Annotated in this window: 50 protein-coding genes, 1 pseudogene and 1 riboswitch; of the genes and pseudogenes, 31 read left to right on the top strand and 20 right to left on the bottom strand. The window is 46.4% G+C overall.

The window, feature by feature from the left end:
- Positions 1-355: 355 nt before the first annotated feature.
- Positions 356-880, bottom strand: coding sequence for a DUF3087 domain-containing protein (locus R7E00_RS20625; RefSeq protein ID WP_238967345.1), 525 nt, complete (start codon positions 878-880; stop codon positions 356-358).
- A 158-nt stretch (positions 881-1,038) separates the two neighbouring features.
- On the opposite strand from R7E00_RS20625, the gene trmY reads away from it, so the two are divergent.
- Positions 1,039-1,638, top strand: coding sequence for a tRNA (pseudouridine(54)-N(1))-methyltransferase TrmY (gene trmY, locus R7E00_RS20620; RefSeq protein ID WP_017634347.1), 600 nt, complete (start codon positions 1,039-1,041; stop codon positions 1,636-1,638).
- A 78-nt stretch (positions 1,639-1,716) separates the two neighbouring features.
- Here the strand turns inward: trmY and R7E00_RS20615 are convergent, their stop codons facing one another.
- Entirely contained in the window at positions 1,717-3,060 is a 1,344-nt protein-coding gene (locus tag R7E00_RS20615) for a TldD/PmbA family protein (protein WP_054575237.1), read from the bottom strand.
- Positions 3,060-4,445, bottom strand: coding sequence for a TldD/PmbA family protein (locus tag R7E00_RS20610; protein ID WP_054575238.1), 1,386 nt, complete (start codon positions 4,443-4,445; stop codon positions 3,060-3,062). Before R7E00_RS20610 ends, R7E00_RS20615 begins: the two co-directional genes overlap by 1 nt.
- A gap of 311 nt (positions 4,446-4,756) precedes the next feature.
- A riboswitch (TPP riboswitch) is annotated at positions 4,757-4,864 on the top strand.
- A 97-nt stretch (positions 4,865-4,961) separates the two neighbouring features.
- Here R7E00_RS20610 and thiD point away from each other — a divergent pair.
- The 8 genes and pseudogenes from thiD to R7E00_RS20570 all read left to right on the top strand — a co-directional run bounded on the left by thiD (position 4,962) and on the right by R7E00_RS20570 (position 11,468).
- Positions 4,962-5,819 (top strand): bifunctional hydroxymethylpyrimidine kinase/phosphomethylpyrimidine kinase, encoded by an 858-nt coding sequence (gene thiD, locus R7E00_RS20605; RefSeq protein ID WP_005383329.1) that lies wholly within the window; start codon positions 4,962-4,964, stop codon positions 5,817-5,819.
- The gene (locus R7E00_RS20600) at positions 5,809-6,564 is read left to right on the top strand and encodes an ABC transporter ATP-binding protein (RefSeq protein WP_054575239.1); all 756 of its coding nucleotides are present in this window, start codon (positions 5,809-5,811) and stop codon (positions 6,562-6,564) included. Before thiD ends, R7E00_RS20600 begins: the two co-directional genes overlap by 11 nt.
- Before the next feature lie 67 nt (positions 6,565-6,631).
- A pseudogene (locus R7E00_RS20595) lies at positions 6,632-7,357 on the top strand (ABC transporter permease); the annotation flags it as partial.
- Positions 7,358-7,404: 47 nt separating this feature from the next.
- Positions 7,405-8,355, top strand: a complete 951-nt coding sequence (locus tag R7E00_RS20590) for an ABC transporter substrate-binding protein (protein ID WP_054575241.1) — start codon at positions 7,405-7,407, stop codon at positions 8,353-8,355.
- Between the two features lie 54 nt (positions 8,356-8,409).
- Complete coding sequence (gene tenA, locus R7E00_RS20585; protein WP_054575242.1) at positions 8,410-9,078, top strand: thiaminase II; 669 nt, start codon at positions 8,410-8,412, stop codon at positions 9,076-9,078.
- 12 nt (positions 9,079-9,090) lie between these two features.
- The gene (gene thiM / locus R7E00_RS20580; RefSeq protein ID WP_054575243.1) at positions 9,091-9,882 is read left to right on the top strand and encodes a hydroxyethylthiazole kinase; all 792 of its coding nucleotides are present in this window, start codon (positions 9,091-9,093) and stop codon (positions 9,880-9,882) included.
- Between the two features lie 63 nt (positions 9,883-9,945).
- Positions 9,946-10,560, top strand: coding sequence for a thiamine phosphate synthase (gene thiE, locus R7E00_RS20575; RefSeq protein WP_054575244.1), 615 nt, complete (start codon positions 9,946-9,948; stop codon positions 10,558-10,560).
- A gap of 182 nt (positions 10,561-10,742) precedes the next feature.
- Complete coding sequence (locus R7E00_RS20570; protein ID WP_025768774.1) at positions 10,743-11,468, top strand: phosphatase PAP2 family protein; 726 nt, start codon at positions 10,743-10,745, stop codon at positions 11,466-11,468.
- A 69-nt stretch (positions 11,469-11,537) separates the two neighbouring features.
- Here the strand turns inward: R7E00_RS20570 and R7E00_RS20565 are convergent, their stop codons facing one another.
- Together R7E00_RS20565 and R7E00_RS20560 are read right to left on the bottom strand one after the other, a co-directional pair.
- Positions 11,538-13,985, bottom strand: coding sequence for a trimethylamine-N-oxide reductase 2 (locus R7E00_RS20565; protein ID WP_054575245.1), 2,448 nt, complete (start codon positions 13,983-13,985; stop codon positions 11,538-11,540).
- A gap of 22 nt (positions 13,986-14,007) precedes the next feature.
- Complete coding sequence (locus R7E00_RS20560) at positions 14,008-15,102, bottom strand: NapC/NirT family cytochrome c (protein ID WP_053304006.1); 1,095 nt, start codon at positions 15,100-15,102, stop codon at positions 14,008-14,010.
- Between the two features lie 270 nt (positions 15,103-15,372).
- Between R7E00_RS20560 and R7E00_RS20555 the strand changes: the two genes are divergently transcribed.
- From R7E00_RS20555 to R7E00_RS20535, 5 genes are all read left to right on the top strand, one after another.
- Positions 15,373-15,888 carry a GNAT family N-acetyltransferase gene (locus R7E00_RS20555; protein WP_054575246.1) on the top strand — a complete coding sequence of 172 codons (516 nt, stop codon included), beginning with the start codon at positions 15,373-15,375 and terminating at the stop codon, positions 15,886-15,888.
- A 9-nt stretch (positions 15,889-15,897) separates the two neighbouring features.
- Complete coding sequence (locus tag R7E00_RS20550) at positions 15,898-16,629, top strand: glucose 1-dehydrogenase (RefSeq protein ID WP_005383319.1); 732 nt, start codon at positions 15,898-15,900, stop codon at positions 16,627-16,629.
- A gap of 1 nt (position 16,630) precedes the next feature.
- Positions 16,631-17,101, top strand: a complete 471-nt coding sequence (locus tag R7E00_RS20545) for a GNAT family N-acetyltransferase (protein WP_005374310.1) — start codon at positions 16,631-16,633, stop codon at positions 17,099-17,101.
- A 119-nt stretch (positions 17,102-17,220) separates the two neighbouring features.
- Positions 17,221-17,688, top strand: a complete 468-nt coding sequence (locus R7E00_RS20540) for an HAD family hydrolase (protein WP_042522353.1) — start codon at positions 17,221-17,223, stop codon at positions 17,686-17,688.
- 33 nt (positions 17,689-17,721) lie between these two features.
- The gene (locus tag R7E00_RS20535; RefSeq protein ID WP_005374314.1) at positions 17,722-18,249 is read left to right on the top strand and encodes a GNAT family N-acetyltransferase; all 528 of its coding nucleotides are present in this window, start codon (positions 17,722-17,724) and stop codon (positions 18,247-18,249) included.
- A gap of 37 nt (positions 18,250-18,286) precedes the next feature.
- Here R7E00_RS20535 and R7E00_RS20530 read toward each other — a convergent pair whose 3' ends face one another.
- From R7E00_RS20530 to R7E00_RS20520, 3 genes are all read right to left on the bottom strand, one after another.
- Positions 18,287-18,814 carry a hypothetical protein gene (locus tag R7E00_RS20530; RefSeq protein ID WP_005374316.1) on the bottom strand — a complete coding sequence of 176 codons (528 nt, stop codon included), beginning with the start codon at positions 18,812-18,814 and terminating at the stop codon, positions 18,287-18,289.
- Between the two features lie 216 nt (positions 18,815-19,030).
- Positions 19,031-19,318, bottom strand: coding sequence for a hypothetical protein (locus R7E00_RS20525; RefSeq protein ID WP_005374318.1), 288 nt, complete (start codon positions 19,316-19,318; stop codon positions 19,031-19,033).
- 66 nt (positions 19,319-19,384) lie between these two features.
- Positions 19,385-20,284: a DMT family transporter gene (locus tag R7E00_RS20520; RefSeq protein ID WP_213907502.1), complete on the bottom strand. Its 900-nt coding sequence runs from the start codon at positions 20,282-20,284 to the stop codon at positions 19,385-19,387.
- A gap of 92 nt (positions 20,285-20,376) precedes the next feature.
- Between R7E00_RS20520 and R7E00_RS20515 the strand changes: the two genes are divergently transcribed.
- Positions 20,377-21,813 carry a PLP-dependent aminotransferase family protein gene (locus tag R7E00_RS20515; protein WP_171345574.1) on the top strand — a complete coding sequence of 479 codons (1,437 nt, stop codon included), beginning with the start codon at positions 20,377-20,379 and terminating at the stop codon, positions 21,811-21,813.
- A gap of 96 nt (positions 21,814-21,909) precedes the next feature.
- Here R7E00_RS20515 and R7E00_RS20510 read toward each other — a convergent pair whose 3' ends face one another.
- From R7E00_RS20510 to R7E00_RS20500, 3 genes are all read right to left on the bottom strand, one after another.
- On the bottom strand, positions 21,910-23,046 hold the full coding sequence (locus R7E00_RS20510; RefSeq protein WP_042522351.1) for a glycerate kinase: 1,137 nt from the start codon (positions 23,044-23,046) through the stop codon (positions 21,910-21,912).
- 16 nt (positions 23,047-23,062) lie between these two features.
- Entirely contained in the window at positions 23,063-24,415 is a 1,353-nt protein-coding gene (locus tag R7E00_RS20505; RefSeq protein ID WP_213907503.1) for a GntP family permease, read from the bottom strand.
- Positions 24,416-24,573: 158 nt separating this feature from the next.
- Positions 24,574-25,716 carry a sugar diacid recognition domain-containing protein gene (locus R7E00_RS20500; RefSeq protein ID WP_005374330.1) on the bottom strand — a complete coding sequence of 381 codons (1,143 nt, stop codon included), beginning with the start codon at positions 25,714-25,716 and terminating at the stop codon, positions 24,574-24,576.
- 234 nt (positions 25,717-25,950) lie between these two features.
- On the opposite strand from R7E00_RS20500, the gene R7E00_RS20495 reads away from it, so the two are divergent.
- Positions 25,951-26,124, top strand: coding sequence for a hypothetical protein (locus tag R7E00_RS20495; RefSeq protein ID WP_005374332.1), 174 nt, complete (start codon positions 25,951-25,953; stop codon positions 26,122-26,124).
- A 71-nt stretch (positions 26,125-26,195) separates the two neighbouring features.
- On the opposite strand, the gene R7E00_RS20490 is transcribed toward R7E00_RS20495, so the two are convergent.
- Complete coding sequence (locus R7E00_RS20490; RefSeq protein WP_017634365.1) at positions 26,196-26,558, bottom strand: hypothetical protein; 363 nt, start codon at positions 26,556-26,558, stop codon at positions 26,196-26,198.
- Positions 26,559-26,834: 276 nt separating this feature from the next.
- On the opposite strand from R7E00_RS20490, the gene R7E00_RS20485 reads away from it, so the two are divergent.
- The 5 genes from R7E00_RS20485 to R7E00_RS20465 all read left to right on the top strand — a co-directional run bounded on the left by R7E00_RS20485 (position 26,835) and on the right by R7E00_RS20465 (position 30,867).
- On the top strand, positions 26,835-28,682 hold the full coding sequence (locus tag R7E00_RS20485) for a M3 family metallopeptidase (RefSeq protein ID WP_262606184.1): 1,848 nt from the start codon (positions 26,835-26,837) through the stop codon (positions 28,680-28,682).
- Between the two features lie 69 nt (positions 28,683-28,751).
- Positions 28,752-29,288 carry a DUF924 family protein gene (locus R7E00_RS20480; protein WP_262606185.1) on the top strand — a complete coding sequence of 179 codons (537 nt, stop codon included), beginning with the start codon at positions 28,752-28,754 and terminating at the stop codon, positions 29,286-29,288.
- Positions 29,289-29,312: 24 nt separating this feature from the next.
- Positions 29,313-29,642 carry a DUF4144 domain-containing protein gene (locus R7E00_RS20475; RefSeq protein ID WP_213872688.1) on the top strand — a complete coding sequence of 110 codons (330 nt, stop codon included), beginning with the start codon at positions 29,313-29,315 and terminating at the stop codon, positions 29,640-29,642.
- 139 nt (positions 29,643-29,781) lie between these two features.
- Positions 29,782-30,267 (top strand): VOC family protein, encoded by a 486-nt coding sequence (locus tag R7E00_RS20470; RefSeq protein WP_005374344.1) that lies wholly within the window; start codon positions 29,782-29,784, stop codon positions 30,265-30,267.
- A 174-nt stretch (positions 30,268-30,441) separates the two neighbouring features.
- The gene (locus tag R7E00_RS20465) at positions 30,442-30,867 is read left to right on the top strand and encodes a VOC family protein (RefSeq protein ID WP_017634369.1); all 426 of its coding nucleotides are present in this window, start codon (positions 30,442-30,444) and stop codon (positions 30,865-30,867) included.
- Positions 30,868-30,943: 76 nt separating this feature from the next.
- Here the strand turns inward: R7E00_RS20465 and R7E00_RS20460 are convergent, their stop codons facing one another.
- The gene (locus R7E00_RS20460; protein ID WP_262606207.1) at positions 30,944-32,080 is read right to left on the bottom strand and encodes an MBL fold metallo-hydrolase; all 1,137 of its coding nucleotides are present in this window, start codon (positions 32,078-32,080) and stop codon (positions 30,944-30,946) included.
- Between the two features lie 180 nt (positions 32,081-32,260).
- On the opposite strand from R7E00_RS20460, the gene R7E00_RS20455 reads away from it, so the two are divergent.
- Positions 32,261-32,506: a Rho-binding antiterminator gene (locus R7E00_RS20455; RefSeq protein WP_005374351.1), complete on the top strand. Its 246-nt coding sequence runs from the start codon at positions 32,261-32,263 to the stop codon at positions 32,504-32,506.
- Between the two features lie 96 nt (positions 32,507-32,602).
- Here R7E00_RS20455 and R7E00_RS20450 read toward each other — a convergent pair whose 3' ends face one another.
- The 3 genes from R7E00_RS20450 to ompW form a co-directional block, all read right to left on the bottom strand.
- Complete coding sequence (locus R7E00_RS20450; RefSeq protein ID WP_262606186.1) at positions 32,603-34,093, bottom strand: MDR family MFS transporter; 1,491 nt, start codon at positions 34,091-34,093, stop codon at positions 32,603-32,605.
- A complete protein-coding gene (locus tag R7E00_RS20445) occupies positions 34,090-35,115 on the bottom strand; it encodes an HlyD family secretion protein (RefSeq protein WP_064369525.1) in 1,026 nt (341 codons plus the stop codon). The genes R7E00_RS20450 and R7E00_RS20445 overlap by 4 nt, the downstream gene beginning before the upstream one ends.
- Positions 35,116-35,329: 214 nt before the next feature.
- Positions 35,330-35,971: an outer membrane protein OmpW gene (ompW, locus tag R7E00_RS20440; RefSeq protein ID WP_064369526.1), complete on the bottom strand. Its 642-nt coding sequence runs from the start codon at positions 35,969-35,971 to the stop codon at positions 35,330-35,332.
- 495 nt (positions 35,972-36,466) lie between these two features.
- On the opposite strand from ompW, the gene R7E00_RS20435 reads away from it, so the two are divergent.
- Genes R7E00_RS20435 through R7E00_RS20425 form a run of 3 tightly spaced genes read left to right on the top strand, consistent with a single transcriptional unit; the run spans position 36,467 to position 38,097 of the window.
- Positions 36,467-37,117, top strand: coding sequence for a Qnr family pentapeptide repeat protein (locus tag R7E00_RS20435; protein ID WP_005374358.1), 651 nt, complete (start codon positions 36,467-36,469; stop codon positions 37,115-37,117).
- Positions 37,118-37,126: 9 nt separating this feature from the next.
- Positions 37,127-37,438, top strand: a complete 312-nt coding sequence (locus R7E00_RS20430; RefSeq protein WP_005383281.1) for a cupin domain-containing protein — start codon at positions 37,127-37,129, stop codon at positions 37,436-37,438.
- A gap of 38 nt (positions 37,439-37,476) precedes the next feature.
- Complete coding sequence (locus tag R7E00_RS20425; protein ID WP_213869053.1) at positions 37,477-38,097, top strand: HAD-IB family hydrolase; 621 nt, start codon at positions 37,477-37,479, stop codon at positions 38,095-38,097.
- 116 nt (positions 38,098-38,213) lie between these two features.
- Here R7E00_RS20425 and R7E00_RS20420 read toward each other — a convergent pair whose 3' ends face one another.
- Both R7E00_RS20420 and R7E00_RS20415 read right to left on the bottom strand, forming a co-directional pair.
- The gene (locus tag R7E00_RS20420) at positions 38,214-39,392 is read right to left on the bottom strand and encodes a lytic polysaccharide monooxygenase (RefSeq protein WP_213869054.1); all 1,179 of its coding nucleotides are present in this window, start codon (positions 39,390-39,392) and stop codon (positions 38,214-38,216) included.
- Between the two features lie 214 nt (positions 39,393-39,606).
- Positions 39,607-40,047: an Lrp/AsnC family transcriptional regulator gene (locus R7E00_RS20415; protein ID WP_031780811.1), complete on the bottom strand. Its 441-nt coding sequence runs from the start codon at positions 40,045-40,047 to the stop codon at positions 39,607-39,609.
- Between the two features lie 114 nt (positions 40,048-40,161).
- Between R7E00_RS20415 and R7E00_RS20410 the strand changes: the two genes are divergently transcribed.
- Complete coding sequence (locus R7E00_RS20410; protein WP_053303997.1) at positions 40,162-40,746, top strand: LysE family translocator; 585 nt, start codon at positions 40,162-40,164, stop codon at positions 40,744-40,746.
- 177 nt (positions 40,747-40,923) lie between these two features.
- Positions 40,924-41,697 carry a siderophore-interacting protein gene (locus R7E00_RS20405; RefSeq protein ID WP_158173327.1) on the top strand — a complete coding sequence of 258 codons (774 nt, stop codon included), beginning with the start codon at positions 40,924-40,926 and terminating at the stop codon, positions 41,695-41,697.
- Between the two features lie 99 nt (positions 41,698-41,796).
- Here R7E00_RS20405 and R7E00_RS20400 read toward each other — a convergent pair whose 3' ends face one another.
- The gene (locus tag R7E00_RS20400; protein WP_017633836.1) at positions 41,797-42,669 is read right to left on the bottom strand and encodes a LysR family transcriptional regulator; all 873 of its coding nucleotides are present in this window, start codon (positions 42,667-42,669) and stop codon (positions 41,797-41,799) included.
- Positions 42,670-42,749: 80 nt separating this feature from the next.
- Positions 42,750-43,556 (bottom strand): arylamine N-acetyltransferase family protein, encoded by an 807-nt coding sequence (locus R7E00_RS20395; protein ID WP_005374380.1) that lies wholly within the window; start codon positions 43,554-43,556, stop codon positions 42,750-42,752.
- Between the two features lie 293 nt (positions 43,557-43,849).
- On the opposite strand from R7E00_RS20395, the gene R7E00_RS20390 reads away from it, so the two are divergent.
- The 4 genes from R7E00_RS20390 to R7E00_RS20375 all read left to right on the top strand — a co-directional run bounded on the left by R7E00_RS20390 (position 43,850) and on the right by R7E00_RS20375 (position 47,903).
- Complete coding sequence (locus tag R7E00_RS20390) at positions 43,850-44,998, top strand: S-(hydroxymethyl)glutathione dehydrogenase/class III alcohol dehydrogenase (protein ID WP_017821027.1); 1,149 nt, start codon at positions 43,850-43,852, stop codon at positions 44,996-44,998.
- A 62-nt stretch (positions 44,999-45,060) separates the two neighbouring features.
- Positions 45,061-45,900: an S-formylglutathione hydrolase gene (fghA, locus tag R7E00_RS20385; protein ID WP_005374382.1), complete on the top strand. Its 840-nt coding sequence runs from the start codon at positions 45,061-45,063 to the stop codon at positions 45,898-45,900.
- A gap of 444 nt (positions 45,901-46,344) precedes the next feature.
- The gene (locus tag R7E00_RS20380; protein ID WP_158173505.1) at positions 46,345-46,800 is read left to right on the top strand and encodes an oxidoreductase; all 456 of its coding nucleotides are present in this window, start codon (positions 46,345-46,347) and stop codon (positions 46,798-46,800) included.
- A 5-nt stretch (positions 46,801-46,805) separates the two neighbouring features.
- Entirely contained in the window at positions 46,806-47,903 is a 1,098-nt protein-coding gene (locus R7E00_RS20375; protein WP_053303994.1) for a GGDEF domain-containing protein, read from the top strand.
- Positions 47,904-47,917: the final 14 nt, after the last annotated feature.

The following is a 47,917-nucleotide window of genomic DNA, read 5'->3' as shown; positions in this document are numbered from 1 at the left end:
ACCGAGGTATCTAATTGGATTATCATCAACGAGTGCCCACACAGATTGATAGGTCTATATTGTTAAAGAGCTTGCTTCGTAAGCTTTGCTATCGAAGCGGAGGCGTATTCTAAGGAATTAATTTTCAGTGTCAAACACTTTTTCAAATTAATTTTTAGAAGTTTTCTTTCGCCTTCTTGCCAACCGCTTTTGCGTTTCCGCTTTGCCCTGACAACGGAGGCGCATTATAGGGAGATGATTTTTCTTAGCAACCCCTTTTCAGAAAAAAATTCAAAAAAAAGCGTCAAATGATTAAATCTCACTCAAACGCTTATTTTTAGCACTCAGTTGTTAACTTCAAGTAGCAAATAGGCAATCAATATGTGTCTATCCAAGACTCTTCAAAGCCTGTGATATCGAGACTCAGTGATTGCGCCGCTTCGATTTGCTCGATAGCCTCTAGTTCTTTATTTACACTGCTCATCGTTAATGTGTTGTTGTCTAGCTCAAACACTTGGCGTTGCGTGGTGTAATAGAACTTAAGCGTAGTGAGCGCTTTTACATCGTCATTGCTCGCGGCTGCTTTAATGCTTTTTAGTTTACGAAAGGTTTTGTTGTGCAGTTGCTTGAGTTTCCAAACGTACAGCACTTCTTCCATGTATGGTCGAGTTTTAATGTGATTCAATAAAGAGAGGGAAGTTGCAACTGCGAGAACGACACCAATCAAATTCAAATGGAAATTGCCCGTTGATTGTTCTGGTACGACTTCAGTGTTGCCAAACAAAACAATCAACAAGGTACTAAAGGCAAGAGAGGAGATGGCGAGCAACGCAACAAAACCGCCAATCACAAGGTTTACTTTCTTTTTATAAATGTCTTTATTTATCTGTTTGATTTCCATATACCGCTCCTAACAGGTTACCTCTATTTTAACCAGCGCACTCCGCACGACAATCGAAGCTTTGTAAGTAAGTTCACATTTGCTATTAAACTCGCATCCCTTCCCTGCTTGGGTATATACTTCCGCGCATTCACTCTTCCTATATAGAGGCTAAATTCATGCGCTCTTTTGTTTTACGAGCTCGCGCGGCGCCAACCACCAGCAAAGCACTGTTAGAAGGTGTTGGTAATGAAGCGCATACAGAGATTCTTGCTCATACCATGATGAACACTATGTTCGTTGCTCAATCACACCGTGAAGATGTGGTTGTTCACTTGGTTTTGGAAAGCACAAAAGACTTCTCACGCACCATTACTATTCGCTCCAACGACATCACCAACATTGGCGGCTTCCATGAGTCAACCTTGATTGCAGCAGTGGCTCGCGCTTTGGATGCTTCGGTTGGTATGGGTAAAGAGCAACTTCGTGAAGTCGAACCTGGTATTACCGTTCGTACAGTGAGCTTTGAACGCCTAGTACAAGAGCTGGCAGAAGATCACCAACTATATATGTTGGATAAGAAAGGCGAATTTGTTCGTGATGCAGAAATTGGTGAAAATCCATGTTTCTTGCTAACTGACCATATACCGATGCCGAAAAAGTCTTTTAACAGCTTAAAGCGCCTTGGCACAGAGAAGATCAGCTTAGGTCCTAAGATGCTTTTCGCTTCTCAGTGTGTGGTATTGATCCACAATGAGTTGGACATACGCGAATTCTAGTTATTCGCGCACACGTTGCTAGGTAATGAAAGAGGACTCCATTGAGTCCTCTTTTTTGTTTCTATAGGGATGCTAAGTTTACTTACCACCAATGCTCAAACGAGCAAAACGAACGTCTGGCGAGAAGAAAGTTCGGCTATCGTTAATTAACTGAGTATCACCCACTGCCTCAACTTCTTGCAGCATCTTGTAGAAGTTACCCGCTACCGTGATCCCACGAACTGGTTGAACGCGCTCTCCATCACAGCACAAGAAGCCACTCGCACCAAATGAGAAATCACCACTCACTGCATCCGCACCAGAATGGACACCTTGAAGCTCGACTAACTCTAGGTACTCACCCGCTTTTACTTCTGACGCACTGCTGTTGCCTGTCGCAATCACTTTGTGATTCGCTGATACGTCTAGGCTCGATTTTGCACCGCGAGCGGCACTTGCTGTCGAGACTGCGCCCAAGTAACTTGCGGTCTGGCTGTTGTGTAGCAAGGTTTTCAACTCACCATTAGCAATCATGACATTATCTTGAGTAGCGAAGCCTTCACTATCAAAACTCGCGATTGCCATACCATTTGGCATGTAAGCCGTATCAGTAAAGGTAATTAAATCACTCGCAACACGTTGACCAAGCTTGTCACCCAGTGGCGTAATGCCTTTCATCGCGCTTACGCCAGAGAAAGCACTGCCGAAAGCACCGAATAAACTTGCTAGCGCATTGATGTGGAAGATAGCAGGGTAGTTACCCGTCGCAACCGGTGCGCCTTCAAGAAGATCGCGAGCAAGGTTGTAGCCACCCTCGATACAGTAAGCTGGATTCAACTCATCAAAACGGCGACCCAGTGACATTCTACCCGCCATTGACTGTTTGCCGTCTTTTTCAAACAAGGTATACGCGTAACAAGTGAACGAGCGCTCGAAGTGTTGACACAATGTGCCTTGAGTATTGGCAATGATCAGTTGTGTTTCGCCATCGCTGTAACCATTGTAAGGTGCGCTAGAGGCGTGAGGCAGAGCCACTACGCCTTGCTCAAGAGCGAGAGACAGTTCGATTTTTTCGTCAACAGAAGTTGTATCTTCTTGCGCAATCTCAGCAACATCAGTCGCGATTTGACTGTTCACGCAACTAATCGTCTGATGTTCATCTTGCTTGGAAAAGCGAGCGCTTTGCAGTGCGTTGGTCAGCATCAAATCCAAGCTTGGTTGCTCTAACGACTCAGAATAGCTTGTTGCAACACGCGCATCTTTCACAACACGAACACCCAGAACTTGGCTTGAGCTTACTTTGTACTCATCCAGCTTTCCTTGGTTCGCTTTCAAAGAAAAGCTACTGTTACGGTTTACAATGACGTCCGCTTCTGCACCTTGGCGTTTTGCTTCTGATAGGACGTAATCAACCGCATTAAGAAGTTGTTGTTCTTGGCTCATTAGTTACCGCCTCCTACCAGAATGTTATCTACTTTCAGCGTTGGCTGACCGACAGTTGTTGGTACTGAACCACTCACGGAACCACACATGCCCGGCGCAAGCGCCATGTCTTTGCCGACCATGCTGATTTCTTTCAACACTTTTGGACCCGTGCTGATCAGCGTTGCTGTTTTCAGAGGCTTGGTGATTTTGCCATTTTCAATGAGGTAGGCTTCACGAACAGCAAAGTTAAACTCCCCCGTACCCGGTTGAACAGAGCCACCGCCCATCTTCTTCGCATAGATACCACGTTCGATGCCTGCCAGCATGTCATTAAGTGAATGCTCGCCCTCTTCGATAAAGGTGTTACGCATGCGCGAGGTTGGTGCGAACTTGTAGTTTTGACGACGACCAGAACCCGTAGGCTCATAACCTGTCTTCATGCCACCCATTTTATCGACCATGAAGCTGGTTAGCTTACCGTCTTTGATCAGTTGAGTGCGCTGAGTCTTCATACCTTCATCATCAATGTGAATCGAGCCCCATTCGTTGGTCATGGTGCCATCATCGACTGCATTCACTGCGGTGTGAGCAACCATTTCGCCCATCTTGTCGTGGAAGACTGATGCTTTCTTCGCAACTGAAGTGGTTTCTAGCAAGTGACCACATGCTTCATGGAAGATAACGCCGCCAAAGCCGTTACCAATCACCACCGGCATTTCACCCGATGGACAAGCATCCGCGCCAAGTTTTACTAACGCTTGCTGCGCGATAGTTTGACCTAGCTCTTTGGCATCAAGCTGTTCACTGAATTCCCAACCAGCAAGAGCGCCAGGACCTTCCATACCAGAAGACTGCTCATTACCTTTTTGCGCGACAGTGTTACCAGCAACACGAATGTAGTGGCGAGTATCGTCAACGTGTAGACCTTCTGAGTTGAAGATAGACACTTGTTGCTCGCGCTGAAGAACGCTGCCAATAAACTGGCTGATATGCTCACTCTCAGCACGTGCGGCTTGGTCAACTTTCAATAGAAACGCGATTTTTGAATCTAGGTTAGCATCCTTACTTAGCGACATGCGGCAACCATGTTGGATTGGGTAGCGGTTCAAATTCAAAGAACCCGCTGACGCGATTTGCTCACGCTTGTCTTTTGCAGCAAGCAGCGAGGTTACGCGCTTTAGTTCGGCTTCATCTGTGCTGTTGGTGTAACCGTAAAGCACCTTATGACCGAAAAAAAGACGAATACCGATACCAAAATCGATACCCGAGTTAACCTTATCCACTTCACCAGATGCGATCTGGACAGTGTTGGTTTGGTGATGTTCAACGAATAGTTCAGCGAAATCAGCCCCCAAAAAGAGTGCATGATCGATCACTGACTTCGCTGTTACAGAATTAAGCATGAAGTCTCCTTGCTCGATGATCGTCTTAGCCTTCCTAATTAACTGTGAAAAAGTTCAACAAAGTTAAATTGGCAACACGTTAAATTTTAACAGTTTTTTAACCTTGTTTTGTGCTAATCCTTGCTTAACGAGACCACGATTATTTATTAAATATTCCAGGTTCTGCTCATTCACCAGAGCGTTGCACTAGTAAATTCCACCCAGCAAACCATTTAGGTGCTTACTTTATCACTCACCTCGCATAATTGAATACTCATTATAATTACGCTCAAAAAACGTATCCCTTCCGCAATGGTCCTGCTATCATCCGAACGAAATAGTCGGGGGGCCACACGACAAGTGTTGGCTGAGATCGAAATTCGAGACCCGTTGAACCTGATTCAGTTAGCACTGACGTAGGGAACTATGCACACTTTGCCTTTCGTCGCCCCTCTTAGGTAAGCGATAGCGATCGAAAAATCGATCTATCTGCAACGGTCAAAGTCAGTTCCTATACGTCTTGTAGTAGGAGCGACCATGACGCAGCAATCACAACCTCATTCACATCACACGCCAGCCTTGCCTACCCCTATCGTATTGACCATCGCGGGCTCAGACAGTGGTGGCGGTGCAGGTATTCAAGCCGACATCAAAGCGATGTCCGCAACCGGCAGTTTTGCTTGCTCGGTAATCACGGCGATTACTTCGCAAAATACCCAAGGCGTTTCTGCGATTTTCCCCATTCCTCTCGACCATGTAGAGAGCCAACTTGATGCAGTATTTACCGACCTCAACATCGTTGCAGTCAAAGTGGGCATGCTGGCAGATTCCAACATCATCAAAGTCGTTGCAGACAAAATTAAACAATACCAGCCAAAACACCTCGTGATTGACCCTGTGATGGTGGCCACCAGCGGCGATCTATTACTGGAACAGTCGGCAATCAGCACTTTAAAAGAAGAATTGATTCCGCTCGCAGACATCATTACCCCTAACCTACCCGAAGGCGCAGCATTGACGGGTAAGCCAATGCCTCAATCAGAATCTGAAATGAACGATATGATTACCGACCTTCGTGCGCTTGGCGCCAAAGCTATTCTGCTCAAAGGCGGTCACCTTGAAGAAAATGAAAACAGCAACGATCTGCTTATCATGCAAGACAGTGCCGAGTTAATTAGCGCCAAGCGATTTCCAACCAAAAACACTCATGGCACAGGCTGTACACTTTCTTCCGCCATTGCGTCTTATCTTGGCCAAGGCAACAATCTGCACAAAGCGGTGCACCTTGGTAAGCAGTACATCAGCCAAGCTATCGCGCACGCTGATGAACTGGATGTCGGTAAAGGTCACGGCCCTGTGAACCACTTTTTTGCGGGTCATACTTATGTTCGCTAACGCGATTGGCATTCAGCTTTCCGATGCTAGCCTGCGATACAAAGATAGCCAAACACCGACTTTAGCAGGAATGAACATGACCATTCCCGTCGGTAAATGGACGGTATTACTCGGACGAAGTGGCTGCGGGAAAACCACAATATTGCGTTACTTAGCTGGCCTACTGGATGACCAAGTTGACTGGCATGGCGAACTCATCACAACGGATGGCGCTGCACTGCATGACCGTATCGCTTACATGGCTCAGCAGGATTTATTGCTACCGTGGTTGAATGTGTTAGACAACGTCTGCCTCAGTTCTCGATTTTCTCAAGAGCAAGCACCAGAGCAAAATAGACAACGTGCACTGGCTTTACTAAACCAAGTAAAACTCGCCGATTACGCGGATGCTAAGCCAACTCAGCTCTCTGGCGGCATGAGACAACGTGTTGCCCTTGCTCGCACTCTGATGCAAGACAAGCCTCTGGTTCTGATGGATGAGCCTTTCTCTGCGTTGGACGCGGTTACTCGCCATAAGTTGCAGACCTTGTCTGCCGAATTACTGAAAGATAAGACCGTTGTTCTTATTACCCACGACCCACAAGAAGCGGTGCGATTAGCTCACCAACTCTATGTACTGCAAGGTACGCCTGCGCAAGCTCAGCACTTGGTTGTTCCGGATTCCAAGCCACCACGAGTTCTCGATGGAGAGTGCGCCGCGCTTCAACAAGCGATTTTGGATCAATTGGAGAAAGACTATGAGTGATATGACTCAGTACAACTCCGTTTCGGCACGTATTGGTAAAAAAGAACGCGTGACCCATCAAGCTCTGCGCTTGGTAATCAGCACTGCGGTGATCTTGGGATTGTGGCAGTTGGTTGTGGTGGTATTCGACATGCCAGGCTTCATCTTACCTTCACCAATTGAAGTGCTGGATAGATTGGTCACTCGTTACGATATCCTGCTCAAACATACTTGGGTTACTGCGCAAGAGATCTTACTTGGCTTGGCGCTTGGATTATCGATGGGTTTGCTGTTCGCATTGCAAATGCTGATGTTTGAGCCGCTGAAGCGTTGGTTACTGCCTATTCTGATTGCTAGCCAAGCGATCCCTGTGTTCGCCATCGCGCCAGTGCTCATGCTTTGGCTGGGTTACGGTATTGCATCGAAAGTCGTCATGGCAGCGATCATCATCTTTTTCCCCGTCACGACATGTTGCTATGACGGCTTACGCAATACACCAACAGGTTACCTCGATCTTGCCAAGACCATGGGCGCGTCGAAATGGCAGCTACTTCGTCATATTCAATTGCCAGCCGCGCTACCAACGTTAGCTTCAGGTATTCGTGTTGCCGTCGTTATTGCGCCAATTGGAGCAGTGGTCGGTGAGTGGGTAGGTTCAAGTGAAGGCTTGGGTTATCTGATGCTCCAAGCTAACGCTCGCATGATCATTGACGAGATGTTTGCGGCGCTGTTTATCCTCGCCGTGCTGTCTATCTCACTCTACTTCATCACCGATAAATTATTGAAAAAAGCCATCCCTTGGGAAAGCAAGTAATTACAGAAAATAACCAAAGAAAATTGGGAAAGAAAAGGAAGAACCCCGTGAATAAAAACAAACTTGTGAGCGCTGCTGCTCTACTCGCTTCAGTGGTATCAACCAACGTGCTTGCAGCTGAAAAAGAGATGACACTGATGTTGGATTGGTTCGTCAATCCAAACCATGGTCCTATCGTGATTGCCAAAGAGCGCGGTTACTTCAAAGAACAAGGTTTGAAGGTCAACATTCAAGAGCCTGCAGATCCAAGTACGCCACCTAAGTTGGTCGCTGCTGGCAAGGTCGACATGGCGATTTCTTACCAGCCAAGCCTAACTATCGATGTCGCGGCGGGTTTGCCATTAATCCGCTCTGCGACTTTGATTGCTACGCCACTCAACACGCTGATGGTGTTGGACAACGGTAAGAATGAAAACCTTGGCGACTTAAAAGGTAAGAAGATCGGTATTGCGATCGCAGGCAACGAAGAAGCAACAATCGGCACTATGTTAGCTCAAGAGAATGTGAAGTTTTCTGACGTACAAATCATCAACGTAGGTTGGGCGCTATCTTCGTCTCTTGCGTCTGGCAAGGTGGATGCGATTTGGGGTGGTCTACGTAACTTCGAAACCAACCAACTTGCACTAGAAGGTTATAAAGCTAAAGCCTTCTTCCCTGAAGAACACGGCGTGCCAGCGTATGACGAGTTAGTCTTCGTAGCCAATGCAAAAACCTACGACAAAGAAGCCATCAAGGCATTCAACAAAGCACTGGAGCAAGCGACCACTTACATCGTTAACCATCCAAAAGAATCTTGGAAAGAGTTTGTGGCTTATTCACCAGACACCCTCAACAACGAGCTTAACCAGCGCGCTTGGAATGACACACTAACTCGTTTCGCTCTTCGTCCATCTGCAGTAGATCTGAAACGCTACGATGATTATGCCGAGTTCATGTATTCACAAAACATCATCGAAACACTGCCAAAAGCGAAAGATTACGTACCGAGCTTTGACTAATTCTACTGGCCTTAGGATCTAAGCCTAGGGTCTTTTGATAACGAGATACCCATAATGAAATACCAAGATTTGATCGACGCTTGCCACCAAGATTGGCAAGAATACACTGAGCATGCTTTCGTGCAGCAATTGGCGCAAGGCACTCTGGCTCAGCCTTGTTTTCTACATTACCTAAAACAGGATTTTCTTTTCCTAAAACAGTACGCACGAGCTTACGCATTAGCGATCTACAAAGCGCGTACTTTGGATGACATGCGCCGTGCCCTACCAAGCGTACATGCATTGCTAGATTCTGAAATCGCCCACCACGTGACTTACTGTGAGCAATGGGGACTGACGGAATCCAACTTAGAAAACGAGCCAGAAGATTTCGGCACAGTAGCTTACACCCGTTATGTATTGGATGCTGGCATGACGGGCGATCTTGTTGATCTATACGCGGCACTAGCGCCATGCTCTATCGGTTATGCCGTTATCGGTAAGATGCTGATTGAAGATGAAAAGACAGTAATCGAAGGCAATCCATACGCAAGTTGGATTAATCTCTACGGTGGTGAGGAGTTCCAATCTGGTGTCGCAAAAGGTGCAGAACACTTTAACCAGTTATTGGCGGAAATCGACATCAATAGTCAGCGTGGTCAAAACCTGATTCAGGTATTCAAAACTGCAACGCGTATGGAAGTAGCATTCTGGCAACAAGGTCTGAATGCTCAGCAAGATTAATCGGAGAGTCTCATGTTAATTGAACAAATCACCCAAGCATTAACCGCAGTACGCCAGCAAAAGCCATTAGTCGTCAACATCACTAACTACGTGGTGATGAACAACACGGCAAACGCGCTATTGGCTATCGGCGCTTCTCCAATCATGGCGCACTCCAAGCAGGAAATGGCAGAGATGATGTCGTTCGCGGGCTCACTGGTTATCAACATTGGTACCTTAGACAGCGTTTGGACACCTCGTATGAGCTATGCCGTAGAGCAAGCCAATGCCAATGGTAAAATCGTTATACTCGACCCAGTCGGTTGCGGAGCAAGCTCACTACGTACAGAGACATCACGTGAAATCGCACGCCTTGCAAACAAGTTAATCATTCGTGGTAATGCGTCCGAAAGCATTGCTCTCGCTGGTGAGCAAGCACAAAGCAAAGGTGTAGATGCACTCGACAGTAGTGATGCAGCCCTTGGGGCGGCTCACTTCTTAGTTGAAGAATACGGAGCGAGCGTGGTGATCTCCGGCGAAACTGACTACATCGTGACAAAAGAGCAAACCGTCCAGCTGAATAATGGTCACGAGATGATGCCTTACGTAACGGGCATGGGCTGCACACTAACGGCACTGACTGGCGCTTTCGCAGCAATCGGCGACGAAACGGGCCTTGCTGCGGCAGCGGTGCTTGGCGTTGTGGGTGAAATTGCGGCTGAGCAAGCGCGAGGGCCAGGTAGCTTGCAAATGCATCTTTTGGATGAGCTTTACCAACTGGATGAAGAAACACTGGCAACACGCCTTAAATTACAAGTGAGATAAATCGCTTCTCAATGCTTTAAACGCCTCTCACTCCAACGAAAGTGGGAGGCGAAAGGAAACACAATGAACGCCTATCGTTTGTATTTGGTCACCGACGACCAACAAGATTTAGCCACACTAAAACGTGTCGTGAGAAAAGCCGTGGAAGGTGGCGTGACCATGGTACAAGTCCGCGAAAAACACGGCGATGTGCGTGCGTTTATCGAACGTGCTCAAGCCGTCAAAGACATCCTTAAAGATACCGATGTTCCTTTGATCATCAATGACCGCGTAGATGTCGCACTGGCTGTCGATGCTGATGGGGTTCACCTCGGGCAATCAGACATGCCCGCAACTATCGCTCGTGAGTTGATTGGACCAAACAAAATCCTCGGCTTATCCATCGAAAATGAAGAGCAGCTTGCAGAAGCGGACTCTCTGCCGATTGATTACATCGGTTTGAGCGCGATCTTCGCGACGCCAACCAAAACCAACACCAAAAAACATTGGGGTATTGATGGTTTGAAGATGGCGCTGAACACCACGCCCTTACCAATCGTCGCGATTGGTGGCATCAACGAAACCAACATTCCTGCCCTGAGTGCGACAGGTGTGCATGGTTTGGCTTTGGTTTCTGCCATTTGTCATGCAGAAAACCCAACCAAAGCAGCAGAGTACTTACTTTCTCTGATGGATTAAGGCCCCAACGCTTAAGGATGAGCGCCTTTACCCTCCGGATAAATGTCATCAATTCATCACTCAACCTTCATTCTCTCGTCAAATTGACAGAGCGTTGATAAGTTTTTCACGCCAGATAACGTAAGATAAGCCCCTTATTTTCACGTGGTTGAATAACCCTCAATAAAAACAAAACGCTCTCAATGAAAACCAAAAAATATGGATTGATGATGCTCGCCTTGTTTGTTCTTGGCATCATCCCAATGTCGCTGTTTGGCTCTTATCACAATCTCACTTCACAGGTGCCTGAAAGTCTGGGTATTACTTTTACTTTGCTCACAGATTCTGCTGGTAGCAAAGGTTTTTTAATTACGTTAACACTGCTACTGCTTTCTTTATTTCGCTTTAAACCAAGTCGCATTGAGTGGATACAAAAACTCTCAATGTTAGGGTTGTTACTGGTGATTGGTTTTGCCAGCAAAACGGGGCTAAAACTGATGACAGAAAGCCCGCGTCCCTACGCCGAACTGCTTGCTGCAGAGCAATTGATTGAGCACCCAGAAGCGTTTTATCAGTTGGATACAAAGCAGCAAGCCAACGTAATTAACCAGATTTCTGAACACGTCAGTGATTGGCGAACGCGCCATTGGCAAGGCGAGAAAGACTATTCTTTCCCATCCGGCCATACGATTTTCGTTTCGATTTGTTTGGCTTTCTTTGGTGGTTTGTTCTTACAGAACAAGTGCTATATCTCTGCACTGTCATTGTGGATGTGGGGAATGAGCGTCGCATATAGCCGCTTATGGCTGGGCATGCATCGCCCTGAAGATTTAATAGGCTCGGTCTTGTTTGTCGCGATTGTATTTACTTTACTCCCGACATTTCAGATTAAGAAACAGATGCCGTTTGTTTCTCTCGCTTCGCGCTAATGTGAACGATGACTAGATAAAAAGAAGCCAGCGATTCGCTGGCTTCTTGCTTTCAATCGCTACTTTTTTCTAGCCATTTCTTGGTGGTTCAAACGCTGTTAGTTCTAATTCTGGGCCAGTGTATTTTTCAATACGAACCAGTGCCGAGTTCGCCGCACAGCCGTTTGCAAGTCGAGAGGTCGGAATATCCAACGTTAACACGTTACAACCGCCGTTCTTACAAATGCCGGTTTTAGGATCCAAATCCGGCCAACCGCCTTCATGAATACACACTGAACCTTGCTTGATTCGGTCAGTCACTTCTGCACCAACCAATACTTGGCCACGGTTGTTAAACGCACGAACTAGATCGCCCGTTTTAATACCACGCGCTTTCGCATCTTCAGGGTGAATCCAAATAGGTTCACGGTTTGCAATTGCGTACTCTTCGCGAATCTTCGCGTAGTTGAATTGGCTGTGTAGACGATGCGCTGCGTGCGCGGTCATTAGCTGCAACTCGCCATCTTTCGCAGTACCCGTGTACTCGGTTGGTGCCATCCACGTTGGATGTGGAGGACAGTCTTCCAACTGATAGCCTTCAATGGTTTTCGAGAAGATTTCGATCTTACCACTTGGTGTACCGAGTGGATTCATGATCGGGTCTTCACGGAAATCTGCGTAACGAACAAACTGTGCGTTCTTCTCGTTCCACTTCATCTCGATCAGTTGGTTATCTTCCCAGAACTTGCTGAAGTTCGGCATTGCTACGCGAGAGCCACGGCCACCTTGTTGCGCCGCCTTGTAGAAGCCGTACAGCCATTCCATTTCGGTTTTGCCTTCGGTGTATACGTCACGGCCACCCGGAGCTAGCATCTCTGCCATGTCCGCGAATACATCGAAGTCATTACGCGCTTCACCTTGCGGCTCAACCACTTGCTTCATTGGCACCAAGTGTTGGTTACTGTAGTCACCCGTCATCGTTAAGTCGTTACGCTCGAACGATGTGGTGATTGGCAGAACAATGTCCGCGTGCTTCGCAGCCGCCGTCCAGTAAGGCTCTGAAATCACGATCAGCTCAGGCTTTTGCCACGCTTTGATCAGACGGTTGGTGTCTTGGTGGTGAGTAAAGTTCGCACCACCTGCCCACCAAATCATCTTGATGTCCGGGAACGTCAGTTCATGACCGTTATGATGGTAGGATTGACCTGGGTTTTCCAACGCCTCGACAATACGCGCCACAGGGAAGCTTTGCACCGCGCCAGACACCGCCCAGTCGTTCCCCGCAGAAGAGCCGCCACCCAGCGATGCCGAAATCGCAGGAAGTACGCCAGCATCACGAGCAGGGTTACCACCGTTTGAGTAGTGATAAGAGAAACCAAAACCACCGCCCGGTAAACCGATTTGACCCAACATCGTTGCCAGTGTAACCAGCATCCAGTGACGCTGCTCACCGTATTGTTGGCGCTGCATGCCCCAACCCGCCATCAGCATGGTGCGGTTTTTACTGAAGATGTCAGCCAGTAGCTCAAGTTGCTTCGCAGGTACGCCACAGATTTGTGATGCCCATTCTGCTGATTTTTCTACGCCGTCTTCTTCGCCCATCAGGTACGCTTCAAACTTGTCGTAACCTGCGGTGTATTTATCGAGGAAGGCTTTATCGTGCTTACCTTGTTTCACCAAGGTGTGTGCGATACCCATCATCATTGCCACGTCGGTCATTGGGTGAGGAGCAATCCACTCCGCATTCTCGCCAAAGAATTCAATGGTTTCAGAACGAATAGGGTCAATCGCAATAACCGTCTTGCCTGATTTTTTCAATTGATGGAAGAATTCAAGACCAGCACAGTCTGTTGAGCTCCACGCGATTTTTAGAGTGTTGATCGGGTTTAAGCCCCAAAGCACAACCACATCGCTGTACTCTAGTACCACTGGGTACGTGGTTTGCTGCTCGTATACTTCGATAGAGCCCACAACGTGCGGCATGATGACCTGCGCAGCACCCGTTGAGTAGTCACCCAAGTGGCCTGAATAGCCACCCGCCATGCTCATGTAACGTTGCAGTAAGGTTTGTGCTTTGTGCAGCACGCCACTTGAACGCCAGCCGTAAGAACCAGCAAACACAGAAGCCGGGCCATATTCTTTACGAATGCGCATGTGCTGCTCGTGTATCAGCTTGTAAGCTTCATCCCAAGACACCCGTACAAATTCATCGCTGCCACGAACTCCTTCGGGAGCTGATGGGTTTGCCAAGTAACCTTTGCGAACCATTGGGTACTTAACACGCGCTTTAGTGTGCACTTGGTCAGGACCGGTGCTTTGTAGGCTGTTTGGTACCGTTTGTGGCAATGCGTTCGTGGTTGAAACCAGCTTACCGTCTTGCACTTCACACAGCATTGGGCCCATGCGGCCCGCTGTCAAAATGCCCTTGCCACGCTGGTTTGAAGACGCAACAGACATAGGTGCAAATGAAGTGAATGCCATTGCACCAGCCGCCATACCAGTGCCTTTTAGAAATCCGCGACGGGTCATATTAGTCATAATCTTATCCTTCTATTTATCGTTAGTGACCAACCACATCTTTCGCGTGGTGCTGGAAGAACTTGGTTAGAATTTCTAGGTTCTCGGCTGAAATATCAGTTCGATCACCCATACTTTTCGCTACCGGTCCCCATGCATTCACTGTGAAGTGATTTGAAGGAATTTTCGCGTGACAAGTTGCACAGTAAACGTTGTCCAACTCTTCTGCGTATGACCATACTGGTTCAAGCGTGTCAACAACTGGAGAATCAATAGCGCCAGTTAGAGAAACCGCGCGCCATTCGTTGCCGTAAACATCTGCCTCAAATTCACCAGTTTCAAGCGCTTGTTGGCCTTGCTCTGTTAGCGTTGCTACGATGGCACGTTGACCTTCTCCCATGTAAAGCACTTGCTCTGCGCCTTTCATTTGGAATGCGTTCAACTTAACAGTGCGGTTGTCGCCTTCAGAGCTGATTACTTCCAACTTCGTCGTTGGGTTAATTTTACCCATCTCACCCATTGCGATTTCAGTCACAGGGTAAACGACTTTGGCACCAGGTGATGTTTTTGTGGTGAAGCTCATCAACGTTTCAAATGCCTTGCTGTCTAGCTCTGCTTCTGGTGCAAAGTGCGCCACACCTTTATGACAATCGATACACGTTTGATCGTTTGCTTTCGCGTAAGCGTGCATCTTCGCCGCATCACGTGATTGCTCAAACTCTTCCATTGCATCGAAATCATGACACGAACGACACGTCGCTGAATCATTTTCACGGAACTGAGCCCATACCGTTTCAGCCATATCTTTACGATGTGCTTCATATTTCTCTGGCGTGTCGATCTTACCTGTCACAAATTCATGGTAGATATCTTTCGACGCGCGAATTTTGGTGATCAGGTAATCCATTGGTTCTTGAGGAATATGACAGTCAGAACATTCCGCGCGAATGCCTTTCGCATTACTGAAGTGCACTGAGCCTTGGTACTCTTTGTAAGGGGTTTCCATAGAGTGGCACGAGAGACAAAATTCAGTATCTGAGGTGTAATGCATTACTACCGCACTCCCCCCCAAAGTTAACCAGCCCACACCAATGCCGGCAGCAACCAGCAGGGCAACATATCGTTTTTTTATTGACATAATTAGCAACACTTCCAAATAAAATGTAATTATAGGTCGCAAGTTACTACTTTATGGGTAGTCCTCTCTTGATCCACATCATTTCCGTGTTGCTCTGTATGCCTCAAGTATGAAATTTTGTTATTTGCATCTCAAAGATGAATATATGGCAATAATCCATTACCCAGCCAACTATTTACCACATAAATCACTTTTATGAATGCAACTATTTGATTAAACAGATAAGAGGATGAGAGACTGAATCTCCACATTGATGCAGTAAGGACACGCATGTCAGTTTATATCGAGACGCACAGAAGCCAATTAAGACCCATCAAAGCCAGTGACTGGGAACTCTTTCAACGATTACTCTCCGAACAAGAGGTTATTGCGCTCTGTTTCGATCGTCCCAGCGAAACAGAAATAAGAGAAAAATTTGCTTCGCGATTATTACCATGGACCCCAAATTGCCAGCATTGGCTTTGCCTTGTAATACTCGATAAGCAATCTGAACAACCCATCGGCATCACTGGCTTTGCTATTGAAAACGGTAAGGCAGAGGTAGGTTACTTACTTTTGCCGGAATTTCATGACCAACAGTTTGGAACAGAAACTCTTCAAGCGCTTCTATACTGGGCAACCTCGACACATAACATCAACCACTTTTCCGCGACGGTCACTGAAGGCAATATTGCGTCAGAACGTGTCCTGATAAAATGTGGTTTCGAACTCATTGAGGTCATTCCAGACGCATACCAAATTGGTGGCAAACCCTACGCCGATAAAATCTACTCACTACAAAAATAAGGACGTATTTTGAATAAAGTAGTCATCATTACCGGCGCAAGCCGAGGCATTGGAGCCGCAGCGGCGAAAAAGCTGGCCGAGCAAGGCTATCGCGTTTGCGTTAATTACCGCACTCAGCAAGAGGCCGCCGACCAAGTTGTGGCAGAAATACAAGCAAACGGTGGCAAAGCGATTGCCATCGCCGCAGACGTAGCCGATGAGAAGCAAGTGCTCTCCTTGTTTGATGAAACAGAACGTGAATTTGGTGCAGTGACGCACTTGGTCAACAACGTTGGCATCCTATTTACTCAATCGCCTTTGTCAGAAATCAGCTTGGAACGCTTTCAGAAAGTAATGAACACCAATGTGAATAGCTGTTTTCTCTGCTGTCGAGAAGCGGCGAAGCGATTCAGTGCAGGCGGTGCAATTGTGAATGTCTCCTCTGGAGCGTCGCGCTCAGGCGCGCCATTTGAGTATGTCGATTACGCCACATCAAAAGGCGCGATGGATACCTTAACTAAAGGGCTCTCGCTAGAGTTGGCAGAGCGCAATATTCGCGTCAATGGCGTTCGACCTGGTTTCATTTACACTGATATGCATGCCGACGGCGGAGAACCAAACCGAGTAGATAGACTCAGCCCTCAAATTCCTCTTAAACGCGGTGGCACGGTAGAAGAAGTGGCAAATGCGATCGCTTGGCTATTAAGTGACGAAGCCTCTTATGTCACAGGATCATTTATCGATATTGCAGGGGGCAGATAGAATGCAAGTCCATATCCGACAAGCGATTCCCGATGATTTAGACGGAATTTTTCAGCTTAATTTTCAAATTAATTCACTGCATTTTGCGAATGCGCCAGAAGCCTTTGTTGCGCCTTCAGAAGCTGACCGTGAATTTCTTGCACAAGCACTAGAGAACAAAGAGCGACTCTTTTTGATTGCCGAACGCGAACAGCAAATTCTCGGCTTCTTAACCGCGATGATCACCCAAAACGACACCGTCAGTTTTCTGATCAAAGACCCAATTTGTCGCGTGGGAACAATTGTTGTCGATGAAGCGCAAAAGCAGCAAGGAATCGGCCGCCAACTGCTCCAAGCCTGTGAGCAATGGGCGCGCGATGCCAATGCCACACAAGTTCGATTGGAAGTGATGGAATTCAATCAGCCAGCACAGCGCTTTTACGATAATCAAGGTTTTAAAACTAACTCACGCATTATGCTGAAACATTTGTAACGATAAAGACAATTAAGCGCTTTTCACGACTAAACCCACCTAAATCGCATTTATCGATGCAATTTACCCCCCTGATTTTAGAAAAAGACGATATGATGTGCGGATAAGGAGATTCGAACATGATTTATCTTTTCGATTGGGGGAACACCTTGATGGTAGATTTCCCTCACGCACAAGGAAAAATGTGCGATTGGGAACACGTAGAAGCAGTTCCTCAAGCCAGAAAAACACTGGCAATACTTTCCCAAAATCATCCCATCTACATTGCGACCAGTGCATCTGATTCCAACATGGAAGAGGTTCAGCGTGCATTTGTTCGCGTCGACTTAGACCAATACTTAAATGGCTATTTTTGTTTTGCCAACCTCGGTATCGCTAAACACCAACCTGAGTTTTATCTCGCCATCGCAAAACAGTTAGGGGTTAACGTGAGTGGAATAACCATGGTTGGCGATTTACCTCACAAAGATATTTACCCTGCGATGAAAGCGGGCGTAAACACAATTTGGTTTAACCCAACGGGCGCTGATGCACCAGCCGAAGCCATTCCTAACCAAATTCGTTGTTTATCTGAGCTTATCCCCTAACCGTTACTAACCTGCACTAATCAAGGAAGATGAATGCAAATCAGATCCATCAAGGTGAGCGATATCGCGCGCTTCACCGCGCTGTGGAATCGAGTGTACTCCGAAGGGGAATTTTTGATTTCTCCTGCACCCGATAACGCAACGCTTCGCAGAATCCTGCAACGTGTGGAAAACGAGTCCATCCCTCAGTTTGTCGCGTTTGACCGCCAAAAACTTATCGGTAGTGTTGAAATCTACCCAGCTGAGATGTGCGGTTACGAAAGAGGGCAACGCCTTCGCGTCGGTATTCTTGGTATTCACATCGACAAAAACTACCGAGGCAAAGGATTGGGGCGGAAACTATTGGCAGTCGCGATCGCACGTGGTTGGGAATTTGGTTACGACCAAATCGCACTCTACGTATACACAACCAACACACCAGCGATTGCTTTATATGAACGGTTTGGATTTGAACATCAGGGGGAACTTGGGGAAGTGACCTTGCCAAATGGTAAAGTCTTGATGAGTCAAAAAATGGTATTGTATAAAGCGCAAAGCCCTTCGAAAAACCCCGATTTGTAGACTCACGATAACCGTTGTTCGCAACACTTATTCGGGATTAACACCCTTGAGTCACATACCCTCGAACAATTGAATCGTTAGAGGCTTGATTCACGTAGTAGAAATAGCATGCTTCTTCTGCCAGTGTGTAACCTTGCGGCCAAATGTACACCACGCGATCAACACCCGATTTATCTAAGAACTGATAATCAGGAATAGCGACAAAATGAGCACTGTTTGGGTGCTGCTGACCGATGATGCAAAAATCACTGCCTTTGCACGGCACGTCAATTTTCGAATAACCTCTGGCTGGTAGATCGATTTCTAACAAAGCTCGAATACTATCGGCACTCGCTTCTGGCATGCCTTTGCGTGTTTTGACATGTCGGTCAATGTAGTGAACGTGCTCTTGGCCGTAAGCGTTATCAATCACTGATTGAGCATGAAAGAATTTGAGAGCCGTACCCAAAGAAGACTGAGAACTGTGCAGCATCGCAGCGTATGCTTGGCGATGAATATCGAGTAGTACTGGTAAAGCAGCTAATGCGATGAAAGCCAAAGTGGTAAGCACTATGGTGATTTCCATCAGCGTAAATCCATTTGATTTCACGTTTCTTATCTCAACTAGCCCAAGACAATAGCCCCACATCCATGTGAGACCGAGCCAATGTATCGCCAATTTCTTACGATTAAAGGCTTAAGGGGTAAGAAGAGACAAACACCACTCAAACTTGAGAACAGCAGCCAAAGAGCAGTGTAACAAAACGACGCTATGTGTCAGATATTAGACGGTTTTTACTCTCTAGTTACTGAGTAAAGGCACATTATTTCGCACCAGACCACGACGAACATTCGTGCACATTTTGCCAAAACGACGAATCTCATCGAACTGCGGAACAATGCCGCGCTCCATGGCTGACTCCCAATAAGTGACTTCTGAATCGACCATTTCCAACAATTTCTTCGGACAGCCAATGCACTGCCCTTCTGGTCCACATACAAACGTTTCTGGTTCATAAATTGGTAGTTCCGCTTTTACTTGCTCGATGATGCTACGCATGGCGGTCATTCGATCTGGCTTTACCTTCATCATTCTGCTCCACGGATTAAGATGAAGCAGATTGTACCCACTGATACGCAAATGTCCCTACCCAATTTAGGTATATTCTGTTTGAATCGATTTCTTTATCGTCAGATCCGGCTTTTTAACCACCAAATACACCGCCGTAGCTGCCAGTACGAAACCAGAAATCCCCATCCAATCAAATGACTCTCCAAACGCGAGCCAAGCCTGAATCGCCGTCGTTGGCGGCACCAGGTAGAATACAGAAGCTACGCTCGATGCAGCACCGTTCTTAACCATGTACAGCAGCAGTAGAATAGCTACACAAGAGAGCACGACGACCAACCACAACACAGTCAAAATAAACTCCAGTTCCCACTGCACTTGCATGGTTTCAAACTGCATCGCAACGGGCAGAAACATGACGAGCGCGGCCAAATATTGCACCGTCGCACCACCCACCATATCCACTTGTTGGCAATGTTTTTTCTGATAAAGCGTCCCTAGCGTGATACCAACCAAAGCCAACAAACACAAACCAATGGCCAACACTTTATGCTGCTCGGATTGCCACTCCATTTTGCCCATCAACACCATAGCGATACCGACAAAACCAAGAGCCAAACCCAACCATTGCGAGGGTTTAAATTCCTCACGAACAAACACCACCAGCAAAGCCGCGGTTAAAATCGGTTGAATACCCACCAGCAACGAACTCAACCCAGCAGGCATACCCAAGGCGATAGCGAAATAAGTACCGCCCAGATAGAAACCGTGGATCAACGCACCAACCACACAGCTGTGCCAAAAATCTTTTCCTGTCGGCAACCTTCTACGCAATACCGCCACAAGAACCAAAAACAATAAGACATTGAATGCCATACGGATAGAAAGTAGTGTCGCTGGCTCGGCATATTGCAAACCAAAACGCGCACCAACGAATCCAGAAGCCCAAAGGATGACAAATACAAAAGGGATGGCTCGGATTAACATGATCGCCTCACTCACGCTTGTTTTATGTTTTGAGATACTGCTAATGTAATTAGGTACAGTGTTTTCAAAAAGTGACAGATGGAAGTGTTTTTATGGGTACAGATTTATTGGGAAGCGGTGAAGGGAATAAGTACCTCGTGGTGGAAAAACACCTCAAACAAGCCATTAATGATGGCGTTTATCAGGCGGATGATCGACTGCCCTCCATTCGCTCGTTGAGCCAAGAATTAAGCGTCAGCAAAAACACCGTGATTCGTGCGTATCAAGAGTTGGAAGCGCAAAACTTGGTGTACTCGGTTCCCAAATCGGGTTATCGAGTTAAAATCGCCTTGCCGACCTCTCGCTCAATTCCGGATCCGACTCGTGTGGATTTGCTCTCGATCTGCAAAGAAATCCTTACTTATCCTGAATACCAAGAGCGTTTGCCTACCGGTTCTGCCCACCCAAACATTGACTCCCCCGCGATCAAAAGCTTGTACGCCGAGATCGGCCGCCACAGCCGCCAGCAAACGCATGTACCGAGCCATTACCAATTACCACCCGGTGATCACCTCTTAATCAAACAACTGGCGAAAATCACACAAGATTTGGGCACGCCAGCCAAGTTGGATGAGATCATGGTGACGCACGGCGCGCAACAAGCCATTAGCCTAGCGCTGCGCGCAACGACACAAAAAGGCGATATCGTCGCGGTGGAGTCCCCTTGCTATTTTGGCAACTTATTGATGCTAGAATCACTCGGCCTCAAAGTGGTGGAAATTCCGAGTTGCCCACGCGACGGTATGTGCCCCGAAGCCTTAGCAAAAGCAATGGCGACATGGGACATAAAAGCGATCATCGTAACGCCAAACTTCACCAATCCAACTGGTGCCATGATGCCGCTAGAAAAGCGCCAGCGATTGCTCTTGGCATCTGGCAATATTCCTATTATCGAAGACGATGTGTTTGGCGGGTTAAGCTATGACAAGCCGTTACCAAGCTTGAGATTGCTCGATGACAAGCAACGCGTAATTTACGTGAATTCGTTATCCAAAACGCTCGATTCGCGTTTGAGAATTGGTTGGATGTTGGCGGGGCGATATCGAGATCAGATTGAGCAATATCTACTGTGTGAGAACATGGGCAGTTTGAACCTGATGCAATCCGCCGTGGCAACGTTTCTAACGTCAGGCAAGTATCGAACGCATACTGCGCGAATGGGTCGGGTTTATCAAAACAACATGCGCCGATTTATCCAGATGCTTCATCAATACTTGGATGAATACGAACCTCTAAAAAATCGATACCAGATCAACGCCGTGCAAGGTTCGTTCTTGCTTTGGTTGCGACTGCCCGAAGACACGGACAGCTATGCGTTGTATCAAGCATGCAATAAGCACAGAATCAGCCTACTTCCCGGCACCGTATTTGGCACTCAAGGGCAATATCGGCATTGCGTACGCCTCAGCGTGGCAAACTTTGGTCATGAAACCGATTGGAGTCACGCGATGCAAACACTGGCAAAATTGATAGCAAAGCATGCCTGTTAACTCGCTCTTACTAAATGAACTTATGCCGACACACGCAAACAGGTAACAACAAAAAACTCCACGCAAAGGTGGAGTTTTCTCGTATCGTTATCGCCCTCAGTGCGACTTAATTTGCCACATTCTCGCGACGTTTTCGGCTAAATTGGCAACGTTGACGTCGGCCTCTTTCATGGCCTCAGGTAAGCTCATCGCCCTTGGTACACAAGCAAACACCGCATCAATGCCGCACTCATAAACCGCCTGATAGTTGTCGCCCACACAGCCTGCTAATGCAATGACTGGTAAATTACACTGCTTGGCGACCTGAGCAACGCCCATCGGCGTTTTGCCATGTGCGGTTTGATGATCGATTCGACCCTCGCCTGTAAATACGATATCCGCATCCGCAACATGCTGAGCAAGTTTGACCGTTTCAAGCACAATCTCAATTCCCGGTTGCAAACGTGCTGGCGTGTACCCGAGCAAGGCCGCGCCCATACCACCAGCAGCACCCGCCCCTTCACGAGTCAGTACATGCTTACCCGTCGCTTGTTCCGTCAACTCGCCAAACTTGCGCAATGCGTTATCGAGCAGAGTAACGTCTGATACGGTCGCTCCCTTTTGAGGGCCAAAGATAGCCGACGCGCCTTTGTCACCACAGAGTGGGTTATCAACATCGCACGCTACCAACACTTCGCAAGTTGCTAAGCGAGGATCAAGACCAGAAATATCGATGGACGCAAGCGCCGCTAACCCGCCTCCATTTGGGGTAATTGCATGACCAGATTCATCAAGAAACGCCACCCCCAACGCGGTCAACATGCCCACGCCACCATCATTGGTAGCGCTGCCGCCCAAACCAATGATTAAGCGTTGAATGCCTCTGTCTAGCGCGTGTTTGATCAGCTGTCCGGTACCAATGCTACTGGTCAGTTTTGGGTCGCGAGCGTCACTCGGCACAAGGTGCAGCCCACTGGCCTCCGCCATTTCAATAACTGCGGTTTCGCCGTCGCCGAGGATGCCATAAAACGCTTCAACATCATTCCCTAATGGCGCGGTCACTGTTGTGAAGACTTGTTCGCCTTGAGTTGCATCTATCAAAGATTGAACCGTGCCTTCGCCACCGTCTGCGACCGGAACCGTAACAAACTCAGCATCATGCCATACGCGAGCAAGACCCGTTTTGATCGCCTCGCTCACTTGTTTGGCGGTTAAGCTTTCTTTAAATGAATCAGGTGCAATTACCACTTTCATACGTATTTCCAGAGACTTATAAGAGAACGAGGCTCAAAATGTACACTAATGCCATTGCCGTGACACCTTGAGCGAGCGTAGCCATGGTTTGCGCGCGGTACGCTAGGCCCACCGACATGCGACTAAACTGCGAAACTACCCAGAAGAAACTGTCGTTTGCATGAGAAACCGTCATCGCACCTGCACCGATCGCCATCACCGTTAATACGCGGCCCATTTCTGAATCGAGCCCCAATTGCGTGAGCATAGGCGCAACCAAAGCCGATGTGGTCACCAATGCAACCGTTGATGAACCTTGCGCCGACTTTAGCGCAGCCGCAACGATAAATGGCATGAAAATACCCACGCCCAGCGCCGATAGCGTCGTACCTAAGTATTCACCTAGCGGCGTTGCTTTTAATACCGCGCCAAAAGCACCACCCGCACCGGTAATCAAAAGAATAGGCGCAGCAGCCGTAATACCTTGGCTGATTCGCTCGCCAAATTCTTCAATCTTGTTGTCTGACTTGAGTAGGCGAACAGAAAGGAACAGGCCAATCACCAATGCCGTTAGTGGCTGTCCTAAGAAAGTCAGAACATCAAACACAAAACCTTCGCCCAGCGGTAGGCTTGGGAATTTCGCGATAGAGCCAAAACAGATCAATAAGATAGGAACAAAAATAGGAGCGAATGCTTGGCTCGCCGTTGGCAATTTGCCGTAAGACGCTTTGAGTGCTTGCCAGTCTTGCTGAATTTCTTCTGCGGCTTCAATGCCATCTGGTTCAACATGTTGAAATCGGTTCGCCCACAACATCCCCGCTAACGCCGCAACCGCTGCAACAAACACACCCACACCAATCACTAAACCAAGGTTAGATTCCAGGCCTAAGTTACCCGCAGCGGCAATCGGGCCAGGAGTTGGCGGCACAAACGTGTGCGTTGCGTATAGGCCAGTTGCCAACGCCACACTCATCGCAACGCTTGAGGTTTTTAAACGCTTCGCGAGCGATTCTTTGAGCGAGTTCAGAATGACAAAGCCTGAATCACAAAATACCGGAACAGAAACGATGTAACCTATGATACTCATGGTCAATGTTGGGAAACGCTCACCCAACACTTTGATGACCGTATCGGCCATGGTGATCGCCGCACCACTTTTTTCCAAAATAACACCAATGATGGTACCTAAAACGATAACCAAACCAATGTAACCAAGGATGCCGCCAAAGCCAGAAGCAATGGTTTTGGCAATGCTATCTGCCGGTAAGCCGTAAGCAAATGCCGCAAGGAACGCCGCGATGATCAGCGCTAAAAAGGGATGTAATTTGAATTTGGTGGTCGTGAGCACAATAAATGCGATCACCCCGAGCAGGATTAATATAAGGTTCATGATAACTCCATTTATTCTTATTTTGCTGAGCGAGTCCGTGTTGGCTCACTCAACATGTAGGGACGCATGAATTATTAATCGTTTGCTTTCGAATTCCTTTAGGCGGAGTGACAAATGATGTGGTCAAAAAATAACGCGTATTGTGCAAATGCACAACATCACGACATTTTTGAGAGCCGAGTCGCAATATAAAGCTCCGCTAACCCCACAAAATTGGTTGTTGGTAGCCCTGTTATCTCGGTGATTTTCTCTAACCGATAGCGCAGAGTGTTCCGGTGAATAAACAGCATTTTAGAGCATTCTGTTACATTGCCATTGCATTCAAACAGTGCATCTAGGGTTTTCAATAATTGCCCAGATTTGTCTTTCTCTTTCAACCGTTTCACACCATCAATAATTTGTTCACCTTGCCAAATATCCGCCAACGGCGCTAACAAAACAGGCAAACGAAGTTCATCGAACAGGTACTTACGTTTCTCTGGGTAGAACTGCTTGCCAATGGCTAATACCTGCTTCGCGCTTTGGTATGACAACGCGACATCTTTAGGCTCATTAAACAGCTGCCCTAGCGCAATGTGAAACGTATGCGAATCGTGATCGCTTAAACGCGACATCAACTTATCAATGCGCTCACTTTCAACTTGGCTATCCCACTGCTTGGCGGAATGACACGGTTTCAACACCACAATTTCATTCACCGAGACAATCGCAACTAGATTGTTACGCTCTGGGTATTCAAGCAGTTCAACAATATTGCGCACACTCTTCATGCTTTTTGAGGCCGACGGCGTCGAGACTTCAATCACCGTTGCCACCCGTGGTTGAGTAACATCGATAGAAAGACGCATCGCCCAATCTTTCAGCTCTTCATCGGTCAATTTGCCATTGATCCAAGCCAGAATAAACTCTTCGCGATGACGTCTGTCCCACTGAAATTTTTCCACCAGCGCAGCTTGCTCGATTGTCAATTCAGCGGTCATTTTAACCAGTTTGGCAAAATCTCGGATTTTCTCCGGCTCGCCTGTGACACCAACAATACCAACCACGTCGCCATGTAATTTCAACAACATATTGATACCGGGTTTGACACCCTGCAACGTCAAACATTGCTGCTCATTAAGCTCTAGCGAATCGCCATGATTCAGCGCCAGTACCGCGCCATCATGCACTTGCCCAACACGTTTAGGGTCGCCACTGCCAATGATGATGCCTGCCGAGTTCATCACATTCACATTGTGACCAATGATGGACATGGTTCGATCAACAATTTGTTGTGCTAAAGCGTGGTCGAGAATCACCATTTCGAGTTTCCAAATTGACCGTTTAATCACTCAATAAATCACAAATGGCAAACTATCGCGATGCTGCGGTTCTAAATAACGGAAGCAGCTCAAAGCATTATCCAATTAACCATATTTAAAAAGCGGATTAAACCTTCATTTTTAGCAGAGGGTTATATACTTAGAACAAAGGTTAGCAATGCATTCTTCACTGTGCATTGATGCCACTCGTCTACCTACAGAGGAGAGATCAACATGGAGTTACGGAATAAATCGGGGGAAGTTGCAAATATTGCTGATAACCTCACTTTGAAGGAAATCACAGAAATGGGCTACACCGTAGATTTATGCGATGAAGCATTTGCTCCTGGAGAGCATTGGAAAGCGGAAGGTAAAACGCAAGGTATGGGCGAGTATCCAGAGGAGTAAACGTCCTGACGAACCAGCGTACAAAAGCGTTCCACAAACAGAAAAGCCGAGCGACTTAACGCTCGGTTTTTTTACTTTTGAACTTCTTGAATAAACAAGCTCATCTCTTCAAGATAATTGCCGTTTGAGCATCCCCAGTCGGTGACCTCAATCAACTCTGTAACTAACTGTCCAGACTCATCATCTTGCACTCTCTGCACAAACGCTTCAAAACGTTCCAGTTGTGCCTGACTCTTAACGCCATGCACGGCATATTCTACAAGCAAGCCGTTGTACGTCTGCCAGCGCTGATCGCCCGCAACATCATTGCTTAAAATCACAGAACACTTTTGTTGAATGCTTTCAACCGCATCATTTCTTGGTGGCGCGACTGTGGAACATCCAACTAAAATCGTACCTACCGCCAATAACGTAACTTTTGTCTTATTTATCATATCGTTTCCAACTGTATCGCCACGATATGGAAATCTTATTACACCTGATAAGGATCATCGATAGCGCACCGCAGATTAATTACTTAATAAACTGTAAACTCCATTCCAGTCTTAACACTGCAAGCTCATAACTCCTATTAACTCACCCAAATGTAAACAAATAGTAAAATCACCTTTACGCGATGCAAAATCGACAAATGAGATTAGCGTTCCTTTCTCGCGACCAAGCGTGCAATAATCAACTGTCTACATAACGAAACCATTTGAAGGATCAAAATGACCGCAACGGATTATCTCAACGACCTCAATCAACGTTACCTTGCGATTCACCGCACCAAAGAAAATTTCTTTTGGGAAACTTACATGGGGATCAGCGATGACCATGATGACTCGACGCAAGCACAAACGGCATGGACAAGCTTTTTAAGCAACGCCGAGCAAATTACTGCCATCAAACAACAGCTTGAAGCCGCGGACTCAATTACCGACCCACAAGAGAAACAACAAACCATTACGGGTCTATCTGGTTGGCTGGCGATGTTTGAATCTCACGCTATCGAGGGCGAAAAAGCACAAGCGTTGAAAAATCAGCTCATTGCCTTTGAAGCTGAGCTCTTCGAGAAAAAACAGAACCACGTACAAACATTTACCGATGAGAACGGCGAGCAAGTAGAAGGTTCACTGCCCGTATTAAGCTCAACCATTCGCACCAGCAATCATGAAGAAGTTCGCCAATCGGCTCATCAAGCGTTGCTGAACCTTGAACAATGGCTACTGCGAAACGGCTTTATTGAACTGATCAAACTGCGCAACCAGTTCGCTCGCTCACTGGGTTATGCGACTTTCTTTGATTACTCCGTGCAAAAAACGGAAAAGATGAGCTCCGAGCAGCTATTCGAAATTTTGGAAGATTTCGAACAACGCACGCGAGATGCGCATCTAAACAGCTTAGAAAACTTGGCGAAAGAGAAAGGCGCAAGCGCACTAGCAGGCTACAACTTTGTTTACTCATTCGCGGGTAACGTTATGCGTGACCTTGACCCATACGTGCCGTTCTCAAAATCTCTGAGACGCTGGGTAGAATCATTTGGTCGCCTAAATATTGATTACTCTGGCGCGACGCTAACGCTGGATTTACTAGATCGCAAAGGTAAGTACCCGAATGGGTTCTGCCACGGCCCTATCCCTTCTTTCTATAATCAAGGCGAATGGGTCGCAGCGCAGGTGAACTTCACCAGTAATGCCAAACCAGACCAAGTGGGCAGTGGATACGATGGCATTAACACGCTGTTCCACGAAGGCGGCCACGCAGCACACTTTGCGAACGTAAAAATGAACGCGCCTTGTTTCTCGCAGGAGTTTGCGCCAACGTCAATGGCTTATGCAGAAACTCAGTCGATGTTCTGTGATAGCCTGTTAACCGATGCCGATTGGCTAAAACAATACGCACTGGATGATGAAGAGAATTCGGTTCCTGATGAGATTATTCAAGCGATGATCAACAGTCGTCAGCCATTCAAAGCTTATGAAGAACGTAGCATCTTGGTTGTGCCGTACTTTGAACGCGCGTTATATCAACTGAGCGATGACGAGTTAACGCCAGAACGCATCACTAAGCTGGCTCGCGATTGTGAAAAACAGATCCTTGGTTTGGAATGCAGCCCTCGCCCACTGATGGCGATTCCACATTTGCTATCCGACGAAGCGGCGTGTGCGTATCAAGGTTACCTACTCGCGCACATGGCGGTGTACCAGACCCGTGCATACTTCCTTGAGAAGTTTGGTTACCTAACGGATAACCCAGAAATTGGCCCACTGCTGGCAAAACACTACTGGCACGCAGGCAATCACTTGTCGCACAACGAAACCATTGTCAGCCTGACTGGCGAAGGCTTCAATGCCAAATACCTTGCAGACGTGTGTAACCTGTCACAAGAACAGGCATGGGAAGTGCAGCAGAAGAAAATCGACTCACTTGCGACGCGAGAGCGAGCACCAGTCGCTTTACTGAACGCCGCGATTAAAGTCGTCGACGGCAGTAAAGAGCTGGCAAGCAACGCCATCTCTGACGAACAAATGTGTGACGATTTTGAACGTTACATCGTAGAGACTTACGGTCGATAACACGCAGAAAGCCAGGAGCTCGCCTTCTGGCTTTTTATTCTTTAGCTAATGCAATAAGAAGGAAGAACCATGTACCAAGAAGTCATCAAATTTTGGTTCGAGGAGCTATCGCCCCAAAATTGGTTTGAAAACAACCCAGAACTGGACAAGCGTATTGCATCGCGATTTGCCTCGGTATTAGAACAAGCGGCTCGTTGTGAGCTGTTTAATTGGCGTGACAGCACACAAGGACGATTGGCCGAAATCATCGCCCTCGACCAGTTTTCACGTAATGTGTATCGCAACACCCCAAAAGCGTTTGCACAAGACCAACTCGCATTAGCACTGGCTCAAGAGGCAATTCGGTTAGGTCACGATAAAGAATTAGCGCCTGAGCAGCTAAGCTTTTTGTACATGCCGTTTATGCACAGCGAATCTCGCCTCATTCATGTCGAAGCTGAGAAATTGTTTCGCGCATCAGGGCTTGAAAATAACTACGATTTTGAGCTAAAACACAAAGCCATCATCGACCAGTTTGGACGTTACCCACATCGCAACGCCATCTTGGGTAGAGAAAGCACACCTGAAGAGTTAGCATTTTTGCAACAACCTGGGTCAAGTTTCTAAATAACAATGAATAATGAGTTAACCATGAGAGCCCACGCAGTATGCTGGCCATGCTTGCTAAAACTAGACGGCGACGATGAGCTGATCTATACGCATTCCCAGTCCGACTTAGACTCTGAATGCGAAGCCCTCATTTTTGGGCAAGATGATTACGTTATTGACTCAAATGGCAACACGTTCGAATTGAAAAACAATGGTTCGAACACCACTCTTTTACACCCAAAAGAACGAACGCTGTCCGTAGAAGAGGTTACGTCATTAATCCAATCGCATGAATTCAGCCTCGCGCAACGGTGCATTATCAAGATTCATTTCACCTCGGTGAGGCAAGCTGTTGAGGCCTTAGCTCACTAACTCAATCCCAACATGTACAACATTAAATAAAATTATCATTTTTATAATTTATGATAATTTCATGTAATCAACATCACGCCATATACTCTCCCACATCGAAACAAGACAACGTTCAAACACACATGTTGGGAGCAAACAAATGAAAATGAATCATGTCGGTATTATGGTCGGAGATATGGACAAAGCGGTTGAGTTTTACACGCAAGCGCTAGGTCTAAAAGTCGTTATGGGCAACACGAAAGTGATTGAAGAACGCGAAACGGCAATTGGCAGAATGTGTATTGCGGTCTTTGGGGAAGGCTTTAAAGGCTTCAACATTGCGCACCTTGTGACAAGTGATGGCATTGGCCTTGAGTTATTCGAAATGAAAGAGCGTCAAGAGCGCCATGAAGTGGATTTTTCTCGCATCGGTATCTTCCATTTCTGTTTGCAGACAGACGATTTTGAAGGTGCTATCAAACGCACCGAAGCACTAGGTGGCAAAGTTCGCATGGACATCATGCGTTACCACCCAGAAGACGATAATAAGCCTGCGAAAATGGTTTACCTAGAAGACCCATTCGGCAACCTATTCGAGCTTTACTCACACACTTACGAAGAAACTTACGCTTCTGATTACGAGTAATAGCCCCATCCATATTCCAAAAGGCTAGCAATACGCTAGCCTTTTTTGTTTGCTTTGAGTTGCAGTGTTTCTGCACTCGCTCTAGAAAAAAAACATCTGGAATTTGATCATTTCTCTCACCACTTTTAAGGTCACTTTATACTTACCTCAACACAATGCAAAAAGGAGTGAAGCATGCCCACCAAAAATCCAATCGCCATCAAAGCGCTTGATCATGTTGTTTTAAGGACCTGTAACCTCGATGCTATGTTGCATTTCTATCGAGACATTTTGGGCTGCCCTGTCGAACGCGAAGTAACGGAACTTGGTTTAACTCAACTTAGGGCAGGTAACGCATTGATTGATGTAGTGACGGTAGACAGCGAATTGGGCCAACTCGGCGGTAAGCCACCAGTTCAAAATGGTCGTAATATTGACCATTTTTGCCTGCAATTGGCGCCTTTTTCCGAGGATGAATTACTGGAATATCTGCGTGCGCGCGGCATTGAAACCGAAGAGTTTGCGAAGCGGTATGGCGCACAAGGGTTCGGTAGATCACTCTATATACATGATCCGGAAGGAAATGTCGTCGAGTTAAAACCTCAAGTGATTGATGAGTAAGCGAGTAAAAACCTTGTTATATTTTTAAAATAACAAGGTTAACTTCTCAAATAATTATTGAAGTAAGAACATATTATTAAGTCAAAATTCTAGCTGGCTCACCTATTTCTTTTTCTCGCCACCACTGTTTATTTATATGTTCTTGATGAACGTAAAAACTCTCCCCCGGCATTGGCGTCAGCAGCGTTATATGTTCTTTTTGACAATGGGCAAGCAAATCTAAAATCGGTTCGTCCCAACGGTGAGTAAATAGCTCGTATGTAGCCCAATGTACGGGCAACAGTTTTTTCGCATTTAAATCGTGAAACGCTTGCACGGTATGGTGAGCCTGCATGTGTCCCCAGTTTTCGACCGGATAACCTTGGCCTTTCACATCGGCAGCCACTTCCAAACAGGCAATGTCGATTGGTCCACATCGCAGTGCGATCTCGGAAAAATGCGAATCGTAAGCTGAATCGCCACTAAAATAGAGCGTCTCTTCTTTTCCTTTGATGACCCAAGAAGCCCACAGGGTCGCGTTTTTATAGAAATAAGTACGACCCGAATTATGGTTAGCGGGCGTACAAATCAGTTCGATTCCGGCATAGTGCACGCTATCCCACCAATCGAATTCCACGATGTTGTCTGCGCAAACGCCCCACTTTATCAGATGCTTGCCAACCCCTAAGGGCACATAAAACGTCACGGGTTTATCGGCGTAGAAACGTATGGTCGATGCTTCTAAATGGTCGTAATGATCGTGCGAAATCACGATAATTTCAGGAATCGGCAAACAATCTCTGGCATGGGTATTGGGAATATTGCGTTCAAACCACGCTTTTGCGATGAACGGAGAAGCGTAATCAAATACCGGATCAGTCAGAATTCGAATGCCATCGACCTCCACCAGCATGGTGGAATGGCCCAGCCAAGTAACGCGCATCGATTCACTTCGCTGCGCAAACTGCGTAGGTTGAATTGGGAAATGTGGCAGATGTTCGTTAGGACTCAATGGCGTTCTACCACCAAGATAGCTCCAACACACCTGCCAGAATGATTGCGGGCTAGGGACATTTGGCATCTCGTTTTTAACTCGGCCGTTTTCAAATTGAGGCGAGTGGTGAACACGGTGCGCCAACTGCGCATCGTAGGTTTGAGGGGAAATCAGTGAACTTGGCTTTTGTGTCTTTTGTTCACTTGTTAGGTATGTGCGCTTAAGTATCGTCTCAGACATATCGTAGTTTTGTCTCGCTTGTGAACGCTCAACAGTAGGTTTATTAAAACGTGCGTGTATGTCTATTTCGTGACCAAAATGAGGTGTAAGATGAAGATTCAGTTTCAATCAAACGTCTCCTATTTAAGGATACGGTTCTCAAACCTTCTGAATACTGCGTCGGTTTGAAAGGAGAAAACTATGGTGACTTGCAGCCAATACGATTTTATTGAAATCGCCTGTATGTTTAAGCTCCCTATCGAGATCACACTAAAAAATGGTGAAACTCATCAGGGCAACGCGTTCGACACAGGCTACGACATGCAGCGACAAGAGTGCTTGTTTTTAGATATGGATGGTGAGCACACCGCTTTCCCGACTGAACAATTAGTCGCAATGCGCGCGCTCAAAACCAATCCGCATTTTGACGAAGTGACGTTTGAGTAAACGTCCTTCTTTCACTGGCACTGTCCAATAAAAAACGCCTCTCAAGCTGACACAACTTGAGAGGCGTTCTCTTACACTATTCACCGGAACTTCATGTTATTCACGCGACCGAATGAAAACCAGCATCGGCATCATGCTCACGAACATCACTCCCACAAGCTGGAAGGTGTGCACAAACGCGACCATTTGCGATTGCTGCTGCAACATCTGTTGGTATTGGTCTAACGCAACCGGGTCGGTAATAGAAAGCCCCTGATTGGCCGCCCAGTCATGCAAGTTAGGATTATAAGGATTAATACCCTCTCCCAGTGCATGCCATTGCTGCTGACTATCACGATATTGGAACGTGGTGGCGATAGAAATACCAAACGAGCTACCAATGGTACGGAACAGATTGTAAATACTCGCCGCCGCAACAGATTGCTCTTTCGGAATCGTTAAATACGCCAAGGTGGATAGCGTCGAGAAGGTTAAACCAAGCCCCATCCCCTGAATCATACTCGGCATCACAATCCAAAATGTATCGATCTGCAGTGAGTATTGCGTCATCAAATAACTACCAATCCCGATGCAGCTTAAGCCAAAGACTATTTTGATTCTGGGATCGAATTGCGGATTGAGCTTAATCACCAAAATCAACATCGCCGCTGACGCCAACCCACGCGGTGCCATTAATAAACCAGTGGTTGAGACCGGATAATCCAGCAAGCTTTCCAACAGCATTGGTTGTTGAGTCGTCAGACCAAACATCGCCATCGACACCACGGCAATCATCAATGACGAGACCATAAGGTTTCGGTCTTTCAGTAGCCACAATGGCGCTATTGGACTTTTGGTTTTCCAACTGCGATAGATCCACATCACCAATCCCATGACTGCGAGCAATATCGCGGTCTGAATCATACGTGAGTCGAGCCAGTCGTCTTCATTCCCTTTATCCAACACAAACTGCAACGCGCCCACACCTAACGCCATGTAACCGATGATCCACCAGTCAAAGTTAGGTTTGGATTTGTTGTCGATATGGATATAGCGATAAATCAAAGAGGTACAGATCAAACCGAATGGCAAGTTGATGTAAAAAATCCAGCGCCAGTTAATGTTGTCGGTGATCACACCACCTACAACTGGGCCCAAAATAGGACCAAGCAAAATGCCGATGGAGAAAATCGCCATCGCTTTGCCTTTTTGCTCATACGGATAGATCTGCACTAACGTCGACTGCGCCAATGGAATCACCGACGCGCCGAAAGCGCCTTGGATAATGCGAAATAGCACCATCTCTTCAAGAGACTGTGCTTGCCCACAAAGCGCACTGGCAATCACAAAACCGATCACAGCAACCAACATGACTTTGCGTTCACCAAAACGCGACACCCAGAAACTGGTCATCGGAATGAAGATCGCTTCCGCCATGCTGTAACCCGTCAACACCCACGTAATTTGGTCTGCCGTTGCGCCCAACGCGCCCATCATGTGCGATAGCGACACGTTCGCAACGGTCATATCGATTAACACCATGATGGCAGAAAGCATCACGGCGACGGTGGCAATCCCCCGTTTGTCTGCCGTAATTTGATGGCTCATTGCACGCTACTTTGCAAATCAATGGTGACTTCTGAGCTCGCACCCACGCGAAGTTGCGGCGCATCGGCCGGTACTTCTAATGCCAAACGTACAGGGAAACGCTGTTTGATTTTAACCCAGTTACCCGTTGCGTTTTCTGGTGGCATCAAGGAGAACGATGTACCACTCGCAGGCGATAGTTGTTCTACCGTTGCTTTCCACACCACGTCTGGGTACATATCAATCACCACATCCGCATGCATGCCAGGTTTAATATGAGTAAGATCGGTTTCTTTAAAGTTCGCGCGTACCCAATAGCTGTCTTTTAAAATCACAGGGAACAACGTTTGACCCACGCTAACGACCGAGCCTACGTGCGTATTGATCTCACCGGCAATGCCATCCACTGGTGACGTAATGTCGGTGTAGCTCAAGTTCAGCTCTGCTTGCGCTAACTGTGCTCCCGCTTGTTGAACAACCGCAGCCTCTGCGCCTTCTTCACCACGGTTCGCAATGGCTTTTTCTACCGTCGCGCGCGCTTGCTCCAGGCTCGCTTGGGCATTGGCTAGTTTGTTTTTTGCCGTATCTAAATCTTGGTCCGACGCCAGTTTGCGTTTCACCAAGGAATCCGTACGTTTGTACTCCACTTGCGCTTCTGTCAGGTTAGAGCGCGCCGCATCTAAGCCCGCAACGGCTTCAGTTACCTGCTTATCGGCAACGTCATGTTGCTGGACCGCCAATTGGTATGCCGCTTTTGCTTGCTTCACTGCCAACAAATATGGGCGTGAATCTATCTTCAGCAGTAGGTCACCTTTGTTAACGGATTGGAAATCTTTAACATCCACAGAAACCACTTGGCCTTTTACCTGAGGCGCTACCGACAAAATTTTTGCCCTAACGTAGGCATCTTCCGTGCTTGGATGACTGTCAGAATACTGCCAAGACCAATACATCGCACTAAATGCAATAACACAGAGAGTGAAGAAAAGAGTTTTTACCAACTTAGATCTGGAGGAAGAATGCTTTGCGATGTCGTCGCTCATTTATATTGTCCACTTGTTCAATTATGTGATCAGTGTAGGACTTTTCGATCTTCCGACAATAAAATGATCTGCAAGGTAAAGATCCAATTTTGCATGTTGCTAAGTGGAGTAAATGATGTGCAATCAAAACGAGGATAAAAAAGAGGGGCAGTCCCCGTAACCACCCCCAAAGTCATGCCAATAATAGTAATGTGCGTGTAACTACTGGTTTTTCTTAGAACTTGTAACCGCCGCTGATCATAAATACCCAAGGGTTAATTTTGACGTCGGTTTTTTGCTTCACTCCACTTGCTTTATAAGTTGCTTCTGTCTCAATGTTTGCGTACCACGCAGCGGCGTTGAGGAACCATTGATCGTTGATCATATAATCCACACCAATATTCGCTGCTAGACCGAATGAATCATCTAATTTCAAATCTGACAGGTCAGCGCCTTTACCCGTACTATTGAAATCTTCATCAAAGAATATGGTGTAGTTCAGACCTGCACCAACGTATGGACGGAACTTACTTTGAGACTCGCCAAAATAGTACTGCACCATTAGCGTTGGTGGTAAATGTTTGGTTTTCGCGATATCACTACCAACCAAATCTGTCGAAATGTCGTGGCTGAATGGTGTTGCTGCTAGAAGCTCTAAACTGATGTTGTCTGTGAACATGTAGCCAAACGTCAAACCAAGCTGCGTATTTGAGTCAACTTCTAACTCTTCTTGAGAACCAAGAATCTTATCACTGCTGTCATTTGGAACGACAGACGCCGCACCAACACGAAGAACGAAGTCACCTTGTTTATGAGCGAAAACACTTGGTGACACGAGTGCAGCAACCACTGCTAGACTGCAGATTGTTTTTTTCATTTTTATTTCCTTTCGTAGGGCTTCGTTATGTCGTACCCAAAGGGGTGCCTACTAACTGATCTGAGATTTCAAGTAAACTCAGCGCCTTGAAGCACACGGGTATCTATATCTTTTTGAGCTGTGCGCAATCTAGCACATAGAAACCCTACTATTTTGATGGAAATCAATTTGTGAAAAATATAGGTTTTTTGTATAGAGAAACGCCATACCGATCAACAAATTATGCAAATCGGATACAATTCTGTAATGCAAACTGTGCGTGTGAGAAGCTATGCATGCTCAAAAACACGAATCCTCTCGCTAAGGTCCGTAGCCAGCAAAAACTTTTTTCTTCCTCTACGTCTTCTATTTTCAAAAAACAACCCACTTAAAACGCTCGTTTGACCCCTTAAAATCGCGATTTGAGGGGTTTGTAAAACACTGAAATACAAGAAGTTATTTTTCTGGAAAATCAGTCACTTGGAGTGCTAGTCTGCTCGCAGCTAAGGAGAAGACATGTTAAAAACCGATCTCATTTTTGAACGAGAAAACTTTTCTCATCACGATTTTCAGAATGCTACCTTTAAAAACTGCCACTTTTATATGTGCTGTTTCGACCATGCCGATCTGCGCGATGCTAAGTTCATCGACTGTCGCTTTATCGAATCCAAAGCGCTAGAAGGGTGTAGTTTTCGCTTCGCGAACTTAAAAGACGCTAGCTTTACGAACTGCATGTTGGCGATGAGCCTGTTTAACGGCGCAAATTGTATGGGCTTGGAGCTGCGTAAGTGCGATCTCAAAGGGGCAAACTTCCAAGGTGCGAACTTTGCTAATCGCGTCAGCAATACCATGTTTTTCTGTTCTGCTTTTATTACTGGCTGCAACCTCACCTACTGTAACTTCGAACGAGTGTTACTAGAAAAATGTGACCTCTTTGAAAACCGTTGGAACGGTGCGAACCTCGCAGGGGCAACTCTCAAAGGCTCGGATTTATCTCGCTGCGAATTCTCGCCAGAACAATGGGGAACCTTTAACGTTGAGCAGTGTGATCTGACTCATGTCGAACTAGACGGGCTAGATGTTCGCCGCGTTTCTCTGTTTGGTGTTAAAATTTGTGATTGGCAACAAGAGCAATTGCTTGCGCCTTTTGGACTGATCATTCTCTAAGGAAAGGCCATGAACCTGTTTAAAGACTTACCGAATAACCTCGACGAGGAAGTGTTCGAAGACCTGCTGACCCACAAAAACCTGCGTATAGAACGCATTGTCTCAACGGGGCAAACCTCGCCCGAAAGTGGCTGGTACGATCAAGAAGAACATGAATGGGTCTTGGTTCTTAAAGGAGCTGGAGAGCTGACTTTTGAATCAGGTGTAGTGCAACGACTTGAGGCAGGCGATCACGTTACGATTCCAGCTCATACCAAACACAAAGTGAGCTGGACTGACCCAACGCAAGAAACCATCTGGTTGGCGGTGTTTTATCAATAAACACAAAACGATCTTAAACCAAAAAATAGGCGCTGAATTTGCTCGATAATACTAAGCCGTCACTGGCACTGTTTGATTTTGATGGCACCATCACCCGAGAGGATATGTTTAGCCTTTTCCTCCACTATTCTGCTTATGGCCTGCGCAAACGAGTAGGAAAGGTCGCTATCATGCCATTTTATGCGCTGTACAAACTCGGAGTGTTACCCGCTCGTGTTATGCGTCCTCTCAGCAGTTTTATTGCATTTTCAGGGAAAGAAACGCAGAAAATTGAAGCGATTGGCACTCAGTTTGCCCATGAAGTGATCCCGCTGTACTTACGGCCAAAAGCGATGGAAAGGTTGGCGTGGCATCAGCACAGAGGCGATACCATTGTGGTGGTGTCGGCATCACTCAATGCGTATCTCAAGCCTTGGTGTGAAGCGAACGGTTACCACTTGCTGTGCAGTGAACTGATCTCAGAACAGCCAAAACTGAGTGGCTTTTACCAGCAAGGTGATTGTAGTTTAGAAAAAAAAGTCTCGCGCGTTAGGGCCACGTTTTCGCTCGACGAATTTGCGTCTGTTTATGCCTACGGTGATACACACGAAGACATTCCGATGCTAAAACTGGCAGACTACGCGATGCTCAACTGGAGCGAGTGGAGAGCAAGCGAATAACGATATGTGCTCTGATTTTCAAGACAACCACTCGACCAAAGTGATCGTTTTAGGCTAAAAAAACAAACCCTTCTAACATGAGAAGGGTTTTATTGTTCAGAGCCCGAATAACTGGCTTAACGCCATACACCCCATTGGCCTGTTGTGCCTGGTTCCTCACCAGACGTCCACCACTGGGCAGTCCATTCTTTGCCGTTGTGCGTCACCACATCACCTTGGTTGTATACGGCCGTCTTGTCCCACAAGTTGGTTGGTTCAACTGGTGGCGTTACATCCGCTTTGATCAGTGACAACGCATAACTGAAGTCTGCACTTGGCGCTAATACTTGGTTCGCATTCACGTTGTTACTATCGAACATGTAGTGGCTCATCTCTTGATGCCAAATGCCCACGTACCAATCGCCCGTTTGCTGCGCATTAAATTGATCCGCAATTTCTGCCGCCCAAGTCGCCGTATTGTTTGCACTGATTGGTAGTGAAATATCGACAATTTCATTGCCTGTCGCATTAAACGTACGAAAACGAATGGTGTCACCCGCTTCTACTGGTCCGAAACCTTGCTGAACAAAGTAGCCCAGAGATGTCAGATTATTGCCCGGTTCGGTTGGATCAACAGGGTCAGTCGGTGGCGTCGTGCCCGTTCCGTTTAACGTAATGTCACTACAGTTGTAGAAACCTTCCCCAGCGACATCAATGCGCTGCCAACGAGTATAAAGCACCGCATCGCCGGAACGATCAGCAGGGAAAGTCACCTGAATACGGTAGCGTTTTTCCGCATCAACATACACATCACCTGCGGTGTCGATCAGCTCTAAATCACTCCAAGTAAGAGGCTTTGAATCATCATAAGTTGGCTTGGTGAGATAGAATTCCCAGTACGATGGGTTGTGCGGCGCTTTGCCGTAAAACACCAATTCAATCTGGTTATTTGCATCTGGCGTAACATTGGTGCGCTGCCAGTTTGGAGAAGGAAAGTTCAAGCCTTTCTTAGCGGCATCGCCAGCAGAACATAGCTCACCGTCGCGAACCACGGCTTTCACATGCTCCATATCTCGGTAATTTGGTACGTTTGCTGCAATTTCACTGCGCTGCACAAACGGGTAAGCACCAGATTCTTCAAAAGCCGCTTTACACGCTTGGTTAGGGATCTCGTTGGTCCAAAAACCACCGTCTAAATAACACGTATTTTGACGAGCACTTGGAAACTCTACCCAGCCATGGGCGTTGACGTTAAATGAGCTCAATGCGGCAACAGCGCTTAAGCTCAAAAGAGGAAGTGTTGCATGTGATTTCATCGTTCATCCTTAATTTTGCTGACTCGCCGCTCTGAAACACAAGCGGTTTAAGCAAAACTAGCAGGATGGGATTATTTAGAAGGTGAGAATAAATATGGAAATTGTAAGAGTGCCATCTGCTTTCCAGCATTTGTTGTGAACCATTCTCATACTCGACTGACTCTTTCGAGTCACTTCAAATTCATGTGCCACAAAAACTGTCACTCTCGTTTGGCTATCGCTCGTCTTTTGGTGTGTCCATCACCACCATCGTTGTGATCGACTTGACGTGTTCGCACTCACCCAACACATCAGCATGGAACGCTTTATAAGCGGCGAGATTTTGCGTCTCTACGCGTATGAGATATTCGTTAGATCCCGTAATGTTGTGACATTCCACCACCTCGTTTACAAAACGCACATGCTCTTCGAAACCCAGCTGTGCCTGCTTAGAGTGCGAGGCCAAACCAATCGACACATAAGCGACAAAACCCACGCCAAGTTGCTGATTATCCAGTACTGCTCGGTAGCCTTTGATCACGCCTTTACGCTCTAAATCTTGCACTCGGCGTAAGGTTGCAGACGGAGATAAACCAACGCGTTCCGACAGCTCCACATTGGAGATTCTTCCGTCTCGTTTGAGCACTTGCAATATTCTTTCGTCAAATCTATCCATGATGATGTTTCATTGCTTATTTAGTTTCTAATCATCAAATAAAAGCACAATATTGACCTCAGTTCTACTTATAGTTGTTCTCAACTTATCGAGAACTGATTCAAGGAACAATCTATGGAATATCATCAACTGGGCGCTTTGGCGTTGTTCGCTTTTGTCTCCACTTTTACGCCGGGTCCCAATAACATTATGTTGATGACCTCAGGGGCAAATGTCGGCTTTAAACGCACTATCCCACATATGTTGGGCATTACCTTTGGCTTTGGTGCCATGCTAATTTTGGTGGGCATTGGCTTGATGAGCCTGTTCCACGCATATCCAATTACACACTCCATTTTAAAAGTATTGAGCTTGAGTTATTTGCTGTACTTGACGTACAAAATCGCCACCAGCGACAAAACCGAAGCAAAACACGATTTTCGCCCGATGTCTTTTTTAGGGGCTGTTGCATTCCAATGGGTGAACCCAAAAGGTTGGTCGATGGCGTTGACGGCCATTACGGTATACACCAGTGGCGGTTCTTGGCTCGAACTGACTTTTATCGCCGGTATCTTCTGTTTAGCCAACTTGCCATCGGTGACATTTTGGACGGCGGCAGGCATGCAATTGCAGCGTTGGTTGACCACCGATAAACGCGTTAAGGGGTTCAACTACAGCATGGCCGCTCTGTTGCTTTTGTCTACGATTCCAATGATATAAGTCCATTTATGGTTAAAAACGACTCACTTTACGTAATTGGGAAAGGACAGATACTGCATTTTGCTTGAGGCTTTGGCGTTAATTCACAGTGTAAATTTGTTTAAAGACGCTACCCTCTTGTTAGGGAACTTGATAATCTTTAAATGAGAAAGAGAATAATTATCGAGTAAAGTAACAATGAAAAAGAAGCCTCAACCTAAAACGCTTGTTGTCACAGACACAGAAACCATCACTCCAAACATGCAGCGCATTACCTTGCAAGGTGAGGCGCTGAGCCACTTTCCTCGTGACTGCGAAGGCAGTTACATCAAATTACTGTTTAACGATATGGGCGGCGCGGATCTGAGCATCCTGTCAGAAGACGACCGACCAATCATGCGCACCTATACAATTCGACGCTTTCATCCAGAAACCAGTTCAATCGAAGTGGATTTCGTCCGACACGTAACGCAAGATCTGCAATGCGGATTTGCCGCACGTTGGGCAATGGCCGCGCAAAAAGGCGACACGATCAACATCGTGGGGCCGGGTAGCATTTCCAACTTAAATACTGAGGCGGATTGGTTCTTCATGGCTGCCGATATGACGGCACTTCCAGCGCTTTCTGCGAAAATTCGCACGTTGCCAGAAGAGGCCAAAGGCTACGCTGTGATCAGCGTGATGTCTCCAAACGACATCCAACCCCTACACGCGCCAGCAGGCGTGGAGTTGATTTGGTTAACCGAAGGGCAAGCCTTGGCTGATAGCGTTCGCGAACTCGAGTGGTTAGATGGTAACGCTTCGGTATGGTGTGCGTGTGAGTTCGATTCAATGCGCGCGCTGCGCCAATATTTCCGCAACGAAAAAGAAGTCGATCGCGAGAATATCTACATCAGCAGCTATTGGAAAAAAGGCGTGTCTGAAGATGGACACAAAGTGATTAAACGTGAAGACGCGGAATCCAACCAATAGTGATTCATGTCTTTTCGATTCCAGCTCTCATCCTAATAAAAACGCCCGGCATCACTGGGCGTTTTAGCAACTTCAGTTGTATTAAAGTTCATGAAAACTCTAATCCGCTAGTTCCTGCGCTAAAAAGTCGATCAACAACCTCACTTTGGGCGATAAATTTCGGCTTTGTGGATACAGTGCCCAAATGCCTTCACGGTCGTCTCGGTAATCGGTCAGCACCTCGACTAGCTCACCGTTATCTAGGGCTTCTTGAACGTAATAGTCCGGCAACTGCACTAAACCCAAACCACGTTTGGCGGCGCCCATTAGCGCAAAACCACTATTGCATTTAATCCTCCCCGACACGCGCAAAGACTTATCGCGTTTATTTTCCTTAAAATGCCAATAATCGACCGAACCAACCAAGCACTGATGTCGAGCCAGTTCGGATAATGTGTGAGGCTCGCCAAATCGCTCCAAATACATAGGGCTAGCACACACGTAATTTTGACGCGACGAAAGACGCTTTGCGATCATGCTGGAATCTTGCAGGCGGCCAAGACGAATCGCCACGTCTACCCCTTGCTCTATCAAATCCAGTTTTTGATTGGTCAGCACTAAATCGAGGTCCACACGCGGGTACTTCTCCAAAAACTGATGCAAGAGCGGCGCGAGGTTCATTTCCCCATAGGTCACAGGCGCTGTCACACGCAGCAAACCTCGCGGTTCAGTCTGCATTTGCGTTACAGCAAGCTCAGCCAGTTCTAGCCCTTCGACCAAATGTTTGCACTGCTGATAATAAAGCTGTCCAGCTTCAGACAGAGAAACTTTTCGCGTCGTGCGATGCAGTAACTTAACCGCAAGACGCTCTTCAAGTGCCGATACGCGGCGACTGATTTGTGCCACTGACGTTTTCAGTTTAGCCGCGGCAGCTGTAAAGCTGTTAGTTTCCGCTACGGCAACAAACTCGCTGACTCCTTCCCAATTCGCCATGCTGTATTCCTGTCGACCTCTTCTAGACAAATAGTGATTACATTGTTCTCGTCGCGCTACGCTTTGAAAACTGGAGAACTTTACGCGTCAGGTAACGGACGAAGATCGTCGTATTGCGCATCAAGCTCAATACCAAAATATTCTTTCAACGCATCCAGGTAGGCTTGACCTGGCTCTAGCTCTATTTCTGTTAGCGCTTCATGATTGGTGCATCTGAGTGTGTAGTTAAGCAGCGTCACCAACCCACTTTCTGTCGCTCTAGCAGCGACCCTTGCGCTAGTAAAACGCGAATTAGGCGAAGTCGAGGTAAAGAAGTTGCTACATGCAATGTCACCAGCAAACACAAACTCTAGGTCAAAGCTGTATAGATTGTTCCACGTGTCCGTTCCATCGGTTGAAAGCACTTGGAGGAAATAACCAAACTGAGCATCTTTGACAAAACGGAAGGTTTGTAAATCCGTCTGAATCACTTGGTCAAGGATAAATGGCAATGGCGCTCGAGGGGTATTGGAGCCAAAACCCACATCGACAATCCATGTTTGTTCCTCTAACGTCACTAACGTGATTTGATGACTACGACCTGTTGGTGTACCAGACACATGTACACGCCCTAGCAAACTTCGCGCTTCAAACCCAAGAGTGTTGAGCACATCAAGCATTAAACCATTTAATTCAAAGCAGTAACCACCGCGAGAGTGGTACACGGTTTTTTGAATAATATCTTCAATCTCAACAGAGACGCCTCGCTGCAATGCGATGTCAAAATTCTCAAACGGCAGGCAACGATGCTGCGCCACGTGAATTCTGTGCAATGACTCCAAATCGGCGGGCAATTCACTAGGCAAGCCTAGCTTGGTTAAATAGGCACTCAGATCCGTCTTATTCATAATCACTCTTACTTAGCTGATGGTTTGACAGTTTTCTACTTTAGCCCCTCTATCTAACTTCAGGTCAATCACCTTTTCCATTTCCCTTCCGCTTTAAGGAGGCATCGCACTCTTTTTACACGCTCACCTTATCATTATTACGCATATGTAAAAATCATTTTCAAAATGGACGGATTATCATTTTTACTGAAACACCTACAATGAGCACCAACAAAACGACGAAGCGCGGTAAGCAAACCTTAACTACGCTTATTACGTCACTCCATATACTGAAAATATAAAGGAAACATCCAATGTCGCTTGAAATCAAACCTGGTCAAACTCACATAAAATCAAAAGCAATGGTCGCTTGGGCTGCAGGTGAGCCGCTTAAAATGGAAGAAGTTGATGTACAACTTCCAAAAGCCGGCGAAGTGCTAGTACGCATCGTAGCAACTGGTGTTTGTCACACTGACGCATTCACACTATCAGGTGACGATCCAGAAGGTATCTTCCCTTCAATCCTTGGTCACGAAGGTGGCGGTATCGTTGAAATGGTTGGCGAAGGCGTAACAAGCGTTGAAGTTGGCGACCACGTTATCCCACTTTACACTGCTGAATGTGGTGAGTGTAAGTTCTGTAAATCTGGCAAAACGAACCTATGTCAGGCCGTTCGTGAAACGCAAGGTAAAGGCCTAATGCCAGATGGCACAAGCCGATTCTCTATCAACGGCGAAACTATCTTCCACTACATGGGGTGTTCTACTTTCTCTGAGTACACGGTTCTTCCAGAAATCTCACTAGCGAAAGTAAACAAAGAAGCACCACTTGAAGAAGTTTGTCTTCTAGGTTGTGGCGTAACCACTGGTATGGGTGCGGTATTAAACACAGCTAAAGTTGAAAAAGGCGACACCGTGGCAATCTTTGGTCTAGGCGGTATCGGTCTTTCTGCAATCATCGGTGCTCGCATGGCTGGTGCCAGCCGCATCATCGGTGTAGACATCAACGAAAGCAAATTCGACCTAGCGAAACAACTTGGTGCAACTGATTGCATCAACCCACAAAAATTCGACAAGCCAATTCAAGAAGTGATTGTTGAAATGACAGACGGTGGTGTTGACTACTCATTCGAATGTATCGGTAACGTAAACGTGATGCGCCAAGCACTTGAGTGCTGTCACAAAGGTTGGGGTGAGTCAGTCATCATTGGTGTTGCTGGTGCAGGTCAAGAGATCTCAACTCGTCCATTCCAACTGGTAACTGGTCGTGTATGGCGTGGCAGCGCTTTCGGTGGCGTTAAAGGTCGCTCTGAGCTTCCAGAAATCGTAAACCGTTACATGGCTGGAGAATTCGGCTTACAGGAGTTCATTACCCACACAATGGGATTAGCAGACGTCAACAAAGCGTTTGATCTGATGCATGAAGGTAAGAGCATCCGAACAGTTATCCATATGGATCAATAATGCTGCCTCAGGCTCTCCTTTTGGGGAGCCTGAATTCCTTCTGCTAATTAGAGAGTTTATTCATGACCATTGAAAATGTAAGCCAAGCCAAAGTGTTTGGCGGTTGGCACAAGCAATATACACACGAATCCAATGCCCTAAACTGCACCATGCGCTTCGCGATATTCTTGCCACCTAACGCAACGAAATCAAATCCCGTACCCGCGCTATACTGGCTCTCTGGTTTAACGTGTACCGATGAGAACTTTATGCAGAAAGCGGGCGCATTTCGTATGGCGGCCGAGCTTGGCATTGCGATCATTGCACCAGACACAAGTCCGAGAGGCGAAGGTATCGCTGACGACGAAAGCTATGACCTAGGAAAAGGAGCTGGCTTTTACCTTAATGCGACGCAAGCACCTTGGTCACTGCATTACTGCATGTACGACTATGTGACCGAGGAGTTACCTGCGATCATCGAAAGTAACTTCCCTGTCTCTGACGTGAAGTCGATTTCGGGTCACAGCATGGGCGGCCACGGAGCGCTCACCATTGGTCTGAAAAATTCAGAACAGTACCGTTCTATTTCAGCGTTCAGTCCAATCAGTAACCCAATGCAATGCCCTTGGGGACAAAAAGCCTTTACTGCTTACTTAGGCAAGGAGCTTGAAAGCTGGAAGCAATACGATGCAAGTGAACTTCTAAAACAACAACAATCACCATTACCAATTTTGGTTGATCAAGGTGATGCTGATGGTTTCTTAAATGAGCAGCTTAGACCGGAAGCGCTGATTGCTGCGGCAAAAATACACGATTCAAACCTAACCTTGAGAATGCAACCAGGCTATGACCATAGCTATTACTTCATCTCAAGCTTTATTGAAGAGCACCTCAACTTCCATGCAAAATATTTGTTTGCATAGTTAATTTAAGTAAGCTCATGAAATAAAAAATAAAGTCACCAAAACTAGGTGACTTTATTTTCTTTACGTACTAACAAATACATATCTGAATATCGATGATTTAAATATGTAAAATAATGTAACTTAAGAACAAATTCGACGTCCATTTCTCGCCTTATTAAATTCTCATTTCCGACACAGTATCTTTATTAAAAATGAAACAAAGCTGCACTAAAAACCAATTAAATACCGCGAAATCATTACGAAACTCTACCATCATCCCAATACTCTGAGCTTTTAATTAAGAAGCAACTTAATAACCTTGACGTGACGTAAACCGACAGTTATTTTTGAAACATAACGTATTATAAAATCTCATCCGGTTGGCTCTATAATTATAAATAAATTACCGCTAGCACCTTTGTCCTAGCTAAGAAAAAAGAATAAAACTCAAAAGGGCATATGATGAAAAAGATAGTCGCGCTAGGTCTGTTTTTTGTTGCGCCATTCTTGTCTGCAAATACGATCGTATTTAGTAGTAGCCAGCAGCCTAGTGTCATACTGGAACTGGAAGAGATCCAAGCTTTACCTGCCACTAGCTACACGATGACATTGCCTTGGCTTCCTGCCTCGTCAGAGTTTTTAGGCGTTAAACTCAGCACGCTTCTTACACACGTCTACGGAAAGGTACCAGAGCAGGTTGATATCAGCAGCTTAAACGACTACCACTCGACATTGTCCCGACAAGATATTCTTCGATATCAACCAATACTGGCTTATCAACAAGATCAGAATTACATAAAAGTCAGGAATAAAGGCCCTTTCTGGGTGATATATCCACTCAATCTCTATCCAGAGCTAAACTACAATAAATATCATGCGCAAATGGTATGGCAAGTAAATGAAATAAAAGAAAAATAATAAGAATGAAGTTATCAGAACCCTATTCTAAGAAACAAAGAATATTGCAATATTCTACCACCAGCAAAATGCTGCTGGTGGTGTTTGCCGTTTCTTTGCTTCTCGCGAATGTCGTGCTTTTACAGCAAACACGTTCACTCTCACAAAATTTTAATAACGAACAAAAACAAGCGACTTGGTTTTTATTCCAACTCTCCAAAGAACTATCAGAACTTGTCGGCGAGGCCAGACGGTTAGATGAAAACGTATTGAATATTGACGGTGCAGAGCTTCAATACGAGTTAGCGTGGAGTCGCTTTGACTTATTGACCAGTAGCACGAAAGCCAATAAGTTCTTTTCTCGGAACAACATGCACCTTTACTTCATTAACCTTTTTGAAGAGTTCAAAGAGCTAGAAAAACAACTAGTAGAAGCTAGAACAGGTGATAGCCAAGCTGCTGCTGCATTTTATCGTTCAACTCAAACACTATATTTAGGCTTAATAGACTTCGTTAATCAAAACTTCCGTCTAAGTAGTAAAGCTTATGAAGCACAAAAAGGTCAAACCCAGCGCTTAATGCAAGCACAATATATGCTGTTTGCGACGTTCGTTTTGTCGATTATCTCTCTAACTTATTTCTTTTATCGTGAATCCCATTTTCATAGAAAATTGGCGCTAAGCGACCCTTTGACGAACCTAGGGAACCGCAATGCACTATTCATTACCCTAAACAAATTTACTCAAGAAAAAAGGCCCTTTTCTCTCTGGATTCTAGATTTAAATGGTTTTAAAGAAGTCAACGACACACACGGACACCAAGTTGGCGACACTGTACTGCGGGAAATCGCTAGGCGGCTTAATTCTATGACACTCAATGATTTTACTGTTTATCGCATGGGAGGAGATGAGTTCGCGGTTATACTTGAAGGTGAACATCTCAATGAAGAGAACGTACGTGAGCAGATAAATACCGTCTTTGATGCACAAATATTAAACTCCGATAAAGTCTCAACACTTTCAACGAGCATGGGCTTAGCGCAATACCCTAAAGACAGTGACAATGTTGACTTTCTTATCAGCATAGCGGATAAGCGCATGTACAAAATGAAATTTCAACGTTAAACGGTATATATGAT

Source organism: Vibrio sp. Vb1755 (assembly GCF_033338635.1).
Lineage (GTDB): Bacteria > Pseudomonadota > Gammaproteobacteria > Enterobacterales > Vibrionaceae > Vibrio > Vibrio alginolyticus.
Note: the sequence above shows the minus strand (reverse complement) of the source record. Positions and strands in the feature narration are given on the sequence as shown.

What these genes read in the sequence shown, in the direction of transcription:
- R7E00_RS20625 (WP_238967345.1), bottom strand. Translation starts at nt 880, where the DNA reads ATGGAAATCAAACAGATAAATAAAGACATTTATAAAAAGAAAGTAAAC.
- trmY (WP_017634347.1), top strand. Translation starts at nt 1,039, where the DNA reads ATGCGCTCTTTTGTTTTACGAGCTCGCGCGGCGCCAACCACCAGCAAA.
- R7E00_RS20615 (WP_054575237.1), bottom strand. Translation starts at nt 3,060, where the DNA reads ATGAGCCAAGAACAACAACTTCTTAATGCGGTTGATTACGTCCTATCA.
- R7E00_RS20610 (WP_054575238.1), bottom strand. Translation starts at nt 4,445, where the DNA reads ATGCTTAATTCTGTAACAGCGAAGTCAGTGATCGATCATGCACTCTTT.
- thiD (WP_005383329.1), top strand. Translation starts at nt 4,962, where the DNA reads ATGACGCAGCAATCACAACCTCATTCACATCACACGCCAGCCTTGCCT.
- R7E00_RS20600 (WP_054575239.1), top strand. Translation starts at nt 5,809, where the DNA reads ATGTTCGCTAACGCGATTGGCATTCAGCTTTCCGATGCTAGCCTGCGA.
- tenA (WP_054575242.1), top strand. Translation starts at nt 8,410, where the DNA reads ATGAAATACCAAGATTTGATCGACGCTTGCCACCAAGATTGGCAAGAA.
- thiM (WP_054575243.1), top strand. Translation starts at nt 9,091, where the DNA reads ATGTTAATTGAACAAATCACCCAAGCATTAACCGCAGTACGCCAGCAA.
- thiE (WP_054575244.1), top strand. Translation starts at nt 9,946, where the DNA reads ATGAACGCCTATCGTTTGTATTTGGTCACCGACGACCAACAAGATTTA.
- R7E00_RS20570 (WP_025768774.1), top strand. Translation starts at nt 10,743, where the DNA reads ATGAAAACCAAAAAATATGGATTGATGATGCTCGCCTTGTTTGTTCTT.
- R7E00_RS20565 (WP_054575245.1), bottom strand. Translation starts at nt 13,985, where the DNA reads ATGACTAATATGACCCGTCGCGGATTTCTAAAAGGCACTGGTATGGCG.
- R7E00_RS20560 (WP_053304006.1), bottom strand. Translation starts at nt 15,102, where the DNA reads ATGTCAATAAAAAAACGATATGTTGCCCTGCTGGTTGCTGCCGGCATT.
- R7E00_RS20555 (WP_054575246.1), top strand. Translation starts at nt 15,373, where the DNA reads ATGTCAGTTTATATCGAGACGCACAGAAGCCAATTAAGACCCATCAAA.
- R7E00_RS20545 (WP_005374310.1), top strand. Translation starts at nt 16,631, where the DNA reads ATGCAAGTCCATATCCGACAAGCGATTCCCGATGATTTAGACGGAATT.
- R7E00_RS20540 (WP_042522353.1), top strand. Translation starts at nt 17,221, where the DNA reads ATGATTTATCTTTTCGATTGGGGGAACACCTTGATGGTAGATTTCCCT.
- R7E00_RS20535 (WP_005374314.1), top strand. Translation starts at nt 17,722, where the DNA reads ATGCAAATCAGATCCATCAAGGTGAGCGATATCGCGCGCTTCACCGCG.
- R7E00_RS20530 (WP_005374316.1), bottom strand. Translation starts at nt 18,814, where the DNA reads ATGGAAATCACCATAGTGCTTACCACTTTGGCTTTCATCGCATTAGCT.
- R7E00_RS20525 (WP_005374318.1), bottom strand. Translation starts at nt 19,318, where the DNA reads ATGAAGGTAAAGCCAGATCGAATGACCGCCATGCGTAGCATCATCGAG.
- R7E00_RS20520 (WP_213907502.1), bottom strand. Translation starts at nt 20,284, where the DNA reads ATGTTAATCCGAGCCATCCCTTTTGTATTTGTCATCCTTTGGGCTTCT.
- R7E00_RS20515 (WP_171345574.1), top strand. Translation starts at nt 20,377, where the DNA reads ATGGGTACAGATTTATTGGGAAGCGGTGAAGGGAATAAGTACCTCGTG.
- R7E00_RS20510 (WP_042522351.1), bottom strand. Translation starts at nt 23,046, where the DNA reads ATGAAAGTGGTAATTGCACCTGATTCATTTAAAGAAAGCTTAACCGCC.
- R7E00_RS20505 (WP_213907503.1), bottom strand. Translation starts at nt 24,415, where the DNA reads ATGAACCTTATATTAATCCTGCTCGGGGTGATCGCATTTATTGTGCTC.
- R7E00_RS20500 (WP_005374330.1), bottom strand. Translation starts at nt 25,716, where the DNA reads ATGGTGATTCTCGACCACGCTTTAGCACAACAAATTGTTGATCGAACC.
- R7E00_RS20495 (WP_005374332.1), top strand. Translation starts at nt 25,951, where the DNA reads ATGGAGTTACGGAATAAATCGGGGGAAGTTGCAAATATTGCTGATAAC.
- R7E00_RS20490 (WP_017634365.1), bottom strand. Translation starts at nt 26,558, where the DNA reads ATGATAAATAAGACAAAAGTTACGTTATTGGCGGTAGGTACGATTTTA.
- R7E00_RS20485 (WP_262606184.1), top strand. Translation starts at nt 26,835, where the DNA reads ATGACCGCAACGGATTATCTCAACGACCTCAATCAACGTTACCTTGCG.
- R7E00_RS20480 (WP_262606185.1), top strand. Translation starts at nt 28,752, where the DNA reads ATGTACCAAGAAGTCATCAAATTTTGGTTCGAGGAGCTATCGCCCCAA.
- R7E00_RS20475 (WP_213872688.1), top strand. Translation starts at nt 29,313, where the DNA reads ATGAGAGCCCACGCAGTATGCTGGCCATGCTTGCTAAAACTAGACGGC.
- R7E00_RS20470 (WP_005374344.1), top strand. Translation starts at nt 29,782, where the DNA reads ATGAAAATGAATCATGTCGGTATTATGGTCGGAGATATGGACAAAGCG.
- R7E00_RS20465 (WP_017634369.1), top strand. Translation starts at nt 30,442, where the DNA reads ATGCCCACCAAAAATCCAATCGCCATCAAAGCGCTTGATCATGTTGTT.
- R7E00_RS20460 (WP_262606207.1), bottom strand. Translation starts at nt 32,080, where the DNA reads ATGTCTGAGACGATACTTAAGCGCACATACCTAACAAGTGAACAAAAG.
- R7E00_RS20455 (WP_005374351.1), top strand. Translation starts at nt 32,261, where the DNA reads ATGGTGACTTGCAGCCAATACGATTTTATTGAAATCGCCTGTATGTTT.
- R7E00_RS20450 (WP_262606186.1), bottom strand. Translation starts at nt 34,093, where the DNA reads ATGAGCCATCAAATTACGGCAGACAAACGGGGGATTGCCACCGTCGCC.
- R7E00_RS20445 (WP_064369525.1), bottom strand. Translation starts at nt 35,115, where the DNA reads ATGAGCGACGACATCGCAAAGCATTCTTCCTCCAGATCTAAGTTGGTA.
- ompW (WP_064369526.1), bottom strand. Translation starts at nt 35,971, where the DNA reads ATGAAAAAAACAATCTGCAGTCTAGCAGTGGTTGCTGCACTCGTGTCA.
- R7E00_RS20435 (WP_005374358.1), top strand. Translation starts at nt 36,467, where the DNA reads ATGTTAAAAACCGATCTCATTTTTGAACGAGAAAACTTTTCTCATCAC.
- R7E00_RS20430 (WP_005383281.1), top strand. Translation starts at nt 37,127, where the DNA reads ATGAACCTGTTTAAAGACTTACCGAATAACCTCGACGAGGAAGTGTTC.
- R7E00_RS20420 (WP_213869054.1), bottom strand. Translation starts at nt 39,392, where the DNA reads ATGAAATCACATGCAACACTTCCTCTTTTGAGCTTAAGCGCTGTTGCC.
- R7E00_RS20415 (WP_031780811.1), bottom strand. Translation starts at nt 40,047, where the DNA reads ATGGATAGATTTGACGAAAGAATATTGCAAGTGCTCAAACGAGACGGA.
- R7E00_RS20410 (WP_053303997.1), top strand. Translation starts at nt 40,162, where the DNA reads ATGGAATATCATCAACTGGGCGCTTTGGCGTTGTTCGCTTTTGTCTCC.
- R7E00_RS20405 (WP_158173327.1), top strand. Translation starts at nt 40,924, where the DNA reads ATGAAAAAGAAGCCTCAACCTAAAACGCTTGTTGTCACAGACACAGAA.
- R7E00_RS20400 (WP_017633836.1), bottom strand. Translation starts at nt 42,669, where the DNA reads ATGGCGAATTGGGAAGGAGTCAGCGAGTTTGTTGCCGTAGCGGAAACT.
- R7E00_RS20395 (WP_005374380.1), bottom strand. Translation starts at nt 43,556, where the DNA reads ATGAATAAGACGGATCTGAGTGCCTATTTAACCAAGCTAGGCTTGCCT.
- R7E00_RS20390 (WP_017821027.1), top strand. Translation starts at nt 43,850, where the DNA reads ATGTCGCTTGAAATCAAACCTGGTCAAACTCACATAAAATCAAAAGCA.
- fghA (WP_005374382.1), top strand. Translation starts at nt 45,061, where the DNA reads ATGACCATTGAAAATGTAAGCCAAGCCAAAGTGTTTGGCGGTTGGCAC.
- R7E00_RS20380 (WP_158173505.1), top strand. Translation starts at nt 46,345, where the DNA reads ATGAAAAAGATAGTCGCGCTAGGTCTGTTTTTTGTTGCGCCATTCTTG.
- R7E00_RS20375 (WP_053303994.1), top strand. Translation starts at nt 46,806, where the DNA reads ATGAAGTTATCAGAACCCTATTCTAAGAAACAAAGAATATTGCAATAT.